Source organism: Mycobacterium gordonae, assembly GCF_002101675.1.
GTDB classification, from domain to species: domain Bacteria; phylum Actinomycetota; class Actinomycetes; order Mycobacteriales; family Mycobacteriaceae; genus Mycobacterium; species Mycobacterium gordonae.
Window position 1 is genome coordinate 1 of the sequence record NZ_LQOY01000089.1, and the last position, 57293, is coordinate 57293.

Consider the following 57293-nt stretch of genomic DNA (forward strand, 5'->3'; position numbering starts at 1 on the left):
ACCCACCCCCGCGCCGGCCACATACAACTCCCCCACCACTCCCGCCGGCACCGGACGCAACCACCCGTCCAGCACGAACAACGCCGCCCCCGCCACCGGTGACCCGATCGGAGCGACCCCCGATCCCGCTACCAATGGCGCACTCACCGCCGCATACACCGTGGTCTCGGTCGGACCGTATTGGTTGAGCATCACCCGCCCCGGAGCCCACCGATCCACCACCTCACCCGGACAGGCCTCACCCCCGAACACCAGCGTCGTCACCGAGTCCAACCCTTGCGGCGAGGAAACCGCTAATGCTGACGTGGTCTGGGTGAGCACGCTGACCTGTTCGGCGACCAGCACTCGGCGAAAGTCCTGCGGCGAGCTGGCCACCTCTTCGGGCACCACCACCAGCCGCCCACCACTGAGCAGTGGACCCCATATCTCGTGGACCGAGAAGTCGAAACCATAGGAATGACACTGCGTCCACGTCCCCACCGGCGGCAGATTCGCATAGCGGGCGCCCATCATTGCGGTGACGTTGTGTTGGGTGATCGCAACGCCTTTGGGGATTCCCGTGGTGCCCGAGGTATAGATCAGATAGGCGATATTGTCGGCGGCCGGGGCCGGCAGGCCCGTGTGCGGGCAGGTGTCGATGCGGGGATCCTCAACATCGATGACCGTCAGGTTGTGCCCGTCCAGGCGCGACCGAAGGCTCGCCGTGGTGATCGCGGCCACCGGTGCGGCGTCATCGAGCAGGAACCCGATCCGCGCCGACGGCATCCCCGCGTCGACGGGCAGGTAGGCCGCCCCGGTTTTGAGCACCGCGATGATCGCCACGATCGCCTGCGCCGAACGCTCCAGCAGCAGCGCCACCACATCCCCCGGGCCCACACCGTGGTCAATCAGCAGGTGCGCCACCCGGTTCGCCGCCTCGTCCAGCTCCCGATAGGTCATCGACCTACCTTCGAAGCTGACCGCCACCGCCTCGGGGGTGCGCGCTACCTGGGCGGCCAACGCGGTCGGGATCGACACCGCCGGAGCGGGTGTGCTCAGCACCGCGCGGTGGCCCCACCCATCCAGGCAGGCGTGCTCGGGTGCGTCGAGAAGATCAATCGACGACAACACCCGCCCGGGATCAGCGGTCATCGCCACCACCACCCGCTCTAACCGCTCCAGCAGCGCCTCAATGCTGGCCGCATCAAACACATCGGTGCGAAACTCGGCCGCCCCCCCGATTCCGGCGGGCTCGCCGGCCTCGGTGAAACGTTCGGCCAAAGAGAACGCCAGATCCATGCGCGCGGCGTGGGTATCCACGGGCAGGGGTGTGATGTCCAAACCCGTGAGGGTTTGCTCGGCGCCAGGCTGGTCAATTTGGCCGCCGAAGTTCTGCCAACCCAGCATCACCTGGATCAACGGGTGGTGGGTCAAGCTTCGGGTGGGGTTGAGCCGCTCGACGAGCACCTCAAAGGGCACGTCTTGGTGTTCGTAGGCGGCCAGGCTGCGCTGGCGCACCTGTGCCAGCAACTCGGCGACGGTGAGATCACCGGCCAGATTCACCCGCAACACCAAGGTGTTGACGAAAAATCCGACCAACTCATCAAGCGCCGGGTCGCGCCGCCCAGCGATCGGGAACCCGACCGCCACATCGTCGCTGGCGCTGAGCTTCGCCAGCAGCACGGCCAGGGCGGCCTGGACCAGCATGAAACTGGTCGCATCGTGTTCCCGGGCCACCCGAGCCACCTGCTGCTGCAAATGCGCCGGCCATTCGACCGCCACGCTGGCGCCGCGGTAATCGGCCACCGGCGGATAAGGCCGATCAGTAGGAAGTGTCAGCCGCTCGGGCATCCCGGCCAAGGCCTGCTCCCAGTAGGCCAGCTGCGCAGCAATCGGGCTGTGGGGATCGGCCAGATCGCCGAACTGCGCACGCTGCCACAGCGTGTAGTCGACATACTGCACCGGCAGTTCGGCCCAGCCCGGGGTCCGCCCCGCACATCGGGCGCCATAGGCGATGCTCAGATCGCGTAGCAGCGAGGTCAGTGACCACCCGTCGGCGGCGATATGGTGGGCCACGGCCACCAGCACGTGCTCCTCGTCGCCGAGGCGGAAAAGCCGCGCCTGCAAAGGGATCTCGGCGGCCAGATCGAACCGGTGACCCGCCACCGCGCCGATGGCCTCACGCAACCGGTCTACCGTCCAGCCGGCGGCATCGACGACGTCCCAGCCGAATTCGGCCCGTTCGGCGGGCACCACCAGCTGCTGCGGTGTTCCCCCGGGCGCAGGGAAGAGCGTGCGCAGGCTTTCCTGGCGGGCCACGACATCGGCTAGCGCGACACGCAGCGCCTCGACATCCAACCGGCCGCGAAGCCGCAGCGCCGCCGCCATGTTGTACACCGGCGAGGGGCCTTGCAACTGGTCAAGAAACCACAAACGCTGCTGGGCAAACGACAACGGCACCACCGCCGGCCGCTGGGCTGGCGCCAACGGCGCCAGCCCGCCCCCGCCCTCGCCGACGCGGGCGGCCAACTGGGCCACCGTGGGCGACTCAAACACCGCGCGCACCGAAAGGCCGCCGTGAAAGCTGGTGTTGACCGCGGCGATCAGACGCATCGCCGACAGCGAATCCCCACCCAGGTCGAAAAACGAGTCATCGACCCCCACGCGCTGCACCCCCAGCACCCTGGCGTAGATGCCGGCCAGGATTTCCTCGACGGGAGCGACCGGGGCGCGGTAACGATCGGCAGCGGCGTAGTCCGGTGCCGGCAGGGCGCGGGTGTCGAGTTTGCCGTTGGCTGTCAGCGGCAGCGCAGCGAGCACCACCAGCGCCGCCGGAACCATATGGGCCGGGAGCCGCTCGGTGAGCGCGGCGCGCAGCGCGGCCGGTTCCGCGGTCCCGGGGGCCGTCTCGGTGACATAGCCCACGAGGCGCCTATCGCCGGGGTGGTCCTCGCGGGCAACCACCACCGCGGTCTCCACCCCATCCAGCCCGGCCAGCGCCGCGCGCACCTCGCCGAGTTCGATGCGATACCCGCGGATCTTGACCTGCTCGTCGGCGCGCCCGACGTAGCGCAACTGCCCGTCGGCACCCCAGCACACCAAATCTCCGGTGCGGTACATGCGTGTTGCCGGCGCTCCTGGCCCGCCGAACGGACACGCCACAAACCGCGACGCCGTTAACCCCGCCCGGCCCAGGTACCCCACACCCACCCCGGCACCAGCCACATACAGTTCACCGACCACGCCGACCGGTACCGGCCGCAACCACCCGTCCAGCACAAAAAACGCCGCTCCTGAGATCGGCGAGCCGATCGGCGGCACCCCCGAACCCGCCACCAACGGCGTACTGACCGCCGCCCACATGGTCGTCTCGGTCGGGCCGTAGGTGTTGACCATCACCCGTCCCGGTGCCCACCGATCCACTACCTCGGCCGGGCAGAACTCAGAACCCATCACCAGCGCCGCCGGCCCCAACCCCTCAGGCCACAGCGCCCCTACCGCAGACGGGGTCTGGCTCAAGACGCTGACCTGTTCGGCGACCAGTAAAGCGTGGAAGTCCTGCGGTGAGCGGGTCACCTTTTCGGGCACCACCACCAGGCGCCCCCCACCCAACAGCGCACCGAAGATCTCCCACACCGAGGCGTCAAACGCATAGGAATGCCACTGCGACCACGCCCCCGCCCGCTCGACGTCGACGTGCAACGACTCCAGCAACTGGGTCACGTTGCCGTGGGTGATGGCCACCCCCTTGGGCACCCCGGTGGTGCCCGAGGTGTAGATCAGGTAGGCCACGTCCTCGGCGGCCGGGGCCGGCAGGGCCCTGTGCGGGAAGGCGTCGGTGCGAGGATCCGCGACCTCGATCACGGGCACGTCGCAACCGGCCAGCCGCTGGGCCAACCCAGCGGTGGCGATCGCGGCGACCGGGGCGGCGTCGGCGATCATGAACCCGATCCGCGCCGCCGGCAACCCCGCATCGATCGGCAGATAAGCCGCCCGGGCCTTGAGCACCGCTGTGATCGCCACGACCGCCTGTGCCGACCGCTCGGACAACAGCGCCACCACATCCCCTGGCCCCACACCAACGTCAACCAGCAAGTGCGCCAACCGGTTAGAGGCTTCATCCAGCTCCCGGTAGCTCATCGAGTGGCCTTCGAAGCTCACCGCCACCGCCTCCGGGGTCCGCGCGACCTGCGCGGCAAACAGCACCGGAATCGACACCGCCGCGGGCGCGGGCACGCTCAGCACCGCCCGGTTACCCCACCCATCCAGGCGGGCGTGCTCGGGTGCGTCGAGCAGATGAATCGAGGACAGCGGCCGGCCGGGATCGGCGGTCATCGCCACCACCACCCGCTCCAACCGCTCGAGCAGCGCCTCGATGATTTCGACATCGAACACGTCGTCGTCGAATTCGGCGCGCAGGCCCAGCTCGTGGCCCGGTGCGGCCAGCACCGTCAGCGGGTAGTGGTTGTGTTCGCGAATGGTGAATCCGGAGACGGCCAATCCGCCGGGGGCCGCCAACGCGCTGGTGTCGATCGGGTAGTTCTCGTAGACGAACAAGGTGTCGAAGAGTTGTTCGTGACCGGTGGCGCGGTGGATCTCGCTCAACGCCAGGTGCTGGTGCTCGAGGGTGTCGTTGTGGGCGCACTGCAGCTGGCTCAACAGGTCGGCCGTGGTGGTGGCCGGCGTGATGGTTGCCCGCACCGGCACGGTGTTGATCAACAGTCCCACCATCGAATCCGCACCGGCCAGCTCGGCTGGCCGACCAGAGACCGTGGTGCCGAACGCGACATCGTGGTGGCCGGTCAGCGAGCACAAAAGCTGCGCGAAGGCGCCGTGCAGCACGGTGCTGACGGTGGTGTGGTGCGCGCGGGCCAGCTCGGTAACGGCACACGTGGTTTGCGCAGTCATCCGGTGCGATGCGACGCCGCGCCGCCCCAGGCGCAACCGGCGTGGCGGACCCACCAATGTCGGAGACTCGAAGCCGGCGAACACCGCCCGCCAGGCCGCGCGAGCGCCGTCAAGGTCCCGATCGGCCAGCCAGGTCACAAAGCTGCGATATGACCCGGCCGCAGGCAACCGCTGCCCGTAATAGCTGGCGAAGATTTCGCGCAGCAGGATCGGCGTCGACCAGCCATCCATCACGATGTGGTGATTCGTCAGCACAAACCGGTGCCGATCCGGTGCGGTGCGGATCAACGCCACCCGAAACGCCGGCTGATCGGCCAGATCGCAGACCGCGGCGCGTTCGGCAGCACATACCCGCTGGACCTGCTCGTCGATATCGACGTCGGAGTCTGCGGGGTCCAGCTCGACGTAGTGCCAGGGCGCCACCGGATCGGCCGGAATGATCTGCACCGGCTTGTCGAACTTCGCGCTGAATCGCGCCGCCAGGTTCGGATGCCGGTTCACCACCGTGCGCACCGCCTCGCACAACCGGTCCGGGTCCAACGGACCGGTCACGGCGACGTCGAACTGCACCGCATACACATCTTCGCCGGCCTGCGCGGTGCTGGTATGAAACAGCAGCCCCTGCTGCAGGGGGGTCAACGGCAAAACGTCAGCTATCCGCATATTGCCGCTCGAGTTCCTGAATCTGTTGCTGGCTCAGGTCGGTGAGCGCGACATCCGACGGCGTCAACCCACCTCCGCCACCGCGCACATGCGCGCAGATACCGGCCAGGGCCTCAAACCACAACCGGCCCAACTGGCTCACCTTGGTGTGATCAACGGCCGACGGCGCCCACGTCCAGTCGGCGTGAAGTTGCGGGCCCGTCTCGGTCTCCACGGTGGCGGCGTTGAGCTCCACGGTGTGCGCCAGCGGCGTGGGTATGTCCGAGGCCGCGCCGATCAGCGACAGGCTCTCCCAGCTGACCCGCCACAAACCGTCGGAAAGGTCGGCGGCCGCGCCCAGCCGCCCCAGATAGTTGAACCCGACCGGCGGATCGGGCCCGGCCAGGTCAACATCGTCGTTCAGGTAGCGCAGCACGCCGTAGCTCAAGGGATCGGGCAGTGCGCGCAGCTGCTCTTTGGCGTCCTTGACTACCGCCCCCACCGCCGCGTGCCCGGCGGTCACGTGCGCCCAGCTCACCCCACCGACGGTCAACGCCACCGGGTATTTGGTGGTGAACCATCCCACCGTGCGGGACAGGTCCACATCGGGAGCCAATTCCTCGTGGCGCCCGTGACCCTCGACGTCGATGCCGATCGCCGCGCCGCCGGTGCCCCAAAACTCTGCCACCGCCAACCCGAGCGCGATCAACAAGATGTCCTGCACCCCGGCATGAAACGCCGCGGGCACCTCCCCGAGCAGCATCCGGGTGGTCTCTGCATCCAGCGACATCGACAAGTGCCCGGCAGTGGCCAGCGTATCCACCGCAGGTTGGACCGCCGGCAGCGCAGCCGGCGTCGCCGTCACCTGTCGCCAGGCCTCGGCCTGGGCCACCACGTCCGCTGTGTGTGCGTGTTCTGCTAATAGCGACGCCCACCGGGCAAACGACGTTCCCACTGCCGGCAGGGCTATCGGCTGCCCGCTGTGGTGCTGGGCCCAGGCGATGTTGAGATCCTCGAGCAGGATGTGCCACGACACCGTGTCGACGGCCAGATGGTGAATGATCAACGCCAGCTGACCGCTCTCGGGCACCCACAGCGCGCTGAGCATCACCCCGGCTGCCGGGTCCAACCGCGACTGAGCCGTTACCAGCGCCGCCTCGGACAACGCGTCCACCGCGTGGAGGCACCGGCGCGCTTGCACCGAGCCGGCCTCGGGAACCGTCAACGACCAGTCGCTGGCGCCGAGCCCGATGCCTGGCTCGACGCGAAGCCGCAACATGGCATGCCGATCCAACAAGGCCTGCAACACCACCACCACGTCGGCCTCGCTGACCCCGTCGGGAGCCTGCACCACCATCGTCTGGTTGAACTGCTCCACTGGGCCCTGCATACCGCGCAGCCAACACATGATGGGGGTCGCCACCACCGGTCCGACACCCTCGTCGACCGGGCCGACCTCGCCGTCGGCCACCCCGGCCACCCGAGCCAGCCCCGCAACCGTCTGCTCGACGAAAACATCACGCGGCCTCAACACCAAACCGGCCATTCGAGCCCGCGCCACCACCTGCATCGACGAGATGCTGTCGCCGCCCAACTCAAAAAACGAGTCGTCGACCCCGACTCTCTGCACACCAAGCACCTGGGCGTAGATGCCGGCCAGGAGCTCCTCGACGGAGCCGGCCGGGGCACGATACCGCTCAACACCTTGGTATTCGGGCGCCGGCAGGGCGCGGGTATCGAGTTTGCCGTTGACCGTCAGCGGCAGCGCATCCAACACCACCACCGCCGCGGGCACCATGTAGCGCGGCAGGCGCTCGGCCAGCGCGGCGCGAATGGCCGCCGGCTCCGCGGTCCCGGGGGCCGTCTCGGTGACATAGCCCACCAGCCGCTTATCCCCCGGCCGGTCCTCACGGGCAACCACCACCGCGGTCTCCACCCCATCCAGCTCGGCCAGCGCCGCGCGGACCTCCCCGCACTCGATGCGGTAGCCGCGGATCTTGACCTGCTCATCGGCGCGCCCCGCGTAGAACAGCTGCCCGTCGGCGCCCCACCACGCCAGATCCCCGGTGCGATACATCCGCGCTTCCGGCGACCCAGGCTCCGTGAAGGGACAGGCCACAAACCGCGACGCGGTCAAGCCGGCCCGACGCCAATAGCCGACACCCAGCCCGGCGCCGGACACATACACTTCCCCGACCACCCCCGCAGGCATGGGGCGCAACCACCCATCCAGCACAAAAATGCCCAAATGCGCCAACGGGACCCCGATCGGGCTGGCAGTGCCGTCGGCGTCGCCGGCGACGATCTCCCGGAACGAAGCGTGCACCGTCGTCTCGGTGATGCCGTACATGTTGATCAGGCGTGGCAGTCCCGGGTGGTTATGCAACCACGTGCGAAGACGCTGTGGTTGCAGTGCTTCCCCGCCAAACACCACAGCCTGCAGCTTCAGTTGCTGTCCCAGGTCGGGTGATAGCGCTCCGCTGGTTTGCAGGGCTGTTTGCAGCGCATAGAACGCCGAGGGTGTCTGGCTCAAGACACTGACCTCTTCGGTGACCAGCAGCTCGGAAATGTCTTGCGGTGAGCGGGCCACCTCATCGGGAACCACTACCAGCCGACCGCCCTGCAGCAGCGCACCGAAGATTTCCCACACCGAGAAGTCGAAGGCATAGGAGTGCGTCTGCGTCCACACCCCCGCCGCCGGCAGCCGTGCCTGCAGTGACGCCAGCAGCTGGGTGATGTTGTGGTGGGTGATCGCTACTCCCTTCGGCACACCGGTGGTGCCGGAGGTGTAGATGAGGTAGGCGATGTCATCAGGGGCCGGCCCCGGCAGGCTCGTATCGGGGCAGGCCCGGATGCGGGGGTCCGCGACGTCGATCACGGCCAGGCGGCAGCCGTCTAGCCGTGAGCACAACCCGCCGGTGGAGAGCGCGACGAGCGGCGCGGCATCGGTGAGCATGAACTCGATTCGGGCGTCGGGCAGGCTCGGGTCGATCGGTAGGTAGGCCGCCCCGGTTTTGAGCACCGCCAGAATCGCCACGATCGCCGGCGCGGAGCGCTCCAACAGCAGCCCCACATACTGCCCCGGGCCAGCGCCGTGATCGGCCAACAGGTGCGCCAGACGGTTGGCCGCCTGCTCCACCTCGCGGTAGCTCATCGACCGACCCTCGAAGGTCACCGCGACCGCATCCGGGGTCCTCGCCACCTGCGCGGTAAACAACGCCGGAACCGATACCAACGGCGTCGGGGCCCGCCCCGCCAACACCGCCCGGTTACCCCACCCATCCAGACGAGCGTGCTCGGGCGCGTCCAGCACATCGATCGACGACAGCCGCCGGCTCGGGTCGGCGGTCATCGCCATCACCAGACTTTCCAACCGCCTGGCTAAATCGGCGACCCCGAAAACCGACAATGGCCCGTGGCCTTCGGTGCTGAAAAAAAGCCGGCCGCCGGCCCTGGCGAAGACAAAGTTGAAACGTCCCGAAACGGCACGGCTACTGTACGCCGTCGATACCGTGGCATTGTGAAAAGGCGCAGGGGTCGTAAACGGAATGAAATTAACCCACGCTCGGTTATGTGCCTGCGTGGTAGCGCGAAGACCGGCCCCTCCTTCCAAGGCGTGCACCGGAAACCTCTGATGCCGTATCGCTTCTCGTACCCGTTGATCAACATGCTCCCAGAAACCGGCAACGCTCGATTCCGGCGATGCCTGCAACACCAGCGGTACCCAGCCCGCCACCATTCCGGCGAACGTATGTGATTCCGGACTTACCCGCCTGCTGACCGGAAAGTCGATCACTATCTCCGACCCGGTCGCGTACCACCGCTGAACCAACAGCGCGCACGCCGCGGTGATGAGCGACTGCTGACTGAGGCCCGACGCGCCAGATACCTCTCGGATCCTCGCCACGACGACCGGATCGAGTTGCACCGGCAAAGCAGCTGCCCACACCTGCCGGGTGGAAGTCGGTGGCAACACAGATTGCGACGTGTTCTCCCGGGGCAGGTTTTCAGTCCAGTAATCCCGATCCTGCAGGTAGTCGTCGGACGCCTCATAGTCGTGTTCGCACTCGACCATGTCCTGCAACGAACCAAAAGGCGTGGGCGGGATAGCTGCGCCGCGAACCACAGCGGAATAGACGGTTGCGATCCGATCGATAAGAAGCCCCATGCTATATCCGTCCATCACCATGTGATGGCCGCATAGAAACAGATAGAATTCGTCGACCCGGGTCCGCATGAATGCGAATTTGAATAATGGGCCCGTGAGCGGCATTGGTGTCTCTTGTATTTCCGCTGCGATGCGATGGGCTTCCTGCACCGGATGCTGTTCGTGGCGGAGGTCGTGGAATTCCGTCTCGACGGTCGGGTAATCCATTACCTGCTGAACAATGCGACTCTGGTCCTGGAGGACAGCGACCCGCATGGGTTCGGCATCCTGCATGGCGCGCCGGATCGCCACGTTGAGCGCTTCGGCGTCGACCATGCCTTCGATGACCACGAACAGGCCGGCCTGCCACTCCGCAACCATGGTGCTCGTCTCGTGAGCAAACCAGACATCGAGCTGCGGCCGGGTCAGCGGGAAACGTCTACCCGTGGCCCCGGCGGTCTCGCTTGGTTGGTACGCGGGTCGTGCCGCTGCGGCCGTGAGCAACTCGGTGAGATACGCAGCCAGCCCGGCTGGAGTCGCCTGGTCCAGGACCGAGGTGACCGGCAGCGTCAGCCCGGTTTGCGCCGACAAGCTGTTGCGCAGTTCTAGGGCGGTCAACGAATCGATACCGAGGTCTTTGAACGGCCGGTCGGGATCGAGGGCATCCGGGTCGGGGTAGGCCAACACAGTGGCGCTGGTGTGGGTGACCAGGGCGGTCAACGTGGCGTGTTGTTGTTCGGGCGTCAAACCGGCCAGCCGGGCGGTCAGGTTGTCGGGTCCGGCGCTGGCGGCGTGGCGAAGGGCGGTCGTCAAGGCGGACATGATCGCGGGCAACGCATTGGTGCGTGCTAGCCGGGCCAACGCCGGCGCGCTGATCGGGGCCGTGATCAGGGCGGGCTGCCGGCAGTTCAGCGCGGCATCGAAGAGTGCCAGGCCATCGCTGGTGCTGATCGGGGTCATACCGGTACGGGCGAAGCGGGCCCGCTCGATCGAGCCCACCTCCGCCGTCATCGTCGAGGCGGTCTCCCAGTAGCCCCAGGCCAAGCTGGTGGCCGGGAGCTGATGGTGGTTACGCAGCTGCGCCAGCGCGTCCAGGAAAGCGTTAGCGGCGGCGTAATTGGCTTGACCGGGCCCCCCCAGAACTCCCGCAACCGAGGAGAACACGATGAACGCATCGAGGTCCAGCTCGGCGGTAAGGCGGTGCAGATGCCAGGCGCTGTCAGCTTTGGCGGCCAACACCGCGTCCAGTTGCGCACCCGTCATGTCGCTGACCAGGGCGTCATCAAGCCGCGCGGCGGTGTGGATGACCGCACGCAGTGGATGCTCGGCCGGGATAGCCGCCCGCAACGCGCTGACCTCGGCGGGATCGGTCACATCACAGGCAGCGATGCCGACCTGGGCGCCCAGCCGGATCAGCCGCTCCCGCAGTTCCCCCGCACCCGGCGCCGCCGGCCCGCGCCGTGAGACCAACAGCAGATGACGCACGCCGTACCGGGTGATCAGATGCTCGGCGAAAATCCCGCCCAACATCCCGGTGCCCCCGGTGACCAGCACCGTGCCTTCGGGGTCGAACACCGTCGGCGGAGCCGGCGACGCCGAGGTGCGGACCACGCGGGGAACATGGGCCACGCCACGGCGCACGGCCAACTGGGATTCACCATCCAAGCGCTGCGACAAAACCGCCGACAAGACCTCGCCGGAGGCAGGACTGTCGTCGATGTCGACCAGGGTGATACGGCCCGGATGCTCGTTTTGGGCGCTATGGACCAACGCCCACAGCGCGGCATGAGTCAGATCCGGCGCTTCGTCATCGACGCCGACCTGCACAGCCCGATGGGTCAGGATCACCAACGGCGTACGCACGGTGTCTGCACGCTCCAGCCAACCCTGCAAACCGGCCAAGGCGCTGCGAGTCAGCGCGTGCACCTCAGGCAGCACGTCACTGGACGGATCACCCACCGCCAAAACCCACACCACTCCGTCGGCCTGACCTAGATCGGGGTGGGTCACATCGGCATAGAGCCGGTGGTGGTGCAACACTGCCGGGAGCTGATCACGCTCGTCGCCGAGCACAACCCACCCCGGGGCGACGGGCGTGCCATTCGGCGGCCCGAAGGTGTTCTTCGGCAACGCCGGCCAGGACAGCTCCAACAAGCCCCCGTCCGGAGCGCCCGTCGCCGCGGGCTCAGCGACCGCAACCGGCGAATCACGAACACTGAGCGAATCGATGCTGATCACCGCCGCCCCCGCCGGGTCCACCGCCTGTAGCCGGTAACGATCCACGCCGGTGCGCTCGAGTTGCACATACAACCGGGTGGCCGCCGTCGCGAACAACTTCACCCCGGCGAACGCCAACGGAACCCGCAACCCCGCCGGCCGGGCATCCGCACCGGCGCGGTCAAATACCCCCAACGGCTGCAACGCGGCATCCAGCAACGCCGGGTGGATCCCGTAGCCGTCCACGTCGGTGCCGGCGGGCAGTTCCACCTCGGCGCACACCACATCCGGTCGGGCGGGGTCACACCCGACACCGCGCACCGATCGGAACAGCCCTCCGCAGTCCAAACCGTCAGCGGCCAACCGCGCATAGAAACCGTCGGGGTCGATGGCCTCCACAGCCGCACGCGGGGGCGCGGTCGGCGCCACGGGCTGCTGCGCGCTCAACACACCGCCGGCATGCAACGTCCACCCCGACGGAGGCCGCTGCCCTCCGGCTCGGGCGTGCACCTCAAAGGCCCGCCGCCCATCAGGGTCGGCGGGTTGAACCAGGATCTGCACATCGGTGTGCGCCTGCTCGGAAAGCCGCAGCGCACTGTGCACCACCAATTCCTGGATGACCACACAGCCGGCCAGCACGCCGGCAGCCAACACCAGATCGATCAGGCCAGCCGCTGGAAACTCCACGGTGTCGTTGACCTTGCGGCCGGCCAGCCAGCCCTGCGCGCTGCACGACAACCTGCCACTGATCATGACCTGGTTTTGACCGGCCAGCTCGGTGACCGCACCCAACAACGGATGCTCAACGGCACCCAACCCCGCGGCGCTGACGTCGACAGCCGCGGTGGGGGCCAGCCAATAACGACGACGCTCGAACGGATAAGTCGGCAAGGCGACAGCGTTGGCGTCTGGGTAAAGACGCTGCCAGGACGGGCTGTGCCCATAGAGGTGCAACCCGGACAATGCCGCACCGAGGCTGTCCATATCGGGCCGGTCACGGTGCAACGTGGCGACGACGGCTGAGCCGGAGCGCCCCGGCACACCGGCCAGGGTGTCGGTGATCGCCGGAGCCAGCACCGGGTGCGCCGCCAGCTCGACGAACGTGTGCTCACCGCGGCTGAGCAGCGCCAGCACACTGTCGTGGAAAAGGACCGGCTCGCGCAGGTTGGCGTACCAGTAGTCGGCGTTCATCGTGGCGGTGTCCAACGGCTCACCCGATACGACGCCTTGCACCGTGGAATACAGCGGTATGCGGGCGGGCTGCGGCGCAAGGCCGGCCAGCTCGTGCAGGAGCTGGTCACGCAGCGCTTCAACCTGAGGGGAGTGGGACGCGTAATTCACCGCGATCAAGCGGACCTGGATACCGTCACGGTCACAGACCTCGATGAACCGCGTCACCGCGGCGACATCGCCGCTCACTACGGCGTGGGCGGGGCCGTTGACCGCGGCAATACCTACCTCGCCGCCCCAGCCGCGCAATCGCGACCGCAGCTGCTCCGCGGGTAGCAGTACCGACGCCATCGCCCCCACACCGGCCAGGTGCGTCAACGCGCGACTACGCAGCGCCACCACCTGAGCGGCCCGTTCCAGCGGAAGCGCCCCCGCCACATACGCGGCAGCGATCTCACCCTGGGAATGCCCGACGACCGCATCAGGCTCAATCCCGTAGCTCGCCAGCACTTCGGCGAGCGCAACCATCACCGCAAACAGCACCGGCTGGACCACGTCCACCCGCTCCAAGGAGGCAGCGTCGCCGTGCTGGCAGATGACATCACGCACCGACCAGCCGGTCCACGGTTGCAGCGCCTGATCACACTCATCCACCGCACGGGCGAACACGGGGTGCTGGTGGTAGAGGCCGGCCGCCATGGCCGGGTACTGGCCGCCCTGGCCCGGGAAGACGAACACGATCTTGTCGGCCTGGGATACCAGATGATGACGGCTGACACCCCGGTGAGGGCGCTGGTCACGCAGCCCGGCCAAACCCGCCAACAGCTCCGCGCGTGGGTCAACGCCGGCGCCGGCCACGCTGATCACACCCCGATGCGGATGATGAGTGCGGGTGGTGGCCAAGCTGTAGGCCAGATCAGTCAGATCGAGCTCCGGGTGCGCGCTCACATGCTGGTAAAGCCGATCGGCCTGAGCGGCCAACGCGGCAGCGCTACGCGCCGAGACCGGCCAGAACCGCGGCACCGATTCCGCTGCCGGACTATCCACCACAGCCGGCGCCGGTGGCGGGGGGGCTTCCTGCAAGATCAGATGGGCGTTGGTGCCTGAAATGCCGAAACTGGACACCCCCGCACGACGCAGGTGCGCCCGGTCGTGTGGCCAGGGCTGAGAGTGCTGCAACAGGGCGAGCCCGCCGGCGTCCCAATCGATGTGCTCGCTGGGCATTTCCGCATGAAGGGTTTGCGGCAGGCGCTCGTGTTGCAGAGCCAGCACCATCTTGATGACACCCAGCACCCCGGCGGCGGCCTGGGTGTGACCGATGTTGGATTTTGACGAACCCAGCCACAACGGACGCTCATCGTCCCGGGTCGGCCCGAACACCTGCGCGAGCGCGCCGGCCTCGATCGGATCACCCAACGCGGTACCGGTGCCGTGGGCCTCGACCGCGTCGATATCGTCGGGCGCCAACCCGCTGGCCTGCAAAGCTGCGCGGACGACACGCTGCTGGCTGGATCCGTTGGGTGCGGTCAACCCCAGACCGCGCCCGTCCTGGTTGACCGCCGACCCGCAGATCAACGCCAACACCCGGTCCCCGTCACGCTGGGCATCGCAGAGCCGTTTGAGCACCACCAGCCCGGCACCTTCTGACCAGCCCGCGCCATCGGCAGCGGCCGAGAAAGCTTTACACCGCCCATCAGGGGCCACCCCGCGCAGCCGGCTGAACTCCACGAACATTGCCGGGGTGCACATCACCTGCACACCCCCGGCCAACGCCAGATCGCACTCACCCTGACGCAACGCCGACGCCGCCAGGTGCACGGCCACCAGCGACGACGAACACGCCGTGTCCACCGTCATGGCCGGACCCTGCAGACCCAACGCATACGCCACCCGCCCCGAAAGCACACTGGTGGTTCGCCCGGTCAAGCGGTAGCCGTCCAGATCCCGCAACGCAGTACCGTCCAGGCCGTAATCGCTGGACTGTGCCCCCAAATACACCCCGGTGGCCGATCCCTCCAGCCCGTCCGGGGGCAGGCCGGCACGTTCCAACACCTCCCAGGCCAGCTCCAACACCAACCGCTGCTGGGGCTCCATCGCGGTGGCCTCACGCGCTGAGATGCCGAAGAACTGCGCGTCAAACGACTCCACGTCAGCCAAGAAACCGCCCTCGCGGGCGTAGGTCTTGCCTATCGCGTCGGGATCAGGATCGTAAAGGTCCCCGACATCCCAACGCTGGGGGAACCCGCCGATACCATCGCGGCCCTGATCGAGCAGGGTCCAAAAGCCCTCGGGATCTGTTATCCCGCCCGGGGTGCGGCACGCCATCGAGACGATCGCGATCGGCTCGTGCGCATCGACGGGCCCGGTACGGCGCGGGGCAACTCCACCACCGGTGGCGAGCATCCTGGCCAATCCCGCAACCGTGGGATGGTCGAAAACCTCCACCGCGAACACCTCACGGCCCACCTCCCGGGTCAGCCGTGCGGCCAACTCGCTGACCCCGAGCGAGCTCAGACCCTGGTCCCCCAACGGCTGGTCAACCTCGACCAGGCCGGCGCGGACCCCCAGGACCGCGGCCACCTGTTCACGCACCGTGACAAGCAATTCGTCGGCCCGGCGCGTCTCACCGCCTCCGACCGACACATCCGGCGCGCCGGCCGCCTCCTGCGAATCGGTCCCGAGTTCTTCACGAGTGCAGCGATCCACCAACAACGCCTGGGCTTCCAGACTGCCGTCAATCAACCGGGCGCGGCATCGGGACCGCTGCACCTTGCCGCTGGTGGTTTTGCTCACGCTGCCGGGCGGGCCCAAAACCACTACCGCACAATGCAATTGATGGTCTTTTAATACCGCCGCCCGCACTGCCTTGAGCACATCCCGCAACACCTCCGGGGAAGCATCCGGTCGCACCTCCACCAGGACCGCCACCGCTTCCCCGGCGCCTTCTTCGACCGCGAAGGCCGCGATCCCACCCGCCCTGATCGCGGGATGGCAATCACGCAGGCTGCCTTCGATATCTTGCGGGTGGATGTTGCGGCCGGCCACGATCAGCAGATCCTTGATCCGGCCGCACACATACAGCTCACCGTCGCGCAGGAACCCCAGATCCCCGGTCCTTAGATACCCGCGGCCACCGTCTACCCCAGCCAACCGAGCTTGGAAGGTGGCCCGGCTCGCCTCGGGAGCCCCCCAGTAACCGGCGGCCTTACTCGGCGAGTCCACCCAGATCTCGCCGACCCGACCATCACCCAGTTCCACACAGGACACGGGGTCCACGATGCGCACATCGATGTCATCAGTCGGTTTGCCACAACCCATCAGCACCTGCGAAACGGGACCGCCGTCGGGCACAGCGATCCGCTGGGTTTCGAGCAGGTTGCGGCCCACCCGCATACTCGAGCGGCCAAACACCGTTACCCCAACGGTGTGTTCGGCAAGACCGTACGCCGGGCAGAAGGTCTCCGGTCGCAATCCACTTATCGCGAATGCATCCAGGAAGTGGCTGGTGGTGTCCGCGCGCACCGGTTCAGCCGCGCTCATCACCACCTGCAGCGAGCTCAGATCCCACCCGGCGCGCTGCTCAGCGGTGGTTTTGCGCACCGCCAACTCATAACCGAAGTTGGGGGCAGCGGTGTGGGTCGCGCGCACCCGGTCCATGACTTCAAACCACAGAGCTGGCCGCTGCAGAAAGCTCAACGGTGACATCAGCGTCAACTCCGCGTTGCCTGCCAACGAGCTCAGGATGGCGCTGATCAGTCCGAAGTCGTGATACGGCGGCACCCAGAACACGGCCCGGGCTTCAAGGCCCAATCCCAGCAGCCTGCGGTTGAAATCAAGCTGGTGGGCGACGTTGCCATGAGTGATCACCACACCTTTGGGACTTGCGGTCGAACCCGACGTGTACTGCAGAAGAGCCGGCGTATCGGGGCCGGGGGCCCAATCGGGCGCCACCTCAGCAGAGGAGCCCGAACGCAAGCGGCCAGCCCGCGAGGTCACATGCCAGGAAAGATCGGCGGGCCACGCCACCGGGTTTGCGGTCACCAACGATTTAGCCGCGCCCAACCGGCGAGCACCGGCATAGCGCCGACTCGTCAGCACCGCTTTGGCACCACAGTCCGCCACCACCCGCCGGAAGCCGTCGATAGACCTCTGTGGATTGAACGGATCCGGCGGATATACCGGCACCGCGATCACCCCCGCGGCCATGCACCCCAGCAAGCTGCGCACGAAGTCCAAACCAGGCGGATACACCAGCAACGCCCGATCACCAGGGGCCAGACCACAACGCCGCCGCAGAAACTCGGCCACCTCAACCATCTCGGTCACCACACCCGCGCGACTCATCGAGTCAGTCACACGACCTTGACCATTCACGAAGGAGATGGCCGCAGCGTCGGGTACCTGCGCCCCCAGCTGCCGAACCCGCTCCACTAGTAATGACATGACCAGCCCCCACACTGAGGTGTTTCTGGCTCAGCCGTGGTGGGCTGTGTCGATCTCGTAGTCGACGTGCGGTATCGGCGAATAGTGTTGCGCGGCGCCGATTCCGACGCCATCCTCATACGACGGGTTTCTCACGCGCCGCTCTGAGCAACTTCATGCAGCTGCTCCGAGACAGCCCTGGCGCGACAAATCGCGCCGGGCTTTGTGGTCAATGGTCATCACTTATCGCGTTCTAATCTTCTTGCCGCCCCCGCAGATAGGAACCGAGCCATTTCAGCACGGCGCAGCTACCGGGAACAAGGGACAAAAGTCCTTAATCCGTCACGTGCACAGCGTGATTGCTGGGCAAACAGATCCTCCGAAGCCACCTATTGGCCAGCAAGACCGCCGGCCAATATCGGCACCGCACTTCCGCACTTGGGGGCATTCACGGCGACCTACCTCCGCGGCGCCGGACCCGGAAGAAAAGGACGCTTAGTTATCGTTCGCCCGTTGCTCGGCGAGCCGGTCACGCAGACTTTTGGGCCGGATATCGGGCCAGTTCTGTTCGATGTAGTCCAGGCAGTCCGCTCGTGGTGCCTCGCCGAAGACCACCCGCCAGCCGTCGGGGACGTCGGCGAAGGTCGGCCATAGGCTGTGCTGCTCTTCGTCGTTGATCAAGACGAAGAAGCTGCCATTCTCGTCGTCAAACGGATTGACGCTCACGGGTCAACTCCTGATCGATTCGGCTGCGGTGGTGAGGGGTGTCTTGCGTGTGTCGAAGATACCGTTGTCGATCAGATTATGTCGGACTGCCGGCCAGCGCGCTCACGCGTGACCCAACACCAACAACTCCCCGGTCAGCGTCCCGTCTTCGAGCAGTCTCCCGATCCGTGAGCTCTGCCGCTCGGCCAGCTGCCAGGCCTCGGTATGTCCGTGCCGCCGGGTCAGCCCATCCGTCACGGCATCCATCCGCTCGTTCCATTCCTGTGGAATCGACGGCAGCTCAGCGGTTCTCAGCCACTCCTTGACATGCAGCCCGGACTGGTCCACCAATTGCCGCAACCGGTCAGGCGTCGGAAAGTGGTTCGCCTCGAGCTCATCGTTCGGCAACTCCCGGTGGGCCACGAAGGCGAGCAATCCGATTCGACCGCCGCGGCGCACCGTGCGGTGCAATTCGGCAAGCAGCGCAAGCTGATCCGGAGTGGTGCACAAGACTCCGAGTGACCACGCAGCGTCACAGCTCGCCTCCGCCAACGGCAGTTTCGACCCCACCGCCTGCAACACCGGATGCCCGAACAGCCTCTTGGCGGCGCGACACGCGCCCGCCTCCGGCTCAACGAGTACCGGCCGCAGCTCTCGACGTTGCGCCGCATACGCGGCCGGTCCGCCGACGCCCGCTCCGCAGTCCAAAAACGTTGCACCGCTGCCTATTTCCATCCGCTCGATGAGCCAGTCCAGCGCCGCGGGGCTACCACTGCCCCGGCAGCCCGCCGGCACGTGATAGTCCGGGCCGAGATCGGCGGCGACCTGCGCGGTCCACTCCGCGACCGTGTCGAACTCCGCCTGCATCGCCTCGGTCACGACGACACCCCCTCCCGAATGAGCCGGCCTACCTCCGCCTTGATCTCGGCGCCGACGCGAGCACCCGAAGCAGAGCCCAGCCCCGATACGTTCACACCTGCCACGCCCTCGATTGACAGCAGAGCCCGCGCTTCCTCGACAGCGGCCGAGATCCCTGCCGCAATCGGATCCGCCGCGCCCAGGACGCGCTCCGTCACGGCCGGATCCAGTTCGAGGCCGGGCAAGCCCTTCAGCACGGCCGCCGACACGCTGTCGGTGAAGACGGCTACCGCTGCGATCACCGGTATCGACAAGCCCTGCGCCCGAGCGCTTTTCATGAAATCCGCGATCATGTCGGGTAACGGCACATGGTTGAGAACCGCCAGCGCCGCACCGGCCCGCTGTTTCTCCACCAGCCGGGCGGGTCTGGCAGCGATGGGTGGAGCCGTGGGCGTCTCCGGTGCCGCAGGAAGCACCCCGAGCGATGCGGCCAGCGACACCAGCCGCAGCCCGTCCAGGTCGAAGGTCTGCGTGACGTCCGGTCGCACGTCATAGCCGCGCCCGTCCCCGGTCACGCAGAGCACGGTGTCGACGCCGATGGTGCGCAGACCCCGGAGTTCCTGCTCCAGAACGACCCGGTTGCGATCCCGGCACGACAACGTGATCCACGGCGTCACGCCCGCGTCCAGCAGTAGCGATCCCATCAGCGTGGGCGGAAAGTCCGGCCTGTTCTGGTGTTCGCCGACCAGGACGGCGTCACAGGAGGGCGCCAGCACGGCTGCGGTGGCCGCGACGTCATCCCGATCGAAGGGCGTGCAACTGAAGTCGGTCAGCACCAGCGGGGCCGCCGCCGCCGGCCGGTCCACCACCAACGGCCCCGACCAGGGCACGAAGTCAACGAATGCACAAGCGCCGGAACGCATTTCACACTGCCCGTCGGGACGCACACCACCACACGGCCCGAATTCCATCCGTTTCGGGCAACCAGAAGTCACCACTCAGTCGGTGCCCAGTACGCCGTTGACCGGTTGGACCGCAACGTAATCCATCGGCGGCCCGTCTCCATTGCCCAGCTCGCGGTGGGCTACCGCGGTTGCGAGGGCGGTGCCGTTGCGGATGGTTCCGATGATGTCCACTTCGTCGTTCACCGCGAACTGGCTTCCGGTCCTGGTGATGACGGCGGTCTGTGGGGTGACCAGATAGGTGCGGATGATGCCGTCCTGGCTGCGTGCGGTGACCGACTCCTCCGACACCGCGATCAGCGTCCCTTGCTGGCTGATGTGCTGGTCGACGGGTGGCGGCGGCGGGTGCCCCGGCCCGGCCGCATTCACCAGTAACGCGGCTAATGCCGCGGCCACAATCATGGAACCGAAAGCGATGCTCCACACCTTGCCAAATACACCGGTGAAAGGACTCCTTCGGTCTCGCTTCGGCGACTCGCTCATGCGGTGCTTGGCGCTCATCCTGGGTACCTCTTCCAGCGGTTTCAGGCCGCCGAATGCAGACGGTTTGCGAATCAGGTCTTCGCACTCGGAATTACCCGAAGCCCAGCCGCGGTAAACCGCGGCGCAAATATCGGACCTTTATTTCGGTTGGTCCCGGCTAACCCGTCGGCGCCGCGGAAATATCGGTTTTCCCGTCCGTTCGCTGACACAACTCGGCGAACTCGGCGACGAACGCGTCGGTCACCTCGTGGGTGTCCTTCAGCGTCGTGTCATCGGCCAGCACCGAGACGCTCAGCTGGTCGACGTAGCTCCAGACCGTGATGTTGAGCGCCGCGCCAGCGGCAAGCGGTCCCACGGAGTAGAAGTCGGTCACCACCGCCCCGGCGATCTGACCCCGCTCGCGCGGACCGGGAACGTTGGAGACGATCACGTTGAACAGCTGGTTGGGCGCCTCGCGCCGCGACATCCACCCGAACGTCGCGCGGGTGATCGTCGGCGGGATGAACTCCAGCCAGCGGCCCACCAGCGTCGGCCCCAGCAGCTGGTGGTCTTCCTTGGCGATGCGCGTGGAGGTACGGATCAGGTCCAGCCGCTGCATCGGATCGCTGATGTGTACGGGCAGCGAGACCAGCATGGTGGCCAGCGCATTGCCGGCGATCCGGTCCGGCGAGGTGTCGGTGGCAGTGGGAATCGAGGCGATCAGCGGCCGCTCGGTGGCTTCGCCGTAGCTCAGCAACAGCCGCCGTAGCGCGCCCGCCGCAACGGTCAGCACCAGATCGTTGATCGTGACTTCGAGCTTCTTACTGACCGCTTTGACCTGCGCCAATGGCAGCACAGCACTGGCGAAGGTGCGTCCCGGCGACAGCTTGTGGTTGAGGAAGGTGGGCGGCGGGTCGAACCGGTCCGCCAGATCGGGATGCGACAGCCGCTGCCGCGCGCGGCGCTGCAGTCGGAAGGCGCCGACGACTCCGTCGCGCACCGCCGACGGCAGCGTACGGACCCGGGCCACGTGGTCATGTGCCGCGAACCGCATCACGTCCCGCACGCGCGGCGGAGCGAACGCGCCGCCGGCCTGCTCGTCCGTGGCGTCGGACCACTGCAGGGTGCGCGCCATCAGGTTCGCCGAGGCGACGCCGTCGGCCAGCACATGATGGATCTTGCCGATCACCGCAATGCGCTGGCCGGTGAGCCCCTCGGCGAAATAGAACTGCCACAGCGGGCGGCTGCGGTCCAGCGGGGTGCTGGCGATGCGGCCGATGACAGCGTCGAGTTCCCGTCGTCCACCGGGCGCGGGAACCTCGACCCGCTGCAGGTGATAGTCCAGGTCGAGTTCGGCGTCCTCGTACCAGACCGGGCGGTGCAGATGCCACGGTGTCCGCACCAGCTGGTAGTGCATCGGCTCGAGCACCGGCAGCCGGGCGCGGAACACCTCACGGAACCTCTCGAAGCTCGCTACGCCCTCGAAGCCGGAGGTGTCCACGACCGCCACCTTCAGGGTGTGCTGGTGGACATTGGGCGTCTCGCTGGCCAGCATGAACACATCCCAACCGCTGAGTCGCTTCACCGGCCCGCCTTCCCTATTTGGCCGCCCGGGTGGCCCGCTGGGGTTCCGCAAGTCGGTGGTGGACCGATTCGATCGCCCTCGCGAGCCCCGGAACGAACGCGGCCGGCTGCAGCGTGCACCCGGCGTGGCCGGCGTCGACCGGAACCATCTCGGCGTCCGGAATGCGCTCAGCCAGCCACTTCTGCCGCTGCACACCGAAGGCGCGGTCCTTCATCGTCACCACGACGGCGGTCGGGACGTCGATGTCGCCGACCCAGCTACTCGAGTCGAATCGGACCACTTCGGCGATCGCGCGGGTGATGCCGCCCGGCGACGTGGCGCGAGCCTGGCCGAGGACCCACTGGTAGTCGGCGAAGCGCCCCGACGGCGCTGCCGCCGCCGGTCCGCCGCGGCGTGGCGCCGGGGTGAGGGTTTCGATGAGGGCCGCGAACAGCCCGGTGGCGACGCGCTCATAGCGGGCCCGGCTCACGGCCGCGGTGGCGGCGCACAGCACCAATCCGTCGACCCGCTCGCGGTGGCGCCGCCACACCAATTGGGCGATCAGCGAGCCCATCGAGTACCCGACGGGCACAAAGCTGGGGATGTCGAGTACGTCCGCCAGGGCGGCGACGTCGTCCGCGCAGTCCTCGAACAGCATGCGGGGCGGCGAGATCCCCTGGCCGTGACACCGCTGATCGAAGATCACCACCCGGCCGAATTGCCGCACCACGTCCAGCGCCGGATACCACGTCATCAGACCGGTGCAGGCCAGGGAGTGCAGCAGGATGTACGTCGGCCCGTCGCTGGGACCTGAGTCGAGCACGTAGGTGCTGCCCCGGCCGGGGAGGTCGACGACGACGCCGTCCGGCAGCTGGGCGACCGGGGCCAGCGCGGGCACCTGGGGCAGCCGCGGCAGTGGAATCCCTCGTGGACGGACGCTGACGATGGGGGTTATTAGAACAGGTGCCGCGCTCAGAGCCAACCGGAATATCCGGGCGGCCTCACGTCGTTACAGATTTCGACGGTGCCGGATACTTCCCCCGGGTACCACACCAGAATCGTCGCTTCGAGCGACCACTTGCCGAGAGGCGCGAAACCGGCACCGTCGCTCCAATCACTGCAGGACGAAGCTCACTCCAGCACGAAGACCGGGATCTGCCTGGTCGTTTTCGTCTGGTATTCGGCGTACGGCGGGTAGGCCTCGACGGCGCGCCGCCACCACTCCTCGCGCTCGGCGCCCTCGAGTTCGCGTGCGGTGAGGTTGTGGACCTTCTCGCCATCCTGCACGGTCAGCCCGGGGTTCGCCTTGACGTTGAAGTACCAGGACGGGTGCTCGGGCGCGCCGCCCTTGGACGCGACGATGGCGTAGCGGCCGTCGTGTTCGACGCGCATCAGGGGCACGTATCGCTTCTTGCCGGATTTGGCGCCGGTCATGGTCAGCAGCACTACAGGCTTGTCGAAAATCTCGACCCCGTCGGTGGTGCCCTGCCGCAGGATTCGCTCCGTCTGCTCGCGAACCCAGTCCGTGGGGCTCAGCTCAACGTTTTCAGCCATAACCCAGTTGAACACGTCCACCCGTCCGGTCCATTCCCGGGCCAGCAGTGGGCGGACCGAACCAGGTGGTGAGCGCATCGGCAAGGCCGTCGTACGGGGCGTCCCCCGCCCACGCGACGTGCCCGTCGGGGCGGATCAGCACGGCGCCGGGGGCGGCCACCGGGCCCAGCACTGGAAGTTCCCACTTCCCGGCGTATTCGACGTCCGCCACCCGTACCCGGTCGGCCCAGCCGGCGATGTCGACGCTCCCGGGTCGGCCGAAGTTCAGCAGCACCGGCCTGGCCTGATGCAGCAGTTCATAGGCTCGGCCCCCGGCCAGGTCGAGGTCGGGCATCCGTCGACCCAGCAGCGGGTGACCTTCGCCGAGGTCATACCTGATGTCCAGGCCAGACATCATGGCGCCGTAGCGTTTCCGCGGCTCGTCCATGCTCAGTAGCTCTGCGGTGGTCTCCCGCAAGGCCGTGGTGCGATCGTCCGCGCGCAGCAGCGTCATCTGAGCCATCGCGTTGCGCAACACGCGCGCGGCGACCGGGTGCCGTTCGGCGTGGTAGGTGTCCAGGAGACGATCCGGCGCCGTCCGGTTGACCACCGCGGCAAGTTTCCAGCCCAGATTCACCGCATCCTGCATCCCGGTATTGAGGCCCTGCCCGCCGATCGGGTGATGCACGTGCGCCGCGTCGCCGGCCAGCAACACCCGACCCCTTCGATACGCCGCGGCTTGGCGGGCCGCGTCGGTGAAGCGGGAAATCCAAGCGGGACTGTGGATTCCGTAGTCCGTCTGGTAGACGTCGATCATCGCCCGGCTCAGGTCGTCCAGGGTGGGTTCCGCTGCCGGTCCGAGGTTCCGCTCGGTCACCATGACCCGTACCGGACCAACGTCACCAGTCCTGCTGAGGGCGTGCACCCCGAGGGCGTCGTGGCGGATGCCCCATGCCGGTTCCCGACCTGTGTCAGCGCTGATTTCGGCCTCGGCGAGTAGGTAGCTCGCCGTCGGTTCCCAGCCCTCGAACGCGATGCCGGCCCCCTTGCGGATCGCGCTGCGCCCGCCGTCGCAGCCCACCACGTATTCGGCCCGCACCAGATGCCCGTCCGCAAGCTCCACAGCCACGCCGGTGTCGTCGCCGACCACGCTGCGCACTTGGTGTCCGCGCAAGATCGGCACCGCCAGTTCCTCGGTCCAGTCGGCCAGCAGCTGCTCGATGCGGCTCTGCCACAACGCAACTCCGTACGGATGCCGGGAGGGGACGTCGCTGATGTCCAGCCGGATCTGCGCGAATCCGGCCAACTGGGTCACGTCGCCCGCCCGGATGAAGCGGTCGGCGACCCCGCGCTGATCGAGAATCTCGATGGTGCGTGAATGCAGGCCGCCCGCGCGTGCGCCGATCAGGGCCTGGTCCACGCGGCGTTCGACGATCACGACATCGATTCCGGACAAAGCCAATTCGGCTGACAGCAGCAGCCCGGTCGGGCCGGCACCGACGATGACGACCGCATGCTCGGATCTCATACTTACCCCCGTGTCGCTGAGTTCTCGCTTGGCTCAGCGATTTTGCGGCATGACCCGGGTCTTGCCGCAAGCCCCCCGGTCCGGTATAGGTTGAAGGTGAGGGGAGTTAGTCCGCGACCGAAACGGCGAGCGGAGCATCGAGCTGATAGGCGCCAGCCATCTGGTCGCGGACGTATTCCGCTACGGCATCGCGCTCACCGGCAGCCACCTCGAACACCAGCCGGTCATCGATCTGCGCCACCATGCGCGAGGCGAGCCCCGCGGCCGTGATCGCCTGATTGGTGGTGATCATCGCGGTTTTGACGATGTCGGCCACCCCACCCTGCAGCGCCATCACACACACCGCGCGTTCGGCGGCGCGCCGCGCCGCAGGGTCGGAGCTGTTCAAGTCGCGTAGGTAGCGACGCCGGCCCGACAACGTCGCGGCATAACCCAGCTCCCGGGCAGCGGCGATCGCACCGGTCAGCTGATCGAGCAATGTTTCGGAAAGGTACTGCAGGACAAGGTGTTTTGCGTCACCAGGCGAGGTTTTCAGCACGGCCGCCAGCTCCTCGGCCGTCCACCCGTAGGCGAGCGCCCGCAACACGGACCGGGAGGGCTCCGCCGGATGCGGGTCGACGAGCCCGGTGTCTCCCGACAGGTGTGCCAGCAACCGCGTCTCCAGGGCGTCGTAGCGTGCGGTCAGCAGTCCGCCGTAACCTTCGCCGGCCACGAACCGGGCCCGCAGGCCGCGCAGGTTCGGCTGGGACGACGACACGGCCCCGGTGGGGGAGGTGGCCTGGCGGTAGGTGGGATGGATACGACCGTCGGGGACGCCGGGATGCACGGCGATGCCGGCGATTTCCAGCCCGGCCAGCACCCGCTGCGCCGGCAACTCCACTCGCCATAACAACGACGAGGAGTCGATGCGCGCCAACTCCTCGTCCAGCACGTCGGCCAGATCGAGCACCGCGCAGGCCCGCAGGATCAGTGCGCGCACGGCCCGCTCGCCGGGAGGTGACGAAAACAGGTTCAGCTCAAGGGCTTCGTCGGGCAGCGCGCACCGCATGTGGTCGATCAGCAGTTCGTTGAGCGCGGGACTTCGGCGCCCGGGACGCACCACGTGCGCCGCCAGAGCGGTGTCGGAGGTGACGCCGCGCAGCGTCCAGCCGCAATTCGTTAGGGCATGCAGCGTCGACTTGCCCTCGTGCACCGCTTTTGGGGGCCCGGGATCGGCGAGCCACGAGGCCAGGGCCGCTTCGTCGTCGTCGGTGAGCGTCGCGATGTCGAGATAGCGGCCGTCGCCGTCGGCAGCAACAATCGCCAGTGCAACGGCTTTGGACCGATGTCCTTCGTCACTGCCCACGACCGCCAGGCCGAACCGGTTCCCCAGGCTGTTCTCCGCCAGCCAGGGGGCGAGCTCACCGTCCCGCAGTAGCCGTCCGCGCACGTCGAAGCCGTTGGACACGTCCTCATCTTTGGCCATGATTCGCCGACCGGCACCGCGGGGTACCAGTAGGTAGTCTCGCCACTGCACCCACAACGAAAGAACCATGACTATGCAGGCAACGGTCACCCCCGAGGCCGAAAACGCCATCACCGACATCGCCCAGCGCCACGGGCTGTCCCGCGAGGCCGTCCTGGCCATGCTGTTCGCCATCCACGCCGGCGGCGGCACCATGGCGCAGTTCTCCATTCCCGAGCTCGGCGGCTCCGGGCAGTGGATGCGGGGCGGCATGACGATGGTCGGCAACATGTTCGACAACGCGCTCAAGGCCCGGGTCGACGCGCTGTGTGGCGAGTTGGCGCAGCTGCTCGTCTCGACCACTGTGTTCCGCACCACGGCCACCCAGTCGCAGGGAGGTTTCACCTCCGCCAACTGGTGGCCGGCGGACCTGGGCGTGCCCACCTCGTCCGGTGCGCAAAACAGCGTGCGCTACGCCATCTTCCCGACCACCCGGCGGCTCGCGATCCAGGTCGACGGGGTCACGAAAGTCTTCGACACCGACGATCATCAGATCACCGGCGTGCAGCAACAGCAGCAGGGCGGCGGATACGGGTCGGTGAGCTTCACCAGTCAGCTGGGCACCTTCGGCGTTGCCAGCCTGACCGAACTCGGCGCCCAGCAGGTGGCCGAAACCCCGACGGCCGCGCCCGCCCCGCAGCACCAGGGCGGGGATCCGGGCGCAGTGATCGCGGCCATCGAGTCACTGGCCGGACTGCATCAACGCGGCATCCTTTCCGACGAGGAGTTCGCCGCGAAGAAGGCCGAGCTGCTCGGCCGGCTGTGAGCCGCGCGCCTTAGGACGGTAATCCGTTGACATACTCCGAATTTGGAGCTTGACGTCATACCTGTCGGACCAGAAGTAGGGCACCGCGTCGCACGGCTGCGCGCGGTCGGGACCGGCCAGCAGCGCTGCCCGTGTCGGTGATCGCCGGGTCGGCCATGGCGGCGTGGATCCGAGGCGTTTCCCGAACCCGGCCAGTTCGAAGCGCACCGCTATACCCAGCGCAGACGGTCGAGCCGGGGCTAGTGTCAGAACCACCCGTCGCGCATCTCCAAGGTGGTTCGGTCCAGACTCTGCAGGAGATCCAGTTGCGGGCCGGTTTTCGGTAATTCGTAGGTGTAGAAGTACCGGGCGGCGTACCGCTTGCCGTCATAGAAGTCCCCGGTGCGGCCGTGCGCGGCGACGACCTGCTCCAGCCACGCCCAGGCGATGACCAGATGGCCGAAGGCTTCCAGATACACGGCGCTGTTGGCCAGCGCCGCGTCGACGTCACCGGCCGCGAACATCGACGCCGTGACGCTGACCATCCGCTGCCACGCTTCATCGAGTTGTTTCGCCATCGCGGCCGACTCGCCGGCGAGCGCGGTCGCACGGGATACGGTGGCGGCCACGGTCTTCGACAGCTCCACAAGGCTGGCACCGCCCTGCTGAGTTACCTTGCGACCCAACAGGTCCAGGCTCTGGATGCCATGCGTGCCTTCATGGATCGGGTTGAGTCTGTTGTCACGGTAGTGCTGCTCCACATCGTATTCGCGGGTGTAGCCGTAGCCGCCGTGCACCTGGATCGCCAAGTTGTTGGCCTCCAGACACCACTGCGACGGCCAGCTTTTCGCCACCGGGGTCAGGATGTCCAGCAGCAGCCCCGCGGACGCGGCCTCTTCGGGTGATTCCGGGCTGCTGTGGATGTCAACCAGGCGAGCGCAGTACAGGGCCAGCGCGAGGGCACCCTCCACATAGGACTTCTGCGCCAACACCATTCGCTTGACGTCCGGATGCTCGATGATCGGTATCTGCGGCATCATGGGGTCTTTGCCGGTCACCGGCCGTCCCTGCGGCCGCTCACGCGCATACTGCAATGCCTTGAGATAGCCGGTGTAGCCCAGGGCAATCGCCCCCAGCCCGACGCCCAGACGCGCCTCGTTCATCATGTGGAACATGTAGGACAGCCCGCGGTGCGGTTCGCCCACCAGATAGCCGACGGCCCCGGCCCGACCGCCGGGCTGATGCCGGCCTTCACCGAAATTCAGTGCGGTGTTGGTTATTCCGCGGTAGCCCATCTTGTGGTTGAGGCCGGCCAGCACGACGTCATTGCGTTCACCGATGCCTCCGTCGTCTCGCACCAGAAACTTGGGGACGATGAACAACGAGATCCCCCGGGTGCCGGCCGGTGCACCGGTGATCTTGGCCAGCACTAGATGCACAATGTTGTCGGACAATTCGTGATCACCGCCGGAGATCCACATCTTCGACCCGAACAGCCGGTAGCTGCCGTCGTCCTGCGGTTCGGCGCGGGTTGTGATGTCGGCCAGCGACGATCCGGCTTGCGGCTCCGAAAGGCACATGGTGCCGGTGAAGCGCCCGGCGAGGGTCGGCTTGACGAACCGCTCGATCTGCTCGGGGGTGCCGTAGTTCGCCAGCAGATTCGCGTTCGCCAGGCTCAGCAGCACATATCCGGCAGTGGCCACGTTCGCGGCGTGAAACCACGCCAGGCCGGCACCGGCCACCACGGTGGGCAGCTGCCAGCCACCCAGCGCGTGATCCATGCTCATCGCCAGCAGGTCGGCCTTGGCGAAGGCATCCAGCGCTTGCTTCACCTCAGGAATCACGCTGACCCGCTCGCCGTCGAACGTGGGCTCCTGCGCATCGTTCTTCTTGTTGTGCGTGGCGAAGTACCGGGTGGCGAGGTCTTCGCACAAGTCCAGCAGAGCCGAGAACGTCTCCCGGGAATGCTCCGCGAAGCGATCCCGGGCCGCCAGGTCCTCAACCTTCAGCCACTCGAAAAGCAGGAAATCGAGATCACGCCGCGACAGCAGATTGGACGCCATGTCGTGTGCCCTTCCGTGGTGCTTGCACTGTGAGCGTACGGCGACAGAAGAACTTACATGAGCTAATTAAGCGGCGGCGTCCGCCGAGAGGCCGGCTCCGCTCGTCCCGCGCCGTGGTCGTCGACACCTCACTGCCGGTCTATGCCGGTCTATGCAGGCCGAGCGTGAACGTCACGACGCGGCACGCCGATTCACCGTCGTTCAATTCCCACTCGGCCCACTGACCCGCAGCGCGAACGCGCCCAGCACGAGGAACAGTCCCGCACCTGCGGTCGCGCCCAGCAGCGTCGTCTTCGGCGCCCCGGCTCGCAGGGCGATCAGCGATGCGGCGACGTCGGCCGCGTCACAAACCAGGCCCGCCTGCAGCACCGCCTTCTGTACGGCCGGCTCAGGATAGTGCAAGGCAGCACCGAGAACGAGATCCCGCACACCGAACAGTCGGGTGACAAGTCCGACGCTGGCATCGTCGGGCAGCTTGCCGAGCCCGAACACCCGCGAGCTGAGTCCTGGTGCAGCCCAGGAGATTCCGCCGGCGAACATCCGTATTACAGACATTGTGGTAGCGGCGGGGTGTTGGTTGATAGATGCGGTCATCGGAGCTGACCTTTCGTTTGTAGTAGCAACTACAAACGTATCTAACCTGTAGTCAGGGCTACAATCAAGGCCCAATGGGGCACAAGTACACGCGCGAGCAGATCCTCGACGACGCCGTCGCGATGGCGTTGACCGACGGACTCAGCTCGCTGACGTTCGGCGGACTGGCCAAACACCTCGGTACCAGTGACCGTGTGATCGTCTATTACTTTCCCAGCAAGACCACGCTCGTCACCGACGTCCTGCTGGAGGTGGGCAACAGGCTCCAGCAGGTGCTGGCCGGCGCGCTGACCGAACCCGCTGACAGCCATCGCGAGCTGGCCAGGACCGCCTTCAAGGTGTTGGCGCAAGAAGAATTCGATCCGCTGTTTGCGGTCTACTTCGAGGTTTGCGGTCTTGCCGCCGCCGGGGTTGCGCCGTACCACGACCTCGCCGCCCCGCTGACTGAAGGCTGGATCGACTGGCTGGCAAGGTTTTTCACCGGCACCACCAAACGACGGCGAGCCGAAGCCGAAGCCAGTCTCGCACTCATCGACGGGATGCTGTTGTTGCGCCAACTCGCCGGGCCGGCGGCCGCCGATCGTGCCGCCAAAGTCTTGGGTGTCCGCTGATTACCGCAGCGAGTACCGAATCGGCAGGTGCTGGGGACCGCCGGCGAAAGTGGTGGCGATCAGTTGCGGATCATCAGCCACGCAGCCACGGCAGCACCTCATACGAAGTGGAACGCTATCGTTCGGGCCCCCGGCTGATGAGTCAAGATGTCGTTGCGACCGGCCGCACCTCTCGGGGACCGAGTCCGGCGTCGCGCCGCGGACCTTAGACGTTGTAGCCCAGCGGACGAATCTGAGCGAGCGGTACTTCTACACTGAATTCGCCACCAAGGACGACCTGCTCGATTGCTGCGCCGAGGAGCTGTTCGGCCGGTTGTACGCCCAGATGGAGGAAGTGGTGAATACCGCCTCGCTCGCCGTGCGTGTCGCGCACCGCCACCCTGACCGCCACCGCCTCCGGAGCGGCGGCGATGCTGTGAGTCACCCGGTTTAGCGTCATGTCGGTCCGCGAGCTGATCGTGCTGGGCACCGCCAGTCAGGCGCCCACTCGGTATCGCAACCAGAACGGATACCTGTTGCGCTGGGACGGCGAGGGTCTGATGTTCGATCCCGGGGAAGGCACCCAGCGGCAGATGCTGCTGGCCGGTGTCGCGATGAGCGGCGTGACGCGATTGTGCCTGACCCACTTTCACGGTGATCATTGCCTCGGTGTCCCCGGGATCATCCAGCGCCTGTCGCTGGACGAGGCCCAGCACCGGGTGCATGCCTATTTCCCGGCTTCGGGCCTGGACTACTTCACCCGACTGCACCACGCGTGCATCTTTCATGACCGTGCCGACATCTACGCCCAGCCGGTCGCCGTCGACGGGCCGGTGGCGGCCGGAGACTTCGGAGTGCTCGAGGCGCGACGGCTCGAACATTCCGCCGATGCGATCGGCTACCGGCTGACCGAACCCGACGGCCGCAGGTTCGTGCCCAAGTTGCTGAAGCGCTTCGGGCTCGACGGCCCCGCGGTCGGCCAGCTGCACTCGGCAGGGTCGATCGATTGGGGCGGACGGACGGTTGATCTCTCCGAAGTCAGCGAGGCGCGACCCGTTCAACGGTTTGCCTTCGTCATGGACACCCGGTTGTGCGACGCGGTGTATGCGCTGGCCGACGGCGTGGACCTGCTGGTGATCGAGGCGACGTTCGTGAGCCGGGACTCGGACCTGGCCGCGCGCTACGGACATCTGACGGCGCGGCAGGCGGCGCGGGTTGCGGCCGAGTGCGGAGTGCGACGGCTGGTGCTCACCCACTTCTCGCAGCGCTACACCAGCACCCGGGAACACCATGACGAGGCCGCTGAAGTTTTCGACGGAGACCTCGTCATGGCCGAAGACCTGGCGCGGATACGCGTCCCCGAGCGGCTTTGATCAGCCTCGGCTAACACACAGTTCGTGGTGATAAAACCCGTTACCACCCAGCCTCTTAGCTTGGTACATCGCGGCATCCGAGGCGGTGATCAGGTCGATGAGAAGTGCCTGATGTTCACCGGGGGCGGTTTCGTCGAGCCGGGCGCAGGCCGTGCCAATGCTGGCCGTGACTCCCACCGTCGAGTTCGCGATCGCCTCGCATACCTGCTTCGCCAACTGCTCGGCGTTACAGTTCGCCGACGTGCCGGCCAGGAGAAATTCTTCCCCGCCGCTGCGCGCCACTACCGCCTGTTCAGCAGCGGCGGCCAGCAGCGCCTGCCCCACCTGGACCAGCGCATAATCCCCGGCGGCGTGGCCGCGGTTGTCATTAAGACCCTTGAAGTTGTCCAGATCGACTACCAACACCACCATGTGGGCGTCGATGCCCCGGCGGGCCAGCATCATGCCGAGGGCCTTATGCAGAAACGCCCGCCGGTTCAGCAGACCCGTCAGCGGGTCGCGGTCGGCGCGCACCAGATCCCCGGCCAGCGCCCGGACCAGCACCGCGATCGCCAGTGGCAAGGCGATGTTCACCTCAACCACCAGCCACAAATCCACCACGGCAAGCGAGGGGTGTCCTGAATCAGCCAGCCGGCCCGCCTCGAAAAGGCCGACACCGGCAGCCACGGCGAAGTTGTACAGCACGAACCCCGTGGTGTGAAAGAACGCCATGTACGCCCCGAAGGTGGCGAACGCGATGCACCCGATCAGCGCCGCCAGTGGAATGGGATGCGCCAGACACGCCAGCGCGACCCCGATGTTGCACGTCAGGGCGAAGGCCACGGACTGCGCCCGGGTCGGCCACCGCCACACCCATAACAGGGCACCCGCGGTCCCGCCGGCCACGGCAGCCCAGGTCATGGCGACCGGCACCGCACCCCGCGGGCCATCCGAGCCGGCGAGCAACACCAGCAGGCACAACACCAACGATGTCGAGATGAACGCCATCAACGCCCGGGTGGTGCCGCTGAGACCGCGCGCAGCCAAGTAGCCAGAGAGCCAGTCAAACTGATCCCCCCGCTGCCACCGGCTGAAAAGCCCAGATCGACGCTTAATTGCCACCACCGATATCAGAGTCAGGTGTCGGCCCGCCACGTCCCCTTCGCCCCTAGGCCGAACACGCAGATTATTGCCGATCTCGTACGCGTTGGCGACTACCTGTTGACCGGCACCGAGCTCCCGCCGCGGTGGATTACCTGGAAACTCCGGCACCGTGGGGCGTCGGCAAAGTGCCCGACACCTTTACCCTGACCCCCGAATCACTCTAGAACCGGGTTACAGCGGCGCGATCCGCTCGGACCACGGGGCCGCCTGTTCCAGTTGCGCGGCCAGGCTGATCAACAGCGATTCCCCACCCAGCGGCGCCACGAACTGGACGCCGAGGGGCAGGCTGTCGCTTGTCCAGTGCAGCGGCACGGAGATCGCCGGACGGCCGGTCAGGTTCGCCAGTTGGGTATAGGGCACCCAGCCCAGGTTCTTGTCCACCAGCTCGTCGACGATCTTGGTATAGCGCAGCAGCCGCGCGGTGCGCGTCTTGATCAGTGCGTCGGAGGCGCGCTGCAACACGGCCGGTAGATCGAACTCGCCGATCTTCGGGGGCGGCGTCGCCAACGTGGGTGTCAACAGCAGGTCGTAGGACTCGAAGTATTCACTCAACCGGAGGGTGTGCTGGTGACGTCGTTCCACCGCGTCGACGTAGTCGACGCTGCCGGTCGCCCGGCCGATGGCCGCCATGATCAGCGTGTCGCGCTCGAACAAGTCGTTGCCCGCACCGGTCAGTCGTTTCGCCGCGTCGACATCCCAGGCGCAATGGACAAACCAGGTGAGCAGAAAGTCCCGGGCGAGGGCGGCGTCGTCGTACGGCGCCTGCGGCAGTTCCTCGACATGGTGTCCGAGCCCGGTCAGAGTACGCACGGTCGCCTCGACGGCGGCGAAGGCTTCGGGATGAGGGTCCGGGGTGATCGCCGAGGGCACCCGCACGCCGATCCGAAGCTGCCCAGGATCTCGCCCCACCGCGGACCTGAAGGGCGCCTCGGGTAGCTCCGGCAGGTAGGGGCCGGAGGGCTCGCCGCCGCAAATGACGTCCAGCATCGCCGCGGTGTCGCGCACGGTGCGCGACACGACGCCCTGCACGGCCGCGCCGTGCATGGATTCGCTGCTCGTCGGGCCCATCGGAGTGAGGCCGCGACCTGGTTTCAGACCGACCAGGCCGCAGCAAGCCGCCGGGATGCGGATGGATCCGCCGCCGTCGTTGGCCCCGGCGCACGGCACGATGCCGGCGGCGACGGCGGCGGCCGATCCCCCGGACGACCCGCCCGGTGTGCGGTGCAGGTCCCACGGGTTGCGGGCCGGGCCCCAGGCGTCCGACTCGGTGATTCCCTTTGCCCCGAACTCGGGGAGGTTGGTCTTGCCGAAGATGACCAGACCGGCGTCGATCCAGCGCTGCACGATGGTCGAGTGCTCGGCGACGGGCGTCGACATCAGGGCGCGTGACCCTTGCGAGCTGGGTAGCCCCGCGTAGTCCTGGGCGAGATCCTTGATCAGGAAAGGAACTCCGGCGAAGGGACCATCGAGCCGATCCGAGGGCGAGGCCGGGACATCGCGCACGATCGCGTTGATCCGGGGGTTGACCGCCGCTGCCCGCTCGCGGGCGAGGGTGAGCAGCTCGGCCGCCGACACCTCCTTGTCGGCGACCAGCTTCGCCAGCCCGGTGGCGTCGTAGGTGCGGTATTCCTCGAAGTTCATGACTCGACCGTATGTCCCGGAGTCGCCTTTCGGTAAGCCGCGGGGGTTTCGGAACCCGCCAATGCGGCGATCCTGCCTGGATGAATCCCGACCAGCGAGACGACAGCGCGGCCGCGCCGGTGCCGGAAGACGCCCGAGAGACGACTCCGGCGCAGCGCGCGGAGGAAGACCGGCTGGAACATTCCGCCGGTGATCCGAACGGACCTGCGTCGTGGCAATCAACCGACGAGATCGCCGACGAGACCACGCGGTGACCGCTTAGAGGTACAGCCCGGCCGGCACCGCGGCCCGGTAACGACCGTTACCGATCTCACCTAAAAGCGTTGCGGTACAAACGCTTCCGTCTTCACCGGCCAGCACGGCACGACGGACGACTTCGCGGATGTCGCTGCCGCTGGTGCGCTCGGGTAGCGCCGCGACGACGGCGGCCGTGTCGACTTCGCGGCCGCCGGGGATGTCGCCGATCAGCGCCGCCAGGATGCGCGCCGCGTCGACGCGGCTGGGATATCCGACTTCGACGACGGAATCGAAGCGCCCGGTGCGGATGGCGGCCTTGTCCAGGGTCGCCGCGTCGTTGGTGGACGCCAACGTCAGAATCCGCGCGTCGGCTTCGATGTCCATGGCTTGTAGCAGTTCGGACAGACCGCCGTCGCCCGACCCGCGGCTACGGCACCATAGATCCACGTCCTCGAGCACGATGAGCACCGGACCGCCGAGACGTTGCGCCTCCTCCACTACGGCCGTCAACAGGTCTTCGCCCGCCTTGGCCTCGACGTAGATGACGGTGAATTCGCCGACGACTTCGCGGGCCACCACTGCGCTCACTGCCGACTTGCCGGTGCCGGGTGGTCCGCACAGCAGAACACCGCGACGCGCTCCCAGCCCGTGCGCCCGGAGCACTTCGTGGCGGTCGCGCACGGCGATGACGCCCAGGTCGACCTCGGTCCATACCTCGTCGGGAACGATGACGGTTTCGCGGGTGACCGTCGCCGGCAGCTCGATGACGGTGAAGCTGAGCCCGTGATTGTTGGTGGCGCGCACGGCGCGTGACCGGTACGGGTTGAGCTCGTTGGCGCGATCGGCCAGACGATCCAAGACCGCGCGGGCGTGGGCCTGGTTGTCCGGTGTGACGAATGCGCTCACTTCGGCCGAATGCATGATGCTGTCGCGCGCCTCGATGTGCACGACGCATCCCGCGTCTTGCAGGAGCGACCCGGCCGGGAAGTGCACCCGCAAACACAGTGGGTGCCGGTAGCGCTGGTCGCCGATCTCGGTCTGCGTCCACTTGGGCGGGTAGGCGCACTCACCGGGACCGACCTCGCACACGGCCGCGTGTTCCTCAATCCATTCCGCCAGCGCTAGGGCCACGGTCAGTCGCGACACCGGGTTGAGGTTGCGGGCTTCATCGAGCAGGTAGCCACAGTCCGGCACGCCCAGGCAGCGTGCGGTGAATCGTTCTGCGTTCTCCGCGGTTTCGCGTTCGGCGACTCCGACGAGCAACTCACCGAGGGCGCGCAGCGTGGGGCGCACACCGTAGTCCAGGCCATCCAGCCAGTCGCCGACGTCATCGATCACTCGACGGTGCGCGGCACCGCCGCCGGTGCTACCGGCGGTCAGTTCGGTCAAGTGGTCACGGGTGAGAGTCATCGCCTTGTTGTCGTTGTCGGTGGGATCAGCAGCGGTCCACCATCGCATCTGACCAGAGGTTGGTCAACTGGTTTTCGGACGCAGCGCCCCCCGCTTCGTCCCGCGAAATAGACTGCGCGTCAGCCTCTTCGCTCCGGTGACGCTAGGTCACCGACGCGGCATAGATCTGTTCGATGTTCGATCCGAGTTTGGCGTCGAACTCCGCTTCGGTCTGCTGCACCGTCAAGCCCTCGGTCAAGGCCCGCGAAAAGCTGGCGATGAGACCGTGATTGCGCGCCAGGATCTCGCAGCTCTCGGCGAGGCTGTAGCCACCGGACAGGGCCACCACCCGCAGTACCCGGGGATGCTCGATCAGCGGCTGGTAGAGGTTGTCCGCACTGGGCAGTGTCAGCTTGAGCATCACCTGCGTATCCCCCGGCGCCTCATCAAGTTTCGCGCTGAGCGCCGCCAGTAACAGGTTGTCGGCGGTGGGCTTGTCGGGGCTTTTGATACTCACCTCGGGCTCGATGATCGGCATGAGTCCACGCTCGAGGATCCGGTAGGCGTAGTCGAACTGTTGGTCGACGATGGCTTGGATCCCCCGCTCGTCCGGCTCCTGGATGAACGAGCGCATCTTGGTGCCGAAAATGCCTTTTTCGACGGCCCGGTCCAGCAAGGAGTCGAGCTTGGTCATCGGTTTCATGAGCTGGACACCGTTTTCGGCATCGGCAAGACCCTGGTCGACTTTCACGATCGGCACCACGCGCTTCTGCTCCCACAGGAACGCCGCGGTGTCCCGGCCGTCGATGGTCCGGTCCATCGTCTGCTCGAACAAGATGGTGGCCAGGACCTGGTCACCGGAGAAGCTCGGACTCGACATGATGCGTTCGCGCATCCGGTGGATGAGGTCGAACATCTTCTCGTCGCTGTCGTAGGCATCTTCGGAAATGCCATACAGTTTCAGGGCTTTCGGACTGCTGCCGCCGCTCTGATCCAGCGCCGCGATAAAGCCCGGCCGCGACGCCATCGCGTTGCGTTGCTCCTCGTTCACTGGACTCCCTCCTGGTGACTGCCCTGCCGGCCGGGGCGAGTTCCCGGACGTTGCGCAAGAACCACTGTCAAAACGACCATAATCTCCGCGATGACGGCCGGGCCAGGGGGCGGCTCAGAGGAAGTCGCCGACGTTTGCGCCCGGGAGGGCGAGCTTCAGTCCGCGAGGCTGGACTTCATCGACGCCAGGGCGCCAGCGCTCAGGCGGGCGAGTTCGTCTGCCTCCGCGGGCTCCAGGGCGGCCCCGAAGATCTCCGCCATGCGCCGGTTGGTCGTGTCCTCGACTTCGGCGTAGCGGTCCTTCTTATCGGAGCCGTCGTCGTACGGTTCCGGCCAGGCAAACATCCTCGTGTACTCGGGACCCTTGTTGAGCATGTGCGCTTCGACGGGGCTGATCCCGGACTGGGCGAGGACGTCGAAGTGAACGGCCGCACGCAACTCGCGCAAGACGAACATCACCTGCAGCGCCCGGGCCGGGGCGTCGTCGGCCAGCGGCATGGTGCGCCAACCCGCGTACAGCGGCAGTCCTGCACCCGGCGTCGCCGCGATGATCTTCTCTCCCAATTGGGCCAGGCGGTCCAAGCCCGCTGCAGCGGCCAGATGCTTGCGGCCGAAGTCCGCGGTTTGTCGCCAATACAACTCGGCGGCGCCGGCCGCGCCGCGCACCGCGACGCCTTCCTCCCACATCGCGCCGAGGGACTCCGGCTCGAACACGGCGAACGCGGCGCTGACCGTCTCGCCGCTGACATCGCCCAGCACGCCGCCGCGGCCGGCGACATATCCGGCCAGCGGATTCTGGTAACCGGCCGCGATGCTCTCGGCGAAAGTCTCCGGGTGCAGCATGAACACCGACACCGCCTGCTGGATGGGGTCACCCGCGGCGCGGGCGGCTTCGGCCATGTCGGTGTTGCTCATCGCGATCTCCTTTTGCTGTTGCGGCGGTCTCAGCCTGAGACAATTTGCTCATGGGCGTCAAGGCACCCGACGAGCAGCGGTGTCCCTGTGGGTCGGGCAGCAGCTACACCGATTGCTGCGGGCCGTTGCACGCCGGCGAACGGACCGCCGACACTGCCCTGGCGTTGATGCGGTCGCGCTTCAGTGCCTTTGCGCTCGGGGACGCCAGTTACGTTGTCGCAAGCTGGCATCCCAGCAGCCGGCCGAAGCGGTTGCACTTGGACAGCGACGTCGTGTGGCGTCGGCTGCAGATCGTCGACACCGAGGCCGGCGCCCCAGACCACACCACCGGGGTGGTCGAATTCCGCGCCCAGTACGTGCGCCACGGCGAGCGCCACATCCTGCACGAACGCAGCCGGTTCACCCGCGAGAAGGGCCGCTGGATGTATGTCGACGGCGATGTGCTGGATTGATGGTTCCGGGGCGGCCGGTCACCGCCCCTGAAACGAGGGGGATCGCTTCTGGAAGCGGGCCACCTGCGCCTCGACGGCGTCCTGACTCTTCCACGCCGCCTCGAACATTTCCTGATGGACCGGCCTTTCGGTGTCCCAGGCGCCGTCGTCGTTGAGCACCCTCTTCGCGTGTTGCACCGACAGCGGTGCCAGGCCCGCGATCTCCCGCGCCCATTGCTGCGCGTCTTCGAGAGTGCCGATGCGGTTGGCCATTCCGCACAACAGCGCCTCGTCGGCGGGCAGTTTCTGGGCCGCCATCAGCATGGCGCGGGCCCGGCCGTAACCCACCAGGGAGGTGAGTCGCCGGACCGTCCATGTGTCTGCGGCCAGCCCGTACTTGGCCACGGGCAGTTGGAAATATGCGTTGGGATCGACCACCCGCAGGTCGCAGATGATGGCCAGTTGCACGCCGGCCCCGATGACGGGTCCGTTGATCGCGGCAACCACGGGCACCGGTGTGTGATCGATCGCCGCGTTGAGCGCTATGGCCTTGTCCATCAATTCGTCGATCAGGTTTTCGGCGGACGCCGCCGCCGCCCCTGACAGGTCCATACCGGAACAGAAGACGCTACCCTCGCCGGTCAGGACGATGGCCTTCACACCGTCGGTGGCAGCGCCCTCGAATGTCGACCGGAGTTCATCGATCACCTCGGCGTTCAGCGCGTTGCGCCGTTCGGGGCGCTGAATCCGAACCGTCAGCACGTCGGCGTCCCGCGAGAGTCCGATCATGCCGCGACCTCCCCGCCCTCAGCGTGCAGGCATCGATGCAACACCACTTCTCCTTTGCTCGTCTCTTCTTCTCAAACAGGCTGTGACGGCTACAAATTGAGGCCGGAGAACATGGTACGAGCCGGATCGTATTTCTGGCGAACGGAGCTCAGCCGGGCAAGGTTGGTGCCGAAGTAACGTGCCGGCGGCTGGTTGGCCTCCAAATAGTTCACATATCCGCCCACCGAATACTGTTGCACCGCTTGGTGTGCTGTGGCCAGCCAGCTGGTTGCGGCCTGCGGTGATCCGGCGGTTTCGACGTACCACTGCACCAGCGCGGACTGCCGCCGCCACGGAAACGCCGTGGCGCCCGGAGCCACGGTGGCCATGGCACCGTCCAGCGCGTGCATGATGGCCAGCATGCGCCCGGCGTTACGGGGGAATGCGTCGACCGCGGCGGCAATCCCCTGGGCAGCAGCCGGGGTGATCGTCGTGAATACGTCGGATCCGCCGACATATCCGAGAGGCGCCGGGTTGAGATTGTTCACGGCCAGGTACCGCACCAGGTCCAGGTAGTTGAAGGTGTGGTTCTCGGTGCTGGTGGGTTGGGCTCCGACCGCTGAGATGATCGCCGCCGCAACGCTGTTGCCCGATCCCGCCGGGCACGTCGCCAGGATCCGGCAGTGGGTGCCCGTCGCGTCGGTGGTGCTGTCGGCGAGCGCCCAGCTGTTTCGGTCGGCGGTGCGCAACCAGTTCTGCCAGCCGACGAGGACCTGGGCAAATGCCTGGGGCGCGAAGGTGAGGTTCACCGCGTCGACGTCCTGGGTGGGGAAGGTGGCGAAGGTCAACGAGGTGGTCACCCCGAAATTGCCCCCGCCGCCGCCACGCAACGCCCAGAACAGGTCGGGGTTGCTCGAGGCAGATGCCGTGACGCTCTGGCCGCCGGGCAATACCACCGAGGCGGAGGTCAATTGGTCACACAGCAGCCCCGCATGCCGAGATTGGGCACCTAACCCGCCGCCCAGGGCGTGCCCTGCGGCACCGACCGTCGGACAGGTGCCGGTCGGGATGCCGCGGCCGACCGCGGCCAGGGCTTGGTGCATTTCGTACAACCCGGTTGCGGGCGTCACCGTGACCTGTCCGGTGGCGGCGTCGAAGCTGACATCGCCCGGGAGTTGGCGCAGGTCGAGCACCATTGTGCCGTTGGCCGTCGAGGCGCCGGTGTAGGAGTGACCACCACTGCGCGGGGCGACCTTGAGCTTGTTGGCGGTGGCGAACGCCATCGCCTTCTGCACGTCGGCGGCAGACTTCGGCGCGACGACGGCGGCCGGCGTGGAATCGCTGTAATTGGTGTTGAACACCTGCTTGGCCGCACCGAACTGGGCACTGCCGGGTTGAATGACCTGCCCCCCGATCGCGGTGGACAGACCGTCCCAGCCGGAGACGGCAGGGTCGGCGGCGGCTCGTCCCGTCCCGAACACCACGCCGGCAGCGAACGCCCCGGCGGCACCGCGCAGAAAAGTCTGACGCGAGATCTGTGCCGGGTGTTCCGTCATATCGGGCATCTTTGCCCGCTTGAAGATGCGGGCTACGGTGACGCGTCGCGGCACAACCGAACCGTGGCCGAACCTTTACCGGCACTGTGACATTGCTTTCATGTCCTTTACGGTAGTCGCCAAAGTTTGCTTTGATGTCCCTTGCTATGGACACCAAGAGTTCTGATTACGTCGTCAAGAAGCGCGGTTACGAGATGCGTGCCCGCAAGGACGCGGCGGACGCGACGCACGAAGCGATCCTGCAGGCAACGATCGATTGCTTTGTCACCGAACAATCGGTGGCGATCACGTTGAACACCATCGCCGAACGGGCGGGCGTCACTGTCAAGACGGTGATGCGTCATTTCGGGAGCCGGGAATCGGTGATCGCGTCGGCGTGGGCCCGGGTCCACGAGGACATACTCATCGAGCGAGTGCCGCCGCGCGAAGACCCGGATCGGGCTTTGGAAGTCCTGCTCGAGCACTATGAGCGTCGCGGGGACATGGTGCTGGGTGTGCTGCGTGAGGAGGATTTCGATCCTCGGGCGCGGCTGATGTGTGACAGAGGACGAGTCGAGCATCGCAAGTGGGTCACCGAAGTGTTCAGCGGCCAACTACCCGATGACGCCGCCGAGCGGGCCCGTCTTGTCGATGCCCTGGTGGTGGCAACCGACCTCTATACGTGGAAGTTGCTGCGGCGCGACCGGAAGCTGACCACCGAGGAGGTGAGAAACCGCATGCAGTTCATGACCAATGCGATTCTCGCGGCGATCTGACCATGCGCGTCGACAAATCCCCGTTGCGGCAACAGAATACGGCGCACCTCATCGCACTGAGGCTGTGGCCGGCTCATCGCGAATCCCCGCAGCTCGTTGAGAAGGAGCAACTTGTGCAAGAAACAGACGCTACCTGCGATGTGGTCAAGGTGCCGCTGATTTCGACGGCCCCTCGTCCGTCCAGCTCCGACAGCCTCCGACTGGGCGTGCTTTGCAACACCAAGTGGAACGCCGCCAAGCTGCTACTCCTCACCGTGCGCCAATTGGTCGACCACGGGCTGAGACTCGAATCGGTCAACTATTACGACAAAGCACACTTCTACTGCAACGCCGACGCCGAGTCGATCGCGGAGATCGCCTCCGACAATGACATCGCGATCACCGCGATCGGTGACTGTGCCTGGAGTTTCTCGGCCTGCATCAACGACGCGCTACACCTTGAGCGTGCGGGAATCCCGACCGTCGTGTTCGTCACATCGGAATTCGAGATCGAGGCGCTGTTGCAACGCGAGTTGGCCGGCATGCCGGGACTGACGCCCGGGGTCGCCGAGCATCCAATCAGCAGCCTGACCACAGAACAGCTGCAACGTTGTGCCGCGAAAATGGCGTCACAGGCTCGTCGCATCTGGTTCGGTGCTGACGGCGCTTTGGAGACAGCGATGTTCGACGCCGGTGCCAGTCGGTGAACGATGTTGCCAAGTGACTTCGTCAGCCATCGCCCTAGGAATCAACTCTTCGCTGGACCCCTTTCGCGGCGCTTGCGAAAACAGCGGCTCCGTGCCGCGCCGCGTGCTAATCATGACCAATGCTGTTGCCGCCGAGCCCGACACGGAACCCGAAGCAGCCATGCTGAAGGTCTTGTTCGTCACCGTCGACGGTGGCGGCAACATTCCGCCACAGCTGGCGGTGGCCCGGGTGCTGCAATCCCGCGGCGCGCGGATCCACTTCCTCGGTCACCCGGGCATCAGCGATCGAGTCGATGCTGCGGGATTCTCCTTCGAATCATTGGTCAGCGGAGGCGATTTCGAACCCACCCGGCAACGGTCCCTGCTTCGCATGACCGCGGATGTCGCCAAAGTGGCGATCGATCGACGGATCGGTGCCGAAGTCGTAGCCGCAGCACACCGCTATGGTGCCGACGTGGTTGTCATCGACATGCTGCTGACGGCCACCATCGACGAAGTAGTCGCCGCTCACGTTGCGACTGTCGTCTTTGTGCACTGCTTCTACCGGCAAGTACAGAACAAAGCGGCTGGGCCGGTCGGCTGGCTGATGCGCGCCCGCGGCGTCGCGCCGCTGGGTGCGGAGCGCAGTGGTGCGCTGCACATAGTCACCGCCCGTCGCGATCTCGATCCGATCCACGGCGCACCACCGGTACATCATGTCGGGGTCGTGTGGCAGGGCGTTCCCACCGCATCGGTGGTCATGCCGGTGCCCCGAATTCTCGTGAGCCTGAGCACTTTGGGGTTCGCCGGACAGCGGAGCATGTTACAGCGCATCCTCGATGCCCTTGCACCATTGCCGGTCCGGGCGACGGTGACGGTGGGGCCCGCGATCGACGCGTCTGGTGTACGGATACCGGCCAACGCGTCTCTGCACGACTGGCTCGACCATGACCAGGTGCTGGCCACCGCGTCTGCGGTAGTCGGTCACGGTGGACACAGCACCACCATGCGGGCGCTGAGTTTCGGTGTCCCCGTGGTGGTTCTGCCGGCCAACCCGCTGATAGACCAGAAGCTGGTGGGCGCTGCACTCCAGCAGATGGGCGCCGGGATCCTGCTGAACAAACACGCGAGAGCACACCGCATCCGGGCGGCGATACGCGCAGTCTTGCAGGATCCGGGCTATCGCGACGCCGCTGGTCGCCTCGGACAGCAGATTCGCCAACGCGACGGTGCCCTGACGGCTGCGGACGCTATCAGTCAGTACGCCATGGCGTCGATGTCGTGACGGGCACGGCGGAACACAACGGCGCGTCCGCCGCGCCATGGCGCGTTGGTCACACCTCGGGAGCGGCTCCATTCCCCGGCGGCGTCCGTAGTCCGCAAATCGAAGTGCCGCAACAGCGTTCGCAGCACCACAATCATCTCCATGTTGGCGAAGGCCGCACCCACGCATCGATGTGTGCCCGCGCCGAAAGGCACCCACACGGACATGTCGGGTGGATTGTCCACGAAGCGGTCGGGGTTGAATTCGTCTGCGTCGGGAAAGTTGCGATCCGAACTGTGACAGAGCACCATACTCACCGCAACGAGCTGGTTCTCCGGAATTACCCACTCGCCCAACCGTACCCGCGCCCGGGTGACCCTCAACAGACCCTGGATCACCGGGTGTGTACGCTGCACTTCCCACACGGTGGCCTGCAGTAGCCGGGTTTGGCCGCGATCGGCCTCGGCGGTCAGCCGGGCCAGCAACTGCGGGTGGCGTCGCAATCGCTCGACTGCCCAAGCCAGTGTGGCACTGGTGGTCTCGTGACCGGCGGCCAGCAATGTGAAGAGCTCATCAGCAATATGGTCGTCGGTCAACGATCCGCCCTCTTCATAGCGGGCCGCCAGCAGAAGCGACAGCACATCACTACGTTCATGGAAGTTCGGGTCGTTGCGCGCCTTGGCAATCAGCTGAGCGATGACCTCGTCGTAGCGGCGGCGCTGACGCGTGAAGCGCCCCCCAGGGCTCCAGCGACCGAAATCACGGCGCGCCCACTGCGGCAGTAAGGCCAGCCGTGACCCGTCGGCCACCATTGCGGGCAACGACTGGCGCAGCCTCTCGAATTCGGCCCCCTCAGCGCCGAACACGGTACGCAGGATGGCATTCAGAGTTATTCGGGTCATCGACGGCAGAGTGGCGAAAGGCTGTCCTGGCACCCAGCCAGCCGTCTCGCGCAGCACCTCTTCCTCGACGACCGCCTCGTAGGCGGCCATGCGTTTTCCATGGAAGACCGGCAACAGCAACCTTCGACGTTGCCGGAGCTCAGCACCGTGCAGACTCACCGTCGAGCCCGGACCGAACACCGAACCCACGTGGGAGGCCGGCCTGATCAGGTCGTCCTTGGTACTCAACACCTCTCTGACCATCGCCGGGTTGCCGAACACGCTCACCTGACCCACGACCGGTAGCCGCACCGTGAACGCGTCGCCGTAACGGCGGCCCAGCGCCCTGACGGCAGCCCGGCGAGCGGTAAGGAACGCCACCGCAACCATCAAGCCTGGTATCGGCACCACAGGTGGCCGCAGCACGGGTTCCGTCGTCGGTCGCGCAGCCATCAGCCGCCTTCCTGATGTGAATTTCGGCCATCGGATGCCGCTTGGGTAGCACACCGCAACGCGTCTTTGAGCAAGGTGCGCGCGTAGGCGAAGCAACCCGCGGCGCCGACAATGACGGACGGTGCGATGGCGATTGCGATATGCGGGGTGCCGGCCAGCGCGTTGCCCAGCACCAGCCACATGGTGGCCAGCGCCGTCGTTACCAGCGGGGCCAGCCAGAAGCCATGATGTGGGTTGGCCGGCTGTCTGAATATGCGTTCCAGCACCACCGTCAGCACCAGGGTGGTCGCCACACTGAGCATGAATTGAGTCAACCCGGCGTGCAACGCAATTCGGAGTCCGAAGCGGTGATGAGCCACCCCTGACCAGCCCCCGTACAGCGCGCCGGTTCCCATGGCGACCAGGACCGGCCGTCGTGCGCGTCGTGATAACGACGGGTAGGTGGGCATGGTGCTCATCGCGCCAGCCGTGCCCGAACCAGCCGCAGAACTCCGACAAGTATGTTCGCCACGTCGAGGGGAATCCATACCACGACCGCTTCGCCCTCTGTGTACCGTGGCGCCATCGCGGTGAAGAAGCGCACATGCGGGTCGCCGCGCAGTTTTTGCATCCGCGAAACATCCAGCGGCACAGCGTCCGAACGCACCACCCAGGGATCAGCGCCAATCGGCTCGTAGTGCCTGCGGCGGCTGGCCGCCATCGCCAACCTCTCCACCTCCGGCGGCGTCGAGTGGCTGCGGCTGGGGTACAGCCGCGGCATGGTCGAAGCCAGTAGCCGATAGACCGCCGGCGAAGAGCTTCGAGTGGCATATGCCAGCGGGGTACGCGGTGAGCGGACCTTGAATCGAAGGGCCTGCCCTAACCCAAAGAGCCCGGCCATAGCACCTCCGCGATAGCCCGGCCGAAAGAACACGCCCGCGTTGATGACCGCGATGTTCTCGCGCTCGAGATGGTCGAAGGCAACATATGAGAAGCCGGCACACTGGTCACGCTCGTCGTAGAAGAGCATGAAACGCCCATCGCCGGCGCTGAACACCACGGCCGCAAACTCGTCCCGGCTGCAACCCCGTGCGGATTGGCGGTAGATGTCGTAGAGGGTGTCCACCAGGGCCCCGAGCTGGGCGGGTCCAAGAGATGCCGAGTTCAGGTGGTCGCGTCGGACGATGCGTGCCGATGCCGGATGGCGCTGCCCGACCGTCGATCGCCCGGCTGTCAACCAGGCCCGTCGGTTCGCGGTTGCGCACGTGGGGCGTTGCGCCGCTCCGTCATCGCCGGCCCGCGGTTGTTCGAGGCTACGGTGCTTCAGCAATGGAAGACCCTATCTTCGTAGTTTGCTGACGGGAGTTTCCATATGCTAGGTATTGTGGACTCTCGATGCAATAGTCTCGGCGACGGCAGAATTTTGACGGGGACGCTGTTGCCTCCTAAATTGTTGAGGTGACGCGGCGATAATCCAGCGATGCCGGGGGTTGGTGCCGCATGGCACGGCGCGCTGTCGACTTGGTCGCGCCGTACTGCTCAGCGCAGGTAAATTGCTTACTTATCGCGTGTCGAGTGGATGGCAACCTATCGAGCCGAAACGGGCTGCGGCCAATTTTATGTCCGCCGAAATGACATTAATTTGCGTCCGCGGTGGTCTCGCGACAATGCTTCGGCGTCCAACTTGAGGACATCAAATATTGGGTATCTGGATCTATTTTGCGCGTCTGTAGCCGGGCGCCATCGTATTTGCTGTAACTGCATTCCATGCGCGCCTGATGGACACCGAAGCGACCTGCAGACCATCGACCTCGGCCTCCAAGAAAAGTCCAAGGTTCCCCCTAGCGGCGTTCAGGAGTCTCTGTGTGTACGTCTCTCAGGCAGCAAAGGAGTCACGATGACCAGCCGTCACATCTCGAACGCCGGAAAATTCATCGCCGCGGCCGGTGTGGCGATCGGCATGTTTGCCTCATCGACCGGAATAGCGCATGCGGAAGCGTCCGCGCCCGTTGGGTTTTGGACGACCGGGACCGGATCAGAGCAACTGCTGGTAAGCCAGAGCGGGTGCTCGCTGGCCAACGCCGCCGGAGTGCCGACCACCTCGGGCCCCTGCAGCTGGAACCCGTCTTCCCGCGGCGGAATCCTCACGATCCTGAGCAGCCAGACCCGCCGGCCCGCACCGGTCTACTTCAATGTCATCTGGGTCAACCAGTCGACGATCACCGTCGAGGGCGATGTCTTCTATCGGCGCTAGGGCTGTGCGTCGAGGGTAGAACTGCCACTGGGGTGCACACCCGCACCGCGTACGGAAGTTCGTGCGGAATATTGCGCCGCAGGCCAATTAGGCTCCATCCGGACGGGCGACAGGGCGTTCGTCGACTTGGCACGAGGGGCTACGGATGACGGGCAACGACCACAACATCGCACCTGCGAACCATCAGGATTCGTCGGCCGGCGGGTATCCACCGCCGCCGCCCGGCGGCTATGCACCACCTGTGGCTCCGTATGCACCGCCGCCGCCTCCGCCCACCGCTCCCAAGAAGAGTGCGCTGGGCAAGCGAATCGGCGCGGCGCTGGGCGCGGTGGTGCTGGTGATCGCCGCGAAGTTCGGCCTGCATGCGGTGATGAACCGCCATGCCGACCGTTCGTCGAGCAGCAGCGGCTTCGACTACGCGGTCGGCACCTGCCTGAATCTCGCCAAGGCGGGAATCATGGTGAAGCCGAGCGATGTTCGCGTCGAGCCCTGTTCCTCCCCGACCGCGCTGTCGAAGGTGGCGAAGAAGTACAAGGGCGCCAAGAACTGCCCCAACGACAATTACGGAACTCTGGAAGGCGGTGGCAGCGGCCTGTGCCTCGAAGACAACCTGACCATTGGCAGTTGCTATCACCAGGCCCTGATTTCGCACATGTTCGCGTCAACCGCCTGCAAACCCGGAGCGTTGTCCAGCGACCCCACCTTCCGGGTCGCCGTCCGGAGCGACGGCGTGAACGACCCCGGTTTATGCGGTGGGGATCAGCAGGTGGTGAATTTCCCGGAGCCACCGCTGACGTACTGCATGGACGTCCTCGAGAGCAGCGGTTAAGCCGTCAGCCGGCGCCCTTGCCGTTGTCGACCCGGTACACCGCACCGTGGATGGCGGCGGCGTCGTCGCTGGCGAGGAACGCGATGACGTTGGCCACATCGACAGGCTGCATCATGCCGCGCGGTGCGGCCGAGCGAAGTATCAGGTCGTAGTTCGGATCTTCCGGGGCGCTGAACTGCTCGATTTGTGGGGTCAGCATGCCGCCGGGGCAAATGGCGTTGACACGCAAGCGTTCTGCCGTGTATTCGACGGCCAGCGCGCGGGTCAGTCCGATGAGTCCGTGTTTGGCCGAGCAGTAGCCGGCCGAATACGCCTGGCCCTCGACACCGGCGATGGAGGCGACATTGACGATGTTGCCGCCCCGGACCAACAGGTACGGTATTGCGGCCCGGCACAAGTAGAAGGGGCCGCTGAGATTGACCGCCAGGTCTTGCGCCCATTCATCGTCGGTCATCGACTCAGTGCGGCGCATCTGGTGTCTCCCAGCGATATTGACCAGCACATCGATGCCGCCGAATTGTGCGACGCATTGTGCCACGGCGCTACGGCAGGCGCTCGGGTCTGTCACATCCATCGACGCGCACGCACCGCCGGTGATGTCGGCGAACACCGTAGCGAGCTTCCCGGCATCCCGTGCGACGCCGAAAACGGTTGCGCCCCTTCCGGAAAGGAGACGCGCAGTCTCCGCGCCCAGCCCCGACGAAGCGCCGGTCACGAAGGCCACCCTGCCCTCAAACGTTGCCATTGACCACCTTCCGACTGACCATCACCCTGCATTGTGCCGCAGTGTTGTCCGGCTCGATCGCAGTGGCCGCGTGAGCCGGCCGGCGAGGAGCTGGTCAACTACCCACCCGAGCGCCGCCGTTGTCTCGCCGCAGACCTGCTACTAGGTAGTGACCATGTGCTGTTGGACGGGAATGAATCCGGCGACGGCAGACTTGCCTCTCAGGTAACGGGCCGTTCGTGATGGCAGGAAGGTTCACCGAGATGGGCACAACGACTTTGGCCGGAAAGCGGGTGCTGGTCACCGGCGGTTCCCGTGGGATCGGCGCCGAGATCGTGCGGCGACTGTCCGCGGACGGTGCCGCCGTCGCGTTCACCTACGGAGCGTCGGCCAGCGATGCCGAGAGGCTCGTCGCCGAAGTGGCGGAGAACGGCGGCACGGCGGTTGCAATACAGGCCGATGCGGCCGATCCCGCCCAGATCGCGGCTGCGGTCGAGCAGACCGTCACCGACCTGGGCGGCCTGGATGTGCTAGTCAACAACGCCGGGACCGCCTACCTAGCCCCTATCGACGAATACCCGGCCGAGCAGTTCGAGCGCACACTGGCCATCAACGTCGGGGGCGTGTTCTGGGCGGTCCGCAGCGCCGTCGCGCATCTCGGTGAGGGCGCGCGAATCATCAACATCGGCAGCATCAACGCCGACCGGGTACCCGGGCCCGGGCTTACGGTATACGCGTTGACCAAGGGCGCGGTGTCGTCTTTCACCCGCGGCCTGGCGCGTGAACTCGGGCCGCGCGGAATCACGGTCAACAACGTCCAGCCCGGCCCGATCGACACCGACATGAATCCCGCCGAAGGTGATTTCGCCGAGAGCCTCAAGCAGGTCTCCGCGCTGGGACGTTACGGTCAGACCACCGACGTCGCGGCCATGGTGAGCTTTCTGTCCGGCCCGGAGGCCGGCTACATCACCGGTGCCAACATCAACGTCGACGGCGGCTTCACCGTCTGACGGCGTAAGCGATTCGCGGTCACCCCACAGATCACTCGTACGGGGGTTGGTGGCCCGCCGCACGGTGAGTACCTCTTCGAAGTGGCATAACCACGGAGGTAATCATGTGCAGCACCAAAGATCCCACTGACCATTTCCGCACCAGCTGCCCACACACCGGCGAATACTTCATCGACCGCTACAGCTGGCCGGGTATCTCGTCGATCGTGCTCGGTGTCATCGCACTCGCCGCCGGTGTTGCGGCGGCGGCATACCGGCACCACGAGTGGCTGATGATATGCGGTGTCGTCGCTGTGCTGGCGATCGCCGGAGGCCTCGCCTGGCTTGCGGTGGAGCACCATCGTGTCATGCGTGTCGAACGCGATTGGCATGCCGCGCATTCCGGCGCCCCACGACAAAGCCCGCTGCGACCGGTCGGGTAGCCCTCCCGCACGACTCAGCCGGAGACCTGTCATCCTGGCTGACGATGGATGAGACTGAAGCCGTACGTCAGCTGTGGCAGGAGCTCGACCTGCCCGGCATCGTCGATGTGCACACGCACTTCATGCCGAAGTCCGTCATGGACAAGGTCTGGAAGTACTTCGACGAAGCCGGCCCACTGGTGGGACGCGTCTGGCCAGTGACCTACCGCACCGACGAGCAACGTCGATTGGAGAAGCTGCGCGGCTTCGGGGTGCGGGCGTTCACCTCGCTGGTTTATCCGCACAAACCGCAGATGGCGGCCTGGCTCAACGAATGGGCGGCGGACTTCGCCGCTGCCACGCCCGACTGCCTGCACACGGCAACGCTCTACCCGGAACCGGGCGTCGAAGCCTACGTCCGTCGGGCTGTCGACGCGGGCGCGAGAGTCTTCAAGGCGCACATCCAGGTCGGCCAGTACGATCCCACCGACGAGCTGCTCGACCCCGCATGGGGTGTCATCGAAGACGCCGCGATTCCGGTCGTCATGCACTGCGGATCCGGCCCAGCTCCGGGCCGGTACACCGGTCCCGGCCCGGTCACGACACTGCTGGAGCGCCATCCTCGGCTGCGTCTGATCGTCGCGCACATGGGCATGCCCGAGTACAGCGAATTCCTCACCCTGGTCGAGAGCTATCCCGAGGTGCGACTCGACACCGCCATGGCTTTCACGCCGTTCATCGAAGAGACCATGCCGTTCCCAACCTCTGAGCATCGGCGGCTGCGCGCGCACCCCGACCGCATCCTGTTCGGCAGCGACTTTCCGAACATCCCGTACGGCTTCATCGACGCGATGCGCGTCCTGACGCGGCTGCCGGGTGTCGACGACGCTTGGCTACGAGCGGTGCTTCACGACAATGCCGCTCGCCTTTTCCAGCTCGACGCGTGACAGCGCGTCAGCTGCGATGTGCGCGTAGTTGATACAGGCCGTGAGTCTTGGCGACGACGGCGCCGTTGGCATCGGTGACGACCGCATCCAGTACGTAGTCGGACTTGCCCTGTGCGGCGGCCTCGGCCTCCACCCGTGCGATCGTCTCGTCGTCCAGCTGCGCCTCGGCGCGCAGCGGGGTGCTGGCCATCGCCAGAAAGGAGATGTCGACGTTCTTCACCAGTGGGAAGTACTTGCTCGCGTCGAAGGTCGACAGCGCGATGATGCCGCCCAAAACTTCGGCGACGGTGAACTGAACGCCGGCATAGATGACGCCGAAGTGATTACCGTTGCCCTCGACCGGAACGCTGGCAGCGGCAAAGCCGCGTCGCGCCTCGACCACCCGCACGCCCATGTGTTCAGCGATCGGGATGGTCGACGACAGAGCGGAATTCATCATCTCGACGAGGGAATCGGTCACGTCGTCGATGGTCGCACACCAGTCAGTACGCGGTGACGCTCGGGACCGGTGCGGGTTGGACCTCACATAACCGGGTAGACAACCGCCATGAACCTTCATCGCGCCCTGAGCCGTGTCGAGGATTTCGAGGTTCTCGACGGGACGACCGAGGCCGCCTCCCATGTCGCAGACCAACTGCTTGGCCGTCGCGGCCTTGGCGGGGCGCTGCGCGGCTCGTGGCTCGGCCACCCCGTGCACCCGTTGTTGATCACGCTGCCGATCGGGGCCTGGCTGACCTCTGCCGTCTTGGACGTCGTCTTCAAGGACGCCACGGCAGCCCGGCGGCTGGTCGCCATCGGCCTGGCGGCAACGCCGCCCACAGTGCTGGCCGGGTGGGCCGACTACCCACTGCTCAACCGTCGGCAGCAACGGGTGGGTCTGGTGCATGCGGCGTCCAACGGTGTTGGCGTCGTGATGTTTTCGCTGTCCTACCGGTCTTACCGCAAGGAGCGGTACCGGGCGGCTCGCATGTTCACCGTCCTGGGGTTGACCGCGATCAGTGCCGGCGGAGCGCTCGGCGGGCACCTCTCCTACGCTCAGGGCGCCGGCATGTTTCGCTGGCAGCCACTACGTGCGGTGACAAACCGCAGCGCGGCGGAGCACCGACGCGCCGCGTGAGATAACCGTCGGGAGCGGGCCCGAGGGCTTGTAGAAGATGTAAAACTTGCCAACATGGCATCCGGCTCCTACCACCACGGCAATCTCCGGCAGGCGCTGCTGGATCACGCCGTGACCTTGGCCCGGGCCGGTGGGCCGGACGCGGTGGTATTGCGCGACGTGCAGCGCGCGGCCGGTGTGAGCAACGCCGCCGCGTATCGCCACTACTCAGACCGGCAGGCGCTGCTGGGTGCGGTTCAGGTGTACGCGATGACGCTGCTGGGTGAGTCGATGGTGGAGTCGATTGCCGCGGTGCCCAATCGCGGCCCGCGCAGTCGTCGCGCCGTGGCCCGCCTTCGCGCCACCGGGCAAGCCTACGTAGACTTCGCGCTTGCCGAACCCGGGTTATTCCGAACGGCTTTCGCACCCGGCGGCCCACACGAAACTGACACCATCGTCGCACGCGACCGTCATCCGTTCTTCATCCTCAGCGGCTGCATCGACGATCTCGTCTCTACCGGAGTCCTTTCCCCGGACCGACGCGACGGGCTCGACGAGGCCGCGTGGGCGGCCGTCCACGGCCTGTCCTCGCTGTATCTCGATGGACCGCTCGCCGCGGCGGACGCCAACCGCAAGCAGTTGATCGCCGATCGCCTGCTCGACGTCATCCAGGACGGCATCCGCTAGACCGTCATGTTGACAGCGATAACTTCCGCTGGCATGCTGACCGATGTTACTGCTGTCAACATAAGGCGGACCTTGATGACCATCAATGCCCCCGACCGTTCCCAACTCGAGTCGCCACCGGCGCGGGTCCGTCCCGCTGCCGTCCTGGCTGTCGTCCTGGTGGCCTCCCTGGCGATCAACGTGGAGACCACTATCGTCAATGTCGCACTGCCCACCCTGAATTCGGCGCTCGGCGCCTCGACCCGGGGACTGCAGTGGATCGTCGACGCCTACAATCTCGCCTTCGCCGCGCTGGTATTGGCCGGTGGCACCATCGGAGACAAGTTCGGGCGTCGCGGCACGCTGATCACCGGGCTCGTGCTCTTCGCGGTGAGCAGCGTGGGCGCCGCACTGTGCACCACTACGGGATCACTTGTGGCACTGCGGGTGGTGATGGGCGTGGCAGCTGCACTGATCTATCCGACCACGCTGGCCATCATCACCGACACCTTCCGCGAGCCGCGGCAGCGGGCAGTCGCGATCGGGCTCTGGGGCGCGGTCACCGGCCTGGGGGTGGCCATCGGCCCGATCCTCGGCGGCGCGTTGCTCGAGGCCTTCTGGTGGGGGAGCCTTTTCCTGGCCCTGGCACCCATTGCCCTCGCGGCGGCGCTCAGCGCGCCCGTCGTCATCCCGGCCTCCACGCCTGACCCGGATTCGCGCCTCGACCGTGGCGGGCTGGTGCTTTCCGTCGTCATGCTCGGTGCCCTGGTTTACACTATTATCGAAGCGCCAGAACAGGGTTGGACGTCCACGCGGACGCTGGTGGGCTTCGCTCTGGCCCTGGCGGCAGGCGTGGGCTTTGCGCTGTGGGAACGACGGCAACGCGACCCACTCATCGACGTCACCTTGTTCACCAACCTGCGCTTCAGTGCGGCAAGCGGGGCCGTCACGGTGGCCTTCTTCGCCTTGTTCGGGTTCATCTTCCTGATCACCCAGTTCATGCAGCAGCTGCAGGGATTCGGCCCGCTGGGCACCGGTGTGCGCATCCTGCCGGTCGCGTTGTCGATCGCCGTCGGATCGGTTCTGGGCACCAGACTGGCCGTCAGTAGGGTCGGCACCAAAGCCGTTGTCTTCCTGGGCCTTCTGCTGATGGCCGCATCCTTCGCCTGGATCAGTACCTGTGACCTGAGCGTCAGCTATCTGGAGATGGCCGGGCAGATGGTGCTGCTGGGCGGCGGGCTGGGCCTGACCTCTGCCCCGGCGACCGACTCCATCATGGGCGTGGTGCGGCCGGAGCAGGCCGGCGCCGGGTCTGCCGTCAACGACGCCACCCGCCAGGTGGGCGGCACCCTCGGCGTCGCGGTCATCGGCAGCGTCTTCTCCACGATCTACATCCGCCACCTCACCGAAAGCCAAGCGCTGCAGCGGCTGCCGCATGCGGCCCAAGCTGTTGCACAGGAGGGCCTGGCGCAGGGCCTGGCTGTGGCGGGCCAGTCTCCCGCTCCGATAGCCGGCGCCGTGCGGGCGACGGTCAGCGATGCCTTCCTGTCCGGCATGACCGCCGGCTGCCTGACCGCCGCAGCGGTCTGCCTCGCCGGAGCGTTCTTTGTGCTCGCCGTACTGCCGGCACACCCGGTCGGGAGCCGGGCATGACCAAGCGCGAGCAGTACGGTCCGTGGGCGGTCATCACCGGCGCCAGCGACGGGATCGGTCGCGCCGTCGCTGAACATGTTGCGGCACAGGGTCTCGACGTGATACTCGCCGCGCGCAGTGATGCCAAGCTGCAGACACTCGCCAATGACCTGGAGCGGTCACACGGCGTGAAGACCCAGGTGGTTGTTGTAGACCTTGGCAAATCCTCCGGAGCGACAACGCTTTTGAAGGCGACCGACGGGTTGGAGGTAGGCCTGGCGGTCCTGGCGGCCGGATTCGGGACCACCGGAGCGTTCCACGATTCGGACCCCACCGGCGAACTGGAGATGATCGCCGTCAACGTCGCCGCCGTCGCACAGCTCGCCCAATCGTTCGCGTCGAGGATGGTTGCACAGGGACACGGCGGGATTGTGTTGTTCGGCTCCATTCTCGGCTGGCAAGGAGTGCCGGGCCAGGCGAACTACGCGGCTACCAAGGCGTACGTGCAAAGTCTCGCGGAGGGTATGCACCGTGAACTCAAGCCGCGCGGCGTGGATGTGCTGTCGGTTGCGCCCGGACCGGTACACAGCGGCTTCGCCGCACGCGCGGGTCTGACGATGAGGTCGGCCGCCGCACCGGCAGTGGTGGCCAAAGCGATCTGGTCGGCGCTGGGGCGACGCGTGAACGTGGTGCCGGGTACACAAGCGAAGTTCTTGACGGCATCCCTGGCACTGCTTCCCCGCCGGGTCAGGACGATAATCCTGGGGCGCGTGATGGCATCGATGCGGCGCTGACGAAGTTGCTGCGGAATTTAGCGCGGGACCGCCATACGATTTTCTGACATGCGGTGACACTCGGGCGGTGACCGCGTCGGTTCGGAGGTCGAATGTCCTTTGTCATTGCGGTTCCGGAGTTCTTGACGGCGGCGGCCGCAGAGCTGGGGGATATCGCCTCCTCGATCGGCGCGGCCAACGGGGCGGCGGCGGGCCCGACGTCGGCCTTGCTGGCTGCCGGCGGCGACGAAGTGTCCGCGGCCGTGGCGGCGGTGTTCAACGAGCATGCCCGGGCCTATCAGGTGGTCAGTACCGGGGCGGCGGACTTCCACCAGCAGTTCGTGCAGCTGCTGAGCGCCGGTGCCGGCTCCTATGCCAGTGCCGAAGCCGCCAACGCCAACCCGCTGCAGAATCTGCTCAATCAGGTGAACGGGGTGGCGGAAACCTTCTTGGGACGCCCGCTGATCGGCGACGGCCGCGACGGTGTCGACGGAACCGGTGCCAGGGGGCAAAACGGTGGCTTGCTGTGGGGCAACGGCGGTAACGGCGGGTCGGGTGCGGCCGGGCAGAACGGCGGCGGCGGTGGAGACGGCGGCTTCTTGTTCGGCAACGGCGGCCGGGGAGGCGCCGGTGGCGCCGTTCCCAACGGCTTCGCAGGCTGGGGCGGTAGCGGCGGCAACGCCGTCGGCCTGTTCGGCAACGGTGGCGCGGGCGGTGTCGGCGGCGCCGGTGGTACCGGGGTCGCCGGTGACGGTGGCAACGGCGGGAGCGGTGGCTTCATTTTCGGCAACGGCGGCGTCGGCGGAGCTGGCGGACGCGGCTTCGTCGCCGGCTGGGGCGGTTACGGCGGCGACGGGCTGGGCCTGCTCTACGGCGCCGGCGGCACGGGCGGCGCCGGCGGAGCCACCCCCTTGCCCGGTGGCGTCCCGGGCATGGGCGGTACCGGCGGCAGCGGCAACATCCTGTTCAACGTGATCAGCACCGGGGCCGACGGCGGCATCGGTGGGGACGCTGCCGGCGTCACCACCGGCGGGCAGGGCGGTCAGGGCGGTAGTGGCGCCGGCCAGTGGCTCGGCTTCGGCGGCGCCGGTGGGGCCGGCGGCGCTTCCCTGGGCAGCGGGACAGGCGGGCCCGGCGGATACGGCGGCGACGGCGGCGCCTTCTTCGGCATCGGCGGTGCCGGCGGCAACGGCGGGTTCGCGGATGCCGGCGGCAGGGGTGGGGTCGGCGGGCTGGGTGGCCTCGGTGGCATCCTCTTCGGGCTCGGCGGCGCCGGCGGCAACGGTTTCGGGGCCGCCAACTTGGCAGTCGGTGGCAACGGCGGCCAGGGCGGTTACGGCGGCTTCCTGTTCGGCATCGGCGGCCACGGCGGAAACGGCGGCATCGGCGCCACCCCGGGTATCGGGGCGCCCGGGGGCTTCGGCGCCTATTTCCTGTTCGGGCCTAACGGGGCACCGGGGTTGACGCCTGCCTGAGCTTCGCTGTTCCTAGCCGTCAGCCCCAACCGCTAGCTGGACTGACCAGCCTTCCCCGGCGAAAGGAATTGGTAGGAGAAACCGCCCCTTCCCCCTGCGCCGAGGCTGGTTCCCCCGTCACCTCCGTCTTGTCCCAGCGTGATGAACGCGCCGAGTCCACCGCCACCGCCGTCGGTGCCGCTGCGCCCGTTCCCACCTCCCTCGCCGACACTGGGCGTCGAGGCGCCGCCGCCACCACCGCCGCCGCCCAGGCCGCCGACCTGCCCAGCGCCGCCGGCGCCGCCGATGCCGTTGATCGGATTTCCAGCACCGTCGAAGGCCACGGAATTGCCGCCTGCGCCGCCCTTTCCGGCGACACCGCCTACGCCGCCGGCGGCGCCACCACCCCCACCC

The 57293-nt window shown here is 66.7% G+C and carries 44 protein-coding genes and 2 pseudogenes; 18 read left to right on the top strand and 28 right to left on the bottom strand.

Going from position 1 to position 57293, the window contains the following annotated elements:
* The 12 genes and pseudogenes from AWC08_RS39630 to AWC08_RS39860 form a co-directional block, all read right to left on the bottom strand.
* Positions 1 to 5526: amino acid adenylation domain-containing protein (locus AWC08_RS39630; protein ID WP_419196911.1), on the bottom strand; the 5526-nt coding region annotated here is incomplete at its 3' end.
* Between the two features lie 10 nt (positions 5527 to 5536).
* Entirely contained in the window at positions 5537 to 17506 is an 11970-nt protein-coding gene (locus tag AWC08_RS39635) for a non-ribosomal peptide synthetase/type I polyketide synthase (protein ID WP_197521988.1), read from the bottom strand.
* Positions 17507 to 17980: 474 nt separating this feature from the next.
* Positions 17981 to 18211, bottom strand: coding sequence for an MbtH family protein (locus AWC08_RS14900; RefSeq protein ID WP_065135893.1), 231 nt, complete (start codon positions 18209 to 18211; stop codon positions 17981 to 17983).
* Positions 18212 to 18313: 102 nt separating this feature from the next.
* The gene (locus AWC08_RS14905; RefSeq protein ID WP_232007787.1) at positions 18314 to 19069 is read right to left on the bottom strand and encodes a class I SAM-dependent methyltransferase; all 756 of its coding nucleotides are present in this window, start codon (positions 19067 to 19069) and stop codon (positions 18314 to 18316) included.
* Positions 19066 to 20019 carry a methylenetetrahydrofolate reductase gene (locus AWC08_RS14910; protein ID WP_232007788.1) on the bottom strand — a complete coding sequence of 318 codons (954 nt, stop codon included), beginning with the start codon at positions 20017 to 20019 and terminating at the stop codon, positions 19066 to 19068. Before AWC08_RS14910 ends, AWC08_RS14905 begins: the two co-directional genes overlap by 4 nt.
* 27 nt (positions 20020 to 20046) lie before the next feature.
* Positions 20047 to 20511 carry a hypothetical protein gene (locus tag AWC08_RS14915; protein ID WP_069433178.1) on the bottom strand — a complete coding sequence of 155 codons (465 nt, stop codon included), beginning with the start codon at positions 20509 to 20511 and terminating at the stop codon, positions 20047 to 20049.
* Positions 20512 to 20650: 139 nt separating this feature from the next.
* Positions 20651 to 22057, bottom strand: a complete 1407-nt coding sequence (locus tag AWC08_RS14920; RefSeq protein ID WP_083271069.1) for a WS/DGAT/MGAT family O-acyltransferase — start codon at positions 22055 to 22057, stop codon at positions 20651 to 20653.
* Between the two features lie 13 nt (positions 22058 to 22070).
* A complete protein-coding gene (locus AWC08_RS14925; protein ID WP_232007789.1) occupies positions 22071 to 22934 on the bottom strand; it encodes an alpha/beta fold hydrolase in 864 nt (287 codons plus the stop codon).
* Between the two features lie 233 nt (positions 22935 to 23167).
* Entirely contained in the window at positions 23168 to 23590 is a 423-nt protein-coding gene (locus AWC08_RS14930) for a nitroreductase family deazaflavin-dependent oxidoreductase (protein WP_065134795.1), read from the bottom strand.
* A complete protein-coding gene (locus tag AWC08_RS14935) occupies positions 23583 to 25097 on the bottom strand; it encodes an FAD-dependent monooxygenase (RefSeq protein ID WP_069433179.1) in 1515 nt (504 codons plus the stop codon). The genes AWC08_RS14930 and AWC08_RS14935 overlap by 8 nt, the downstream gene beginning before the upstream one ends.
* A 106-nt stretch (positions 25098 to 25203) precedes the next feature.
* On the bottom strand, positions 25204 to 25923 hold the full coding sequence (locus tag AWC08_RS39855; protein WP_473234619.1) for a DNA polymerase: 720 nt from the start codon (positions 25921 to 25923) through the stop codon (positions 25204 to 25206).
* Positions 25921 to 26565 (bottom strand): annotated as a pseudogene (locus tag AWC08_RS39860) (DNA polymerase I); the annotation flags it as partial. The pseudogene AWC08_RS39860 and the gene AWC08_RS39855, both read right to left, overlap by 3 nt.
* A 70-nt stretch (positions 26566 to 26635) precedes the next feature.
* Here AWC08_RS39860 and AWC08_RS14945 point away from each other — a divergent pair.
* On the top strand, positions 26636 to 27367 hold the full coding sequence (locus AWC08_RS14945; protein WP_065134792.1) for an SHOCT domain-containing protein: 732 nt from the start codon (positions 26636 to 26638) through the stop codon (positions 27365 to 27367).
* Between the two features lie 245 nt (positions 27368 to 27612).
* Here AWC08_RS14945 and AWC08_RS14955 read toward each other — a convergent pair whose 3' ends face one another.
* Both AWC08_RS14955 and AWC08_RS14960 read right to left on the bottom strand, forming a co-directional pair.
* Positions 27613 to 29409: an acyl-CoA dehydrogenase gene (locus AWC08_RS14955; RefSeq protein WP_069433181.1), complete on the bottom strand. Its 1797-nt coding sequence runs from the start codon at positions 29407 to 29409 to the stop codon at positions 27613 to 27615.
* A 201-nt stretch (positions 29410 to 29610) separates the two neighbouring features.
* Positions 29611 to 30003, bottom strand: coding sequence for a hypothetical protein (locus AWC08_RS14960; RefSeq protein WP_142283597.1), 393 nt, complete (start codon positions 30001 to 30003; stop codon positions 29611 to 29613).
* Positions 30004 to 30077: 74 nt separating this feature from the next.
* Here AWC08_RS14960 and AWC08_RS14965 point away from each other — a divergent pair, with 74 nt between their 5' ends.
* Positions 30078 to 30614, top strand: a complete 537-nt coding sequence (locus tag AWC08_RS14965; RefSeq protein ID WP_065134789.1) for a TetR/AcrR family transcriptional regulator — start codon at positions 30078 to 30080, stop codon at positions 30612 to 30614.
* Positions 30615 to 30819: 205 nt separating this feature from the next.
* Here AWC08_RS14965 and AWC08_RS14970 read toward each other — a convergent pair whose 3' ends face one another.
* Positions 30820 to 31038, bottom strand: a complete 219-nt coding sequence (locus AWC08_RS14970; protein WP_142283598.1) for a hypothetical protein — start codon at positions 31036 to 31038, stop codon at positions 30820 to 30822.
* A gap of 13 nt (positions 31039 to 31051) precedes the next feature.
* Here AWC08_RS14970 and AWC08_RS14975 point away from each other — a divergent pair, with 13 nt between their 5' ends.
* A complete protein-coding gene (locus AWC08_RS14975) occupies positions 31052 to 31966 on the top strand; it encodes a ribonuclease Z (protein ID WP_069433183.1) in 915 nt (304 codons plus the stop codon).
* Here AWC08_RS14975 and AWC08_RS14980 read toward each other — a convergent pair whose 3' ends face one another.
* Both AWC08_RS14980 and AWC08_RS14985 read right to left on the bottom strand, forming a co-directional pair.
* Complete coding sequence (locus AWC08_RS14980; RefSeq protein WP_232007790.1) at positions 31967 to 32992, bottom strand: GGDEF domain-containing protein; 1026 nt, start codon at positions 32990 to 32992, stop codon at positions 31967 to 31969.
* Between the two features lie 288 nt (positions 32993 to 33280).
* Positions 33281 to 34750, bottom strand: coding sequence for an amidase (locus AWC08_RS14985; protein ID WP_069433184.1), 1470 nt, complete (start codon positions 34748 to 34750; stop codon positions 33281 to 33283).
* 80 nt (positions 34751 to 34830) lie between these two features.
* Here AWC08_RS14985 and AWC08_RS36520 point away from each other — a divergent pair, with 80 nt between their 5' ends.
* Positions 34831 to 35004 (top strand): hypothetical protein, encoded by a 174-nt coding sequence (locus tag AWC08_RS36520; protein ID WP_156781304.1) that lies wholly within the window; start codon positions 34831 to 34833, stop codon positions 35002 to 35004.
* A gap of 4 nt (positions 35005 to 35008) precedes the next feature.
* Here the strand turns inward: AWC08_RS36520 and AWC08_RS14990 are convergent, their stop codons facing one another.
* The 3 genes from AWC08_RS14990 to AWC08_RS15000 all read right to left on the bottom strand — a co-directional run bounded on the left by AWC08_RS14990 (position 35009) and on the right by AWC08_RS15000 (position 38341).
* A complete protein-coding gene (locus AWC08_RS14990; RefSeq protein WP_065134801.1) occupies positions 35009 to 36397 on the bottom strand; it encodes an AAA family ATPase in 1389 nt (462 codons plus the stop codon).
* A gap of 142 nt (positions 36398 to 36539) precedes the next feature.
* A complete protein-coding gene (locus AWC08_RS14995) occupies positions 36540 to 37427 on the bottom strand; it encodes a fructose bisphosphate aldolase (RefSeq protein ID WP_065134785.1) in 888 nt (295 codons plus the stop codon).
* A gap of 155 nt (positions 37428 to 37582) precedes the next feature.
* Positions 37583 to 38341, bottom strand: coding sequence for an SCO6745 family protein (locus AWC08_RS15000; protein ID WP_065134784.1), 759 nt, complete (start codon positions 38339 to 38341; stop codon positions 37583 to 37585).
* 50 nt (positions 38342 to 38391) lie between these two features.
* Between AWC08_RS15000 and AWC08_RS15005 the strand changes: the two genes are divergently transcribed.
* A complete protein-coding gene (locus tag AWC08_RS15005) occupies positions 38392 to 38793 on the top strand; it encodes a YchJ family protein (protein WP_065134783.1) in 402 nt (133 codons plus the stop codon).
* 18 nt (positions 38794 to 38811) lie between these two features.
* On the opposite strand, the gene AWC08_RS15010 is transcribed toward AWC08_RS15005, so the two are convergent.
* Positions 38812 to 39561 (bottom strand): enoyl-CoA hydratase, encoded by a 750-nt coding sequence (locus AWC08_RS15010; RefSeq protein ID WP_065134782.1) that lies wholly within the window; start codon positions 39559 to 39561, stop codon positions 38812 to 38814.
* 89 nt (positions 39562 to 39650) lie between these two features.
* Positions 39651 to 41096, bottom strand: a complete 1446-nt coding sequence (locus tag AWC08_RS15015) for an FAD-binding oxidoreductase (RefSeq protein WP_065134800.1) — start codon at positions 41094 to 41096, stop codon at positions 39651 to 39653.
* Positions 41097 to 41230: 134 nt separating this feature from the next.
* Between AWC08_RS15015 and AWC08_RS15020 the strand changes: the two genes are divergently transcribed.
* The 3 genes from AWC08_RS15020 (at position 41231) to AWC08_RS15030 (ending at position 43801) form a co-directional block, all read left to right on the top strand.
* Positions 41231 to 41851, top strand: coding sequence for a TetR/AcrR family transcriptional regulator (locus AWC08_RS15020; RefSeq protein ID WP_082986440.1), 621 nt, complete (start codon positions 41231 to 41233; stop codon positions 41849 to 41851).
* A gap of 113 nt (positions 41852 to 41964) precedes the next feature.
* Positions 41965 to 42537, top strand: a complete 573-nt coding sequence (locus AWC08_RS15025; RefSeq protein ID WP_142283599.1) for a UGSC family (seleno)protein — start codon at positions 41965 to 41967, stop codon at positions 42535 to 42537.
* A 112-nt stretch (positions 42538 to 42649) separates the two neighbouring features.
* Positions 42650 to 43801 (top strand): glycosyltransferase, encoded by a 1152-nt coding sequence (locus AWC08_RS15030; RefSeq protein ID WP_232007791.1) that lies wholly within the window; start codon positions 42650 to 42652, stop codon positions 43799 to 43801.
* Here AWC08_RS15030 and AWC08_RS15035 read toward each other — a convergent pair.
* Genes AWC08_RS15035 through AWC08_RS15045 form a run of 3 tightly spaced genes read right to left on the bottom strand, consistent with a single transcriptional unit; the run spans position 43774 to position 46330 of the window.
* Positions 43774 to 45114: a cytochrome P450 gene (locus AWC08_RS15035; RefSeq protein ID WP_065134779.1), complete on the bottom strand. Its 1341-nt coding sequence runs from the start codon at positions 45112 to 45114 to the stop codon at positions 43774 to 43776. The two genes, AWC08_RS15030 and AWC08_RS15035, sit on opposite strands and share 28 nt — an antisense overlap.
* Positions 45114 to 45572, bottom strand: coding sequence for a hypothetical protein (locus AWC08_RS15040; protein ID WP_065134778.1), 459 nt, complete (start codon positions 45570 to 45572; stop codon positions 45114 to 45116). The genes AWC08_RS15035 and AWC08_RS15040 overlap by 1 nt, the downstream gene beginning before the upstream one ends.
* Positions 45569 to 46330: a hypothetical protein gene (locus AWC08_RS15045; protein ID WP_083271072.1), complete on the bottom strand. Its 762-nt coding sequence runs from the start codon at positions 46328 to 46330 to the stop codon at positions 45569 to 45571. The genes AWC08_RS15040 and AWC08_RS15045 overlap by 4 nt, the downstream gene beginning before the upstream one ends.
* Before the next feature lie 660 nt (positions 46331 to 46990).
* Here AWC08_RS15045 and AWC08_RS15050 point away from each other — a divergent pair.
* Complete coding sequence (locus AWC08_RS15050; protein ID WP_065134777.1) at positions 46991 to 47347, top strand: hypothetical protein; 357 nt, start codon at positions 46991 to 46993, stop codon at positions 47345 to 47347.
* A 145-nt stretch (positions 47348 to 47492) separates the two neighbouring features.
* Positions 47493 to 48176, top strand: coding sequence for an LppU/SCO3897 family protein (locus tag AWC08_RS15055; RefSeq protein WP_065134776.1), 684 nt, complete (start codon positions 47493 to 47495; stop codon positions 48174 to 48176).
* Positions 48177 to 48180: 4 nt separating this feature from the next.
* Here the strand turns inward: AWC08_RS15055 and AWC08_RS15060 are convergent, their stop codons facing one another.
* On the bottom strand, positions 48181 to 48921 hold the full coding sequence (locus AWC08_RS15060) for an SDR family NAD(P)-dependent oxidoreductase (protein ID WP_069433185.1): 741 nt from the start codon (positions 48919 to 48921) through the stop codon (positions 48181 to 48183).
* Between the two features lie 242 nt (positions 48922 to 49163).
* Here AWC08_RS15060 and AWC08_RS15065 point away from each other — a divergent pair, with 242 nt between their 5' ends.
* The 3 genes from AWC08_RS15065 (at position 49164) to AWC08_RS15075 (ending at position 51258) form a co-directional block, all read left to right on the top strand.
* A complete protein-coding gene (locus AWC08_RS15065; protein ID WP_065133952.1) occupies positions 49164 to 49910 on the top strand; it encodes a 3-oxoacyl-ACP reductase family protein in 747 nt (248 codons plus the stop codon).
* Positions 49911 to 50014: 104 nt separating this feature from the next.
* Positions 50015 to 50332 (top strand): protein UsfY, encoded by a 318-nt coding sequence (gene usfY, locus AWC08_RS15070; protein ID WP_065133953.1) that lies wholly within the window; start codon positions 50015 to 50017, stop codon positions 50330 to 50332.
* 44 nt (positions 50333 to 50376) lie between these two features.
* Complete coding sequence (locus AWC08_RS15075; RefSeq protein ID WP_065133954.1) at positions 50377 to 51258, top strand: amidohydrolase family protein; 882 nt, start codon at positions 50377 to 50379, stop codon at positions 51256 to 51258.
* A gap of 7 nt (positions 51259 to 51265) precedes the next feature.
* Here the strand turns inward: AWC08_RS15075 and AWC08_RS15080 are convergent, their stop codons facing one another.
* Positions 51266 to 51718, bottom strand: coding sequence for a PaaI family thioesterase (locus tag AWC08_RS15080; RefSeq protein ID WP_308203312.1), 453 nt, complete (start codon positions 51716 to 51718; stop codon positions 51266 to 51268).
* Between the two features lie 87 nt (positions 51719 to 51805).
* Between AWC08_RS15080 and AWC08_RS15085 the strand changes: the two genes are divergently transcribed.
* From AWC08_RS15085 to AWC08_RS39065, 5 genes are all read left to right on the top strand, one after another.
* On the top strand, positions 51806 to 52375 hold the full coding sequence (locus AWC08_RS15085; RefSeq protein WP_065133955.1) for a DUF2231 domain-containing protein: 570 nt from the start codon (positions 51806 to 51808) through the stop codon (positions 52373 to 52375).
* A gap of 54 nt (positions 52376 to 52429) precedes the next feature.
* Entirely contained in the window at positions 52430 to 53041 is a 612-nt protein-coding gene (locus tag AWC08_RS15090) for a TetR/AcrR family transcriptional regulator (RefSeq protein ID WP_065133956.1), read from the top strand.
* Between the two features lie 75 nt (positions 53042 to 53116).
* Positions 53117 to 54673, top strand: a complete 1557-nt coding sequence (locus AWC08_RS15095) for a DHA2 family efflux MFS transporter permease subunit (protein WP_082986335.1) — start codon at positions 53117 to 53119, stop codon at positions 54671 to 54673.
* Positions 54670 to 55446, top strand: coding sequence for an SDR family NAD(P)-dependent oxidoreductase (locus tag AWC08_RS15100; protein ID WP_065133957.1), 777 nt, complete (start codon positions 54670 to 54672; stop codon positions 55444 to 55446). The genes AWC08_RS15095 and AWC08_RS15100 overlap by 4 nt, the downstream gene beginning before the upstream one ends.
* A 92-nt stretch (positions 55447 to 55538) precedes the next feature.
* Positions 55539 to 56900, top strand: coding sequence for a PE family protein (locus tag AWC08_RS39065; RefSeq protein ID WP_085087924.1), 1362 nt, complete (start codon positions 55539 to 55541; stop codon positions 56898 to 56900).
* Positions 56901 to 56932: 32 nt separating this feature from the next.
* Here AWC08_RS39065 and AWC08_RS36525 read toward each other — a convergent pair.
* Positions 56933 to 57293 (bottom strand): annotated as a pseudogene (locus AWC08_RS36525) (PE family protein); the annotation flags it as partial.

Bases quoted from the DNA above. Each gene is read 5' to 3' on its own strand.
- AWC08_RS15060 (WP_069433185.1), bottom strand. From the start codon at position 48,921: ATGGCAACGTTTGAGGGCAGGGTGGCCTTCGTGACCGGCGCTTCGTCG.
- AWC08_RS15085 (WP_065133955.1), top strand. From the start codon at position 51,806: ATGAACCTTCATCGCGCCCTGAGCCGTGTCGAGGATTTCGAGGTTCTC.
- AWC08_RS14975 (WP_069433183.1), top strand. From the start codon at position 31,052: ATGTCGGTCCGCGAGCTGATCGTGCTGGGCACCGCCAGTCAGGCGCCC.
- AWC08_RS15010 (WP_065134782.1), bottom strand. From the start codon at position 39,561: ATGATCGGACTCTCGCGGGACGCCGACGTGCTGACGGTTCGGATTCAG.
- AWC08_RS36520 (WP_156781304.1), top strand. From the start codon at position 34,831: ATGAATCCCGACCAGCGAGACGACAGCGCGGCCGCGCCGGTGCCGGAA.
- AWC08_RS14965 (WP_065134789.1), top strand. From the start codon at position 30,078: ATGGGGCACAAGTACACGCGCGAGCAGATCCTCGACGACGCCGTCGCG.
- AWC08_RS15095 (WP_082986335.1), top strand. From the start codon at position 53,117: ATGACCATCAATGCCCCCGACCGTTCCCAACTCGAGTCGCCACCGGCG.
- AWC08_RS39065 (WP_085087924.1), top strand. From the start codon at position 55,539: ATGTCCTTTGTCATTGCGGTTCCGGAGTTCTTGACGGCGGCGGCCGCA.
- AWC08_RS14990 (WP_065134801.1), bottom strand. From the start codon at position 36,397: ATGACTCTCACCCGTGACCACTTGACCGAACTGACCGCCGGTAGCACC.
- AWC08_RS39635 (WP_197521988.1), bottom strand. From the start codon at position 17,506: ATGTCATTACTAGTGGAGCGGGTTCGGCAGCTGGGGGCGCAGGTACCC.
- AWC08_RS15090 (WP_065133956.1), top strand. From the start codon at position 52,430: ATGGCATCCGGCTCCTACCACCACGGCAATCTCCGGCAGGCGCTGCTG.
- AWC08_RS15005 (WP_065134783.1), top strand. From the start codon at position 38,392: ATGGGCGTCAAGGCACCCGACGAGCAGCGGTGTCCCTGTGGGTCGGGC.
- AWC08_RS15030 (WP_232007791.1), top strand. From the start codon at position 42,650: ATGACCAATGCTGTTGCCGCCGAGCCCGACACGGAACCCGAAGCAGCC.
- AWC08_RS15075 (WP_065133954.1), top strand. From the start codon at position 50,377: ATGGATGAGACTGAAGCCGTACGTCAGCTGTGGCAGGAGCTCGACCTG.
- AWC08_RS14910 (WP_232007788.1), bottom strand. From the start codon at position 20,019: ATGGAATTCGGGCCGTGTGGTGGTGTGCGTCCCGACGGGCAGTGTGAA.
- usfY (WP_065133953.1), top strand. From the start codon at position 50,015: ATGTGCAGCACCAAAGATCCCACTGACCATTTCCGCACCAGCTGCCCA.
- AWC08_RS14945 (WP_065134792.1), top strand. From the start codon at position 26,636: ATGCAGGCAACGGTCACCCCCGAGGCCGAAAACGCCATCACCGACATC.
- AWC08_RS14915 (WP_069433178.1), bottom strand. From the start codon at position 20,511: ATGAGCGCCAAGCACCGCATGAGCGAGTCGCCGAAGCGAGACCGAAGG.
- AWC08_RS15050 (WP_065134777.1), top strand. From the start codon at position 46,991: ATGACCAGCCGTCACATCTCGAACGCCGGAAAATTCATCGCCGCGGCC.
- AWC08_RS14960 (WP_142283597.1), bottom strand. From the start codon at position 30,003: ATGACCGCATCTATCAACCAACACCCCGCCGCTACCACAATGTCTGTA.
- AWC08_RS15100 (WP_065133957.1), top strand. From the start codon at position 54,670: ATGACCAAGCGCGAGCAGTACGGTCCGTGGGCGGTCATCACCGGCGCC.
- AWC08_RS15015 (WP_065134800.1), bottom strand. From the start codon at position 41,096: ATGACGGAACACCCGGCACAGATCTCGCGTCAGACTTTTCTGCGCGGT.
- AWC08_RS15055 (WP_065134776.1), top strand. From the start codon at position 47,493: ATGACGGGCAACGACCACAACATCGCACCTGCGAACCATCAGGATTCG.
- AWC08_RS14935 (WP_069433179.1), bottom strand. From the start codon at position 25,097: ATGAGATCCGAGCATGCGGTCGTCATCGTCGGTGCCGGCCCGACCGGG.
- AWC08_RS14955 (WP_069433181.1), bottom strand. From the start codon at position 29,409: ATGGCGTCCAATCTGCTGTCGCGGCGTGATCTCGATTTCCTGCTTTTC.
- AWC08_RS15020 (WP_082986440.1), top strand. From the start codon at position 41,231: ATGTCCCTTGCTATGGACACCAAGAGTTCTGATTACGTCGTCAAGAAG.
- AWC08_RS15065 (WP_065133952.1), top strand. From the start codon at position 49,164: ATGGGCACAACGACTTTGGCCGGAAAGCGGGTGCTGGTCACCGGCGGT.
- AWC08_RS15000 (WP_065134784.1), bottom strand. From the start codon at position 38,341: ATGAGCAACACCGACATGGCCGAAGCCGCCCGCGCCGCGGGTGACCCC.
- AWC08_RS15035 (WP_065134779.1), bottom strand. From the start codon at position 45,114: ATGGCTGCGCGACCGACGACGGAACCCGTGCTGCGGCCACCTGTGGTG.
- AWC08_RS14930 (WP_065134795.1), bottom strand. From the start codon at position 23,590: ATGGCTGAAAACGTTGAGCTGAGCCCCACGGACTGGGTTCGCGAGCAG.
- AWC08_RS14985 (WP_069433184.1), bottom strand. From the start codon at position 34,750: ATGAACTTCGAGGAATACCGCACCTACGACGCCACCGGGCTGGCGAAG.
- AWC08_RS15040 (WP_065134778.1), bottom strand. From the start codon at position 45,572: ATGAGCACCATGCCCACCTACCCGTCGTTATCACGACGCGCACGACGG.